Source organism: Streptomyces sp. NPDC005004 (assembly GCF_053600675.1).
In genome coordinates, this window is the sequence record NZ_JBSGAH010000029.1 from 1 (window position 1) to 57,089 (window position 57,089).

Annotated in this window: 46 protein-coding genes; 16 read left to right on the plus strand and 30 right to left on the minus strand. The window is 71.6% G+C overall.

Translation table 11 applies throughout. The features are described 5' to 3' along the window. Positions 1–311: 311 nt before the first annotated feature. From ACWEEU_RS28405 to thyX, 3 genes are all read right to left on the minus strand, one after another. Positions 312–1,997 carry a ribonuclease J gene (locus tag ACWEEU_RS28405; RefSeq protein ID WP_385751288.1) on the minus strand — a complete coding sequence of 562 codons (1,686 nt, stop codon included), beginning with the start codon at positions 1,995–1,997 and terminating at the stop codon, positions 312–314. Between the two features lie 111 nt (positions 1,998–2,108). Then, positions 2,109–3,008, minus strand: coding sequence for a 4-hydroxy-tetrahydrodipicolinate synthase (gene dapA / locus ACWEEU_RS28410; protein ID WP_451736092.1), 900 nt, complete (start codon positions 3,006–3,008; stop codon positions 2,109–2,111). 214 nt (positions 3,009–3,222) lie between these two features. Further along, complete coding sequence (thyX, locus tag ACWEEU_RS28415) at positions 3,223–3,951, minus strand: FAD-dependent thymidylate synthase (RefSeq protein ID WP_385751293.1); 729 nt, start codon at positions 3,949–3,951, stop codon at positions 3,223–3,225. 196 nt (positions 3,952–4,147) lie between these two features. On the opposite strand from thyX, the gene ACWEEU_RS28420 reads away from it, so the two are divergent. Together ACWEEU_RS28420 and ACWEEU_RS28425 are read left to right on the plus strand one after the other, a co-directional pair. After that, complete coding sequence (locus tag ACWEEU_RS28420; RefSeq protein WP_385751296.1) at positions 4,148–4,384, plus strand: hypothetical protein; 237 nt, start codon at positions 4,148–4,150, stop codon at positions 4,382–4,384. Between the two features lie 87 nt (positions 4,385–4,471). Further along, positions 4,472–5,026, plus strand: a complete 555-nt coding sequence (locus tag ACWEEU_RS28425; RefSeq protein ID WP_385751299.1) for a hypothetical protein — start codon at positions 4,472–4,474, stop codon at positions 5,024–5,026. Between the two features lie 69 nt (positions 5,027–5,095). Here ACWEEU_RS28425 and ACWEEU_RS28430 read toward each other — a convergent pair whose 3' ends face one another. The 6 genes from ACWEEU_RS28430 to ACWEEU_RS28455 all read right to left on the minus strand — a co-directional run bounded on the left by ACWEEU_RS28430 (position 5,096) and on the right by ACWEEU_RS28455 (position 12,182). After that, positions 5,096–5,548 (minus strand): tetratricopeptide repeat protein, encoded by a 453-nt coding sequence (locus ACWEEU_RS28430; protein ID WP_385751499.1) that lies wholly within the window; start codon positions 5,546–5,548, stop codon positions 5,096–5,098. Between the two features lie 10 nt (positions 5,549–5,558). Then, the gene (gene dapB / locus ACWEEU_RS28435) at positions 5,559–6,311 is read right to left on the minus strand and encodes a 4-hydroxy-tetrahydrodipicolinate reductase (RefSeq protein ID WP_385751502.1); all 753 of its coding nucleotides are present in this window, start codon (positions 6,309–6,311) and stop codon (positions 5,559–5,561) included. A 36-nt stretch (positions 6,312–6,347) separates the two neighbouring features. Further along, entirely contained in the window at positions 6,348–7,727 is a 1,380-nt protein-coding gene (locus ACWEEU_RS28440; RefSeq protein ID WP_451736098.1) for a M16 family metallopeptidase, read from the minus strand. Beyond that, positions 7,724–9,943 carry a polyribonucleotide nucleotidyltransferase gene (locus ACWEEU_RS28445; RefSeq protein WP_385745101.1) on the minus strand — a complete coding sequence of 740 codons (2,220 nt, stop codon included), beginning with the start codon at positions 9,941–9,943 and terminating at the stop codon, positions 7,724–7,726. The genes ACWEEU_RS28440 and ACWEEU_RS28445 overlap by 4 nt, the downstream gene beginning before the upstream one ends. 296 nt (positions 9,944–10,239) lie before the next feature. Next, positions 10,240–10,530, minus strand: a complete 291-nt coding sequence (gene rpsO / locus ACWEEU_RS28450) for a 30S ribosomal protein S15 (protein WP_199588317.1) — start codon at positions 10,528–10,530, stop codon at positions 10,240–10,242. 194 nt (positions 10,531–10,724) lie between these two features. Then, on the minus strand, positions 10,725–12,182 hold the full coding sequence (locus tag ACWEEU_RS28455) for an outer membrane protein assembly factor BamB family protein (RefSeq protein WP_451736102.1): 1,458 nt from the start codon (positions 12,180–12,182) through the stop codon (positions 10,725–10,727). A gap of 565 nt (positions 12,183–12,747) precedes the next feature. Here ACWEEU_RS28455 and ACWEEU_RS28460 point away from each other — a divergent pair. After that, positions 12,748–13,083 carry a DUF397 domain-containing protein gene (locus tag ACWEEU_RS28460; RefSeq protein WP_385745097.1) on the plus strand — a complete coding sequence of 112 codons (336 nt, stop codon included), beginning with the start codon at positions 12,748–12,750 and terminating at the stop codon, positions 13,081–13,083. Between the two features lie 57 nt (positions 13,084–13,140). Here ACWEEU_RS28460 and eccD read toward each other — a convergent pair whose 3' ends face one another. Beyond that, complete coding sequence (gene eccD, locus ACWEEU_RS28465) at positions 13,141–14,643, minus strand: type VII secretion integral membrane protein EccD (RefSeq protein WP_451736159.1); 1,503 nt, start codon at positions 14,641–14,643, stop codon at positions 13,141–13,143. A 338-nt stretch (positions 14,644–14,981) separates the two neighbouring features. Between eccD and eccCa the strand changes: the two genes are divergently transcribed. The 4 genes from eccCa (at position 14,982) to ACWEEU_RS28485 (ending at position 22,415) form a co-directional block, all read left to right on the plus strand. Next, positions 14,982–18,950 carry a type VII secretion protein EccCa gene (gene eccCa, locus ACWEEU_RS28470; RefSeq protein WP_451736105.1) on the plus strand — a complete coding sequence of 1,323 codons (3,969 nt, stop codon included), beginning with the start codon at positions 14,982–14,984 and terminating at the stop codon, positions 18,948–18,950. Positions 18,951–19,023: 73 nt separating this feature from the next. Further along, the gene (locus tag ACWEEU_RS28475) at positions 19,024–19,470 is read left to right on the plus strand and encodes a hypothetical protein (RefSeq protein ID WP_385745093.1); all 447 of its coding nucleotides are present in this window, start codon (positions 19,024–19,026) and stop codon (positions 19,468–19,470) included. Positions 19,471–19,475: 5 nt separating this feature from the next. Next, complete coding sequence (locus tag ACWEEU_RS28480) at positions 19,476–21,758, plus strand: hypothetical protein (RefSeq protein ID WP_451736109.1); 2,283 nt, start codon at positions 19,476–19,478, stop codon at positions 21,756–21,758. Positions 21,759–21,770: 12 nt separating this feature from the next. Beyond that, positions 21,771–22,415 (plus strand): hypothetical protein, encoded by a 645-nt coding sequence (locus tag ACWEEU_RS28485; protein WP_451736112.1) that lies wholly within the window; start codon positions 21,771–21,773, stop codon positions 22,413–22,415. A 64-nt stretch (positions 22,416–22,479) separates the two neighbouring features. Here the strand turns inward: ACWEEU_RS28485 and ACWEEU_RS28490 are convergent, their stop codons facing one another. The 5 genes from ACWEEU_RS28490 to ACWEEU_RS28510 all read right to left on the minus strand — a co-directional run bounded on the left by ACWEEU_RS28490 (position 22,480) and on the right by ACWEEU_RS28510 (position 26,738). Further along, positions 22,480–22,782 carry a WXG100 family type VII secretion target gene (locus tag ACWEEU_RS28490; protein WP_385745086.1) on the minus strand — a complete coding sequence of 101 codons (303 nt, stop codon included), beginning with the start codon at positions 22,780–22,782 and terminating at the stop codon, positions 22,480–22,482. A 40-nt stretch (positions 22,783–22,822) separates the two neighbouring features. After that, positions 22,823–23,161 (minus strand): WXG100 family type VII secretion target, encoded by a 339-nt coding sequence (locus ACWEEU_RS28495; protein WP_018544870.1) that lies wholly within the window; start codon positions 23,159–23,161, stop codon positions 22,823–22,825. Positions 23,162–23,261: 100 nt separating this feature from the next. Beyond that, the gene (locus ACWEEU_RS28500; protein WP_451736162.1) at positions 23,262–24,425 is read right to left on the minus strand and encodes a S8 family serine peptidase; all 1,164 of its coding nucleotides are present in this window, start codon (positions 24,423–24,425) and stop codon (positions 23,262–23,264) included. 130 nt (positions 24,426–24,555) lie between these two features. Next, positions 24,556–26,277 carry a hypothetical protein gene (locus ACWEEU_RS28505; protein ID WP_451736117.1) on the minus strand — a complete coding sequence of 574 codons (1,722 nt, stop codon included), beginning with the start codon at positions 26,275–26,277 and terminating at the stop codon, positions 24,556–24,558. After that, the gene (locus ACWEEU_RS28510) at positions 26,274–26,738 is read right to left on the minus strand and encodes a hypothetical protein (RefSeq protein ID WP_385745080.1); all 465 of its coding nucleotides are present in this window, start codon (positions 26,736–26,738) and stop codon (positions 26,274–26,276) included. The genes ACWEEU_RS28505 and ACWEEU_RS28510 overlap by 4 nt, the downstream gene beginning before the upstream one ends. A 437-nt stretch (positions 26,739–27,175) precedes the next feature. Between ACWEEU_RS28510 and ACWEEU_RS28515 the strand changes: the two genes are divergently transcribed. The 3 genes from ACWEEU_RS28515 (at position 27,176) to ACWEEU_RS28525 (ending at position 30,573) form a co-directional block, all read left to right on the plus strand. Further along, entirely contained in the window at positions 27,176–27,646 is a 471-nt protein-coding gene (locus ACWEEU_RS28515; protein ID WP_451736120.1) for a hypothetical protein, read from the plus strand. Between the two features lie 3 nt (positions 27,647–27,649). Next, positions 27,650–29,965 (plus strand): hypothetical protein, encoded by a 2,316-nt coding sequence (locus ACWEEU_RS28520; protein ID WP_451736123.1) that lies wholly within the window; start codon positions 27,650–27,652, stop codon positions 29,963–29,965. A gap of 290 nt (positions 29,966–30,255) precedes the next feature. Next, positions 30,256–30,573, plus strand: coding sequence for a hypothetical protein (locus ACWEEU_RS28525; RefSeq protein ID WP_451736125.1), 318 nt, complete (start codon positions 30,256–30,258; stop codon positions 30,571–30,573). 15 nt (positions 30,574–30,588) lie between these two features. Here ACWEEU_RS28525 and mycP read toward each other — a convergent pair whose 3' ends face one another. After that, positions 30,589–31,824 carry a type VII secretion-associated serine protease mycosin gene (gene mycP / locus ACWEEU_RS28530; protein WP_385745072.1) on the minus strand — a complete coding sequence of 412 codons (1,236 nt, stop codon included), beginning with the start codon at positions 31,822–31,824 and terminating at the stop codon, positions 30,589–30,591. A gap of 14 nt (positions 31,825–31,838) precedes the next feature. Next, a complete protein-coding gene (gene eccB, locus ACWEEU_RS28535; RefSeq protein WP_451736128.1) occupies positions 31,839–33,362 on the minus strand; it encodes a type VII secretion protein EccB in 1,524 nt (507 codons plus the stop codon). A gap of 197 nt (positions 33,363–33,559) precedes the next feature. Here eccB and eccE point away from each other — a divergent pair, with 197 nt between their 5' ends. The 3 genes from eccE to ACWEEU_RS28550 all read left to right on the plus strand — a co-directional run bounded on the left by eccE (position 33,560) and on the right by ACWEEU_RS28550 (position 38,952). Then, entirely contained in the window at positions 33,560–34,897 is a 1,338-nt protein-coding gene (eccE, locus tag ACWEEU_RS28540; RefSeq protein ID WP_451736131.1) for a type VII secretion protein EccE, read from the plus strand. Next, positions 34,894–35,673: a hypothetical protein gene (locus ACWEEU_RS28545; RefSeq protein ID WP_451736134.1), complete on the plus strand. Its 780-nt coding sequence runs from the start codon at positions 34,894–34,896 to the stop codon at positions 35,671–35,673. The genes eccE and ACWEEU_RS28545 overlap by 4 nt, the downstream gene beginning before the upstream one ends. 354 nt (positions 35,674–36,027) lie before the next feature. Then, complete coding sequence (locus ACWEEU_RS28550; RefSeq protein ID WP_451736137.1) at positions 36,028–38,952, plus strand: SCO5717 family growth-regulating ATPase; 2,925 nt, start codon at positions 36,028–36,030, stop codon at positions 38,950–38,952. 74 nt (positions 38,953–39,026) lie between these two features. On the opposite strand, the gene ACWEEU_RS28555 is transcribed toward ACWEEU_RS28550, so the two are convergent. The 9 genes from ACWEEU_RS28555 to rimP form a co-directional block, all read right to left on the minus strand. Then, on the minus strand, positions 39,027–39,974 hold the full coding sequence (locus ACWEEU_RS28555) for a bifunctional riboflavin kinase/FAD synthetase (RefSeq protein WP_385745062.1): 948 nt from the start codon (positions 39,972–39,974) through the stop codon (positions 39,027–39,029). A gap of 212 nt (positions 39,975–40,186) precedes the next feature. After that, positions 40,187–43,540 (minus strand): trypsin-like peptidase domain-containing protein, encoded by a 3,354-nt coding sequence (locus ACWEEU_RS28560; RefSeq protein ID WP_451736140.1) that lies wholly within the window; start codon positions 43,538–43,540, stop codon positions 40,187–40,189. 268 nt (positions 43,541–43,808) lie between these two features. After that, entirely contained in the window at positions 43,809–44,714 is a 906-nt protein-coding gene (truB, locus tag ACWEEU_RS28565; protein WP_451736143.1) for a tRNA pseudouridine(55) synthase TruB, read from the minus strand. Beyond that, positions 44,711–45,163 (minus strand): 30S ribosome-binding factor RbfA, encoded by a 453-nt coding sequence (gene rbfA / locus ACWEEU_RS28570; protein ID WP_385745057.1) that lies wholly within the window; start codon positions 45,161–45,163, stop codon positions 44,711–44,713. The genes truB and rbfA overlap by 4 nt, the downstream gene beginning before the upstream one ends. Before the next feature lie 40 nt (positions 45,164–45,203). Then, positions 45,204–45,497, minus strand: coding sequence for a DUF503 domain-containing protein (locus ACWEEU_RS28575; RefSeq protein ID WP_026248395.1), 294 nt, complete (start codon positions 45,495–45,497; stop codon positions 45,204–45,206). Between the two features lie 324 nt (positions 45,498–45,821). After that, the gene (infB, locus tag ACWEEU_RS28580; RefSeq protein ID WP_451736145.1) at positions 45,822–48,881 is read right to left on the minus strand and encodes a translation initiation factor IF-2; all 3,060 of its coding nucleotides are present in this window, start codon (positions 48,879–48,881) and stop codon (positions 45,822–45,824) included. A gap of 143 nt (positions 48,882–49,024) precedes the next feature. Next, complete coding sequence (locus tag ACWEEU_RS28585; protein WP_385745053.1) at positions 49,025–49,321, minus strand: YlxR family protein; 297 nt, start codon at positions 49,319–49,321, stop codon at positions 49,025–49,027. 113 nt (positions 49,322–49,434) lie between these two features. Then, positions 49,435–50,421, minus strand: coding sequence for a transcription termination factor NusA (gene nusA, locus ACWEEU_RS28590; protein ID WP_018544850.1), 987 nt, complete (start codon positions 50,419–50,421; stop codon positions 49,435–49,437). Positions 50,422–50,423: 2 nt separating this feature from the next. Continuing rightward, the gene (rimP, locus tag ACWEEU_RS28595; protein ID WP_385745051.1) at positions 50,424–50,933 is read right to left on the minus strand and encodes a ribosome maturation factor RimP; all 510 of its coding nucleotides are present in this window, start codon (positions 50,931–50,933) and stop codon (positions 50,424–50,426) included. A gap of 251 nt (positions 50,934–51,184) precedes the next feature. Here rimP and ACWEEU_RS28600 point away from each other — a divergent pair, with 251 nt between their 5' ends. The 3 genes from ACWEEU_RS28600 (at position 51,185) to ACWEEU_RS28610 (ending at position 53,247) form a co-directional block, all read left to right on the plus strand. Beyond that, a complete protein-coding gene (locus ACWEEU_RS28600) occupies positions 51,185–51,760 on the plus strand; it encodes a hypothetical protein (protein WP_451736149.1) in 576 nt (191 codons plus the stop codon). After that, positions 51,757–52,263 carry a DUF4439 domain-containing protein gene (locus tag ACWEEU_RS28605; protein ID WP_451736152.1) on the plus strand — a complete coding sequence of 169 codons (507 nt, stop codon included), beginning with the start codon at positions 51,757–51,759 and terminating at the stop codon, positions 52,261–52,263. Before ACWEEU_RS28600 ends, ACWEEU_RS28605 begins: the two co-directional genes overlap by 4 nt. Positions 52,264–52,329: 66 nt before the next feature. Then, positions 52,330–53,247, plus strand: a complete 918-nt coding sequence (locus ACWEEU_RS28610) for an aminoglycoside phosphotransferase family protein (RefSeq protein WP_385745045.1) — start codon at positions 52,330–52,332, stop codon at positions 53,245–53,247. 72 nt (positions 53,248–53,319) lie between these two features. Here the strand turns inward: ACWEEU_RS28610 and ACWEEU_RS28615 are convergent, their stop codons facing one another. The 4 genes from ACWEEU_RS28615 to ACWEEU_RS28630 form a co-directional block, all read right to left on the minus strand. Next, a complete protein-coding gene (locus ACWEEU_RS28615; protein ID WP_385745043.1) occupies positions 53,320–55,023 on the minus strand; it encodes a proline--tRNA ligase in 1,704 nt (567 codons plus the stop codon). A 76-nt stretch (positions 55,024–55,099) separates the two neighbouring features. After that, the gene (locus ACWEEU_RS28620) at positions 55,100–55,630 is read right to left on the minus strand and encodes a GNAT family N-acetyltransferase (protein ID WP_385745041.1); all 531 of its coding nucleotides are present in this window, start codon (positions 55,628–55,630) and stop codon (positions 55,100–55,102) included. Positions 55,631–55,710: 80 nt separating this feature from the next. Then, complete coding sequence (locus tag ACWEEU_RS28625) at positions 55,711–56,559, minus strand: GNAT family N-acetyltransferase (protein ID WP_356095206.1); 849 nt, start codon at positions 56,557–56,559, stop codon at positions 55,711–55,713. Positions 56,560–56,807: 248 nt separating this feature from the next. Further along, a partial coding sequence (locus tag ACWEEU_RS28630) for a flavodoxin-dependent (E)-4-hydroxy-3-methylbut-2-enyl-diphosphate synthase (protein WP_451736157.1) occupies positions 56,808–57,089 on the minus strand: 282 nt, incomplete at its 5' end.

Consider the following 57,089-nt stretch of genomic DNA (forward strand, 5'->3'; position numbering starts at 1 on the left):
GGCCGTTCCGACGTCTCAAACCTTAGCGGATCAACCCCGGCAGTTCCTAATCGGGCTGCCGAGCCCCATTCGAATTGAATTCGGACACGCCGAAAACAATCCCGAACGGGAGATCGTGCTGGTGGTTGGAGTGCCGCTTGCGCGGCGGAGGTGCCACCACAGAACCGTTACGGCTCCGGGGCAGACCAAGAACTCTACGGATGCGACCGGGCAGTGTCAACCCAGGCTGTCAAGATTTTTTCCAGCGGGGGTACGGCAGAGGCCCCCGGACCGGAGTTCGGGGGCCTCTGTGCAGGTCAGAGCGTCGGAGGTCAGACCTCGACGACGACCGGCAGGATCATCGGGCGTCGGCGGTAGGTGTCCGACACCCACTTGCCGAGCACGCGACGGATGAGCTGCTGGAGCTGGTGGGGCTCCACGACGCCGTCCTGGGCGGACCGCTCCAGCGTCTCGGTGATCTTCGGGAGGATCTCGGAGAAGGCCGAGTCGTCGATGCCGGAGCCGCGGGCCTGGATGTGCGGGCCACCGGTGATCTTTCCGGTGGTCGAGTCCATGACCACGTAGACCGAGATGATGCCCTCGTCGCCGAGGATCTTGCGGTCCTTCAGCGCGGGCTCGCCGACCTCGCCGACGGAGAGGCCGTCGACGTAGACGTAACCGGCCTGCACCTTGCCCGCGATCTTGGCCTTGCCGCCGACCAGGTCGACCGCGACGCCGTCCTCGGCGATCACGATGCGGTCGTGCGGGACGCCCGTCGCGGCACCCAGCTCGGCGTTGGCACGCAGGTGGCGCCATTCGCCGTGCACCGGCATGAGGTTCTTCGGCTTGCAGATGTTGTAGAAGTACAGCAGCTCGCCGGCCGAGGCGTGTCCGGAGACGTGCACCTTGGCGTTGCCCTTGTGGACGACGTTGGCGCCCCAGCGGGTCAGGCCGTTGATCACGCGGTAGACCGCGTTCTCGTTGCCCGGGATGAGGGACGAGGCCAGGATGACCGTGTCGCCCTCGACGATCCGGATCTGGTGGTCGCGGTTGGCCATGCGGGACAGGGCCGCCATGGGCTCGCCCTGGGAGCCCGTGCAGACCAGGACGACCTTGTCGTCGGGGAGGTCGTCGAGCTGCTTGACGTCGACCACCAGGCCCGGCGGGACCTTCAGATAGCCGAGGTCGCGGGCGATGCCCATGTTGCGGACCATGGAGCGGCCGACGAAGGCGACCTTGCGGCCGTACTTCTGGGCCGTGTCCAGGATCTGCTGGATGCGGTGCACGTGGCTGGCGAAGCTCGCGACGATGATGCGCTTGCTGGCGCCGGCGAAGACCTGGTCCAGGACCCCGGAGATGTCGCGCTCGTGCGGGGTGAAGCCCGGCACCTCGGCGTTGGTCGAGTCGCTGAGGAGGAGGTCGATGCCCTCCTCCGACAGCCGCGCGAAGGCGTGCAGGTCGGTGAGACGGTTGTCCAGCGGGAGCTGGTCCATCTTGAAGTCACCGGTGTGCACGACCATGCCGGCCGGGGTGCGGATGGCGACCGCGAGGGCGTCCGGGATGGAGTGGTTCACCGCGACGAACTCGAGGTTGAACGGACCGACCTGCTCGCGGTCGCCCGCCTCCACCTCAAGGGTGTACGGGCGGATGCGGTGCTCCTGGAGCTTGGCCTCGATCAGCGCGAGGGTGAGCTTGGAGCCGATCAGCGGGATGTCCGGCTTCTCGCGGAGCAGGTAGGGCACGGCACCGATGTGGTCCTCGTGGCCGTGCGTGAGGACGATGCCCTCGATGTCGTCGAGGCGGTCCCGGATGGACGAGAAGTCCGGCAGGATCAGGTCGACGCCGGGCTGCTCCTCCTCGGGGAAGAGGACGCCGCAGTCGACGATCAGCAGACGGCCGTCGTACTCGAAGACCGTCATGTTCCGGCCGATCTCACCGAGACCGCCGAGCGGAGTGACCCGCAGGCCGCCCTTGGCGAGCGGCGGCGGGGGGGCGAGTTCAGGGTGCGGATGACTCAAAAGACTCTCCTGACCACCCGCGCCACGTACCGGTGGCACGTGGCGCGGGTGACGTTCGTGCGTGCAGTTGTCGATTCAGTTGTGAAGCTCGGGTGGTGCGGAAGTCTGTTGTCAGAGCTGTACCCCGCCGGCGGCGAGATCGAGCTTGAGCTGGGCGGTCTCTTCCGCCGTGCACTCGATCATCGGCGCGCGCAGCGGGCCCGCGGGCAGGCCCTGGAGGGCGAGGGCGGCCTTGGTGGTCATGACGCCCTGGGTACGGAAGACGCCGGTGTAGACCGGGAGCAGCTTCTGGTGGATCTCGGTGGCCTTGACGACGTCGCCCGAGGTGTAGGCGTCGACGAGCGCGCGCAGGTCCGGGGCGACCAGGTGACCGACGACGGAGACGAAGCCGACGGCGCCGACGGACAGCAGGGGCAGGTTGAGCATGTCGTCGCCGGAGTACCAGGCGAGGCCCGTGCGGGCGATGGCCCAGCTCGCGCGGCCGAGGTCGCCCTTGGCGTCCTTGTTGGCCACGATCCGGGGGTGCTCGGCGAGGCGGACCAGCGTCTCGGTGCTGATCGGGACGCCGGAGCGGCCGGGGATGTCGTAGAGCATGACCGGCAGGCCGGTGGCGTCCGCGACGGTGGTGAAGTGCCGGTAGAGGCCCTCCTGCGGGGGCTTGTTGTAGTACGGCGTGACGACCAGGAGGCCATGGGCGCCGGCGGCCTCGGCCTGGCGGGCCAGCTCGGTGCTGTGGTGGGTGTCGTTGGTGCCGACTCCGGCCACGACGTGGGCGCGGTCGCCGACCGCCTCGGTGACGGCCCGGACGAGGTCCGCTTTCTCCGCGTCGCTGGTGGTGGGGGACTCGCCGGTGGTGCCGTTGACGATCAGGCCGTCGTTGCCTGCGTCCACCAGGTGGGCGGCGAGCCGCTGCGCGCCGTCGAGGTCGAGTGCGCCGTCCGCCGTGAAGGGCGTGACCATGGCGGTGAGGACCCGCCCGAAGGGGGTCTGCGGAGTCGAGGTCGGAGCCATGGGTGACACGCTACTCGGTACTCGATCCATGGTCGCCCCGTGGGGTGCCGGGTAAGTCAGGACAAAAATGGAGCCCGGCACTGCCTGCTCGGGGGTTCAAGCAGTGCCGGGTCCGTTTGATCAGGCTAGATGAACTTCGCTAAATGCCGCAATACGGACACTTCGCAAGGTTGCTCCGTACATCCGTTCCGTCGAGGGGAACGGGGCTTCGTTTTTACGGGGCGACCCGGCCGTTGGCGTTGAAGGCGGCGTGCGTGAGCGGCATGAGTTCCGCCCACTTGGCCTCCATCAGTTCGCCGACCATCTCGATCTCGCGCTGCGGGAAGGACGGCACCTTGGCCAGCTCGTGCTGGGTGCGCAGACCGAGGAAGTGCATGAGGGAGCGCGCGTTGCAGGTGGCGTACATCGAGGAGTAGAGGCCGACCGGGAGGGCCGCGCGGGCGACCTCGCGGGCGACGCCCTCGGCGAGCAGCTTCTGGTAGGCCGCGTACGCCTGCTCGTAGGACTCCGTCAGGGTGTCGCGCACCGTCTCGTGCTGGGCGGGGCTGCCCTCGACGAAGACGTACTTGCCCGGACGGCCCTCCTGGACCAGCTTGCGGGAGGTGTCGGGGACGTAGAAGACCGGCTCCAGCTCCCGGTAGCGGCCCGACTCCTCGTTGTAGGACCAGCCGACGCGGTGCCGCATGAACTCGCGGAAGACGAAGATCGGGGCGCTGATGAAGAAGGTCAGCGAGTTGTGCTCGAACGGGCTGCCGTGCCGGTCGCGCATCAGGTAGTTGATCAGCCCCTTGGAACGCTCCGGGTCCTTCCCCAGCTCGTCCAGGGACTGCTCGCCGAGCGTGGAGACGCGGGCGGCGAAGAGGACGTCGGCGTCCGACGCGCTGGATTTCACCAGTTCGACGGTGACGTCGCTGCGGAGGGTGAGCGGCTGGGGGGTGGTCACGCGGGTCCTTCCATCACTTCCGGGTTTGCGCCCACCATACGGGGCACGCGCATCTCTCAGGACAACCACCACCTCACCTCAAAGATCGCATCCAGCGGGTTTTCCTGACATGGGCACCTTTTGGGACAATCGCTCGTCTGTATGAACGAGTCGCATCCCCCTGCGCCCCGAAAGCCCCGAGAGGAGACACGCCCCCGTGTTCCGACGCCGTGAGCCCGTGCCCTTCGCCTTCCTCGCCGAAGCCGACAGGTTCCGCGGCAATGTCGCTCCCCCGCCCCGTGAGCGGGCGTCCACCGGCGAGATAGCCGGGCGCTGGCTGCTGGGGCTCACGCTCGTCGCGGGTCTGGTCGGCGCGCTGATGCTCGGGGTGCCGGCGCTCTCCACGCCCGCCGCTCCCCAGGGTCCGCAGTCCCAGGCGGCGCAGGGGCATTGACCCTTACGGCGGTCCATGGCTGGTGAGCGCGATCACCGGCGGATAGCCTCACCGGTCACAGCCCACGCGACCCAATGAGGAACAGCCGTGCCCCTCCCCTTCCTGACGGCCGACCGCACCACCGAGGCGGCGCCCGCGAGCTCGCTGCCTTACGACGACCGGGACCGCTGGCGGCGGCCGTACCGCCCCGGGCCCTGGCGGGTGGGCGGGGTGGCCGTGGGGCTGCTGCTGTCGTCCTTCGTGCTGTTCGCCGCGGTGCTCATCGCGCTGACCGGCTCGGCGGCCTCCGCCGGGGCGATCTTCGGCCTGGCCTTCGCGATCATCCTCGCCGCGCTGCGGGTGTTGCGCGTGGGTGTGTGGGTGAGCGAGCACGGGCTGCGCCGGGTGACCTTCCTGATGACGCGCACGGTGCCGTGGCAGCGGGTGGTCTCGGTGCGGACCGCGCAGCAGCCGGTGCGCTGGCTGGGGCTGCCGCGCACGGTGCAGGGGCAGGCGCTGACGCTGGTGCGCGCCGACCGGGCGCCGGACGAGACCGCTCCGCTGCTCACCACGCACGATCTGGACTTCCTGAACCGCCCGGCAGGGTTCGACCGGGCGGCGGACGCGGTGGAGGCGTGGGCGGCGGAGTACCGACCGCACTGACCGCGCGGAGCAACGGAAAAAGGGGCCGTCCCGCGTCGTCGCGGGACGGCCCCTTCCGCTGTCGGCGGGTCAGGCCGGGACGGGCCTGCCGTCGTGCAGGGCGATGGCGCGCTGCATCGCCTTGCGGGCGCGCGGGGTGTCGCGGGCGTCGTGGTAGGCAACGGCGAGCCGGAACCAGCTCCGCCAGTCGTCCGGAGCGGCCTCGGTCTCGGCCCTGCGGCGGGCGAAGACCTCGTCGGCCGAGTCGCGGTCGATCCGGCCGCCCGGGGTGCGCTTGAGCTCGTCGACGGGCAGGCCGCCCTCGGCTTCCAGCTCGGCGGCGAGGGCGTTGGCACGTCGGACGAACTGGGTGTTCTTCCACAGGAACCACACGCCGATGACCGGCAGGATCAGCACCGCCACGCCGAAGGTGACGGTCAGGAGCGTGCCGGACTCGATGAGCATGACGCCCCGGCTGCCGACCAGGACGAAGTAGAAGACCAGGACGGCGGCCGTGACGAGGTAGGTGATCTTCGCGCGCATGACGGGGCTCTCAGCCGAGGTCGAGGAAGTTCTCCAGGCCGAAGGTCAGGCCCGGGGTGGACACCACGCGGCGCACGCCGAGCAGGATGCCCGGCATGAAGCTGCTGTGGTGCAGGGAGTCGTGGCGGATGGTGAGGGTCTCGCCCTCGGCGCCGAGCAGCACCTCCTGGTGCGCGAGGAGGCCGCGCAGCCGGACCGCGTGCACGGGAACGCCGTCCACGTCGGCGCCGCGGGCACCGTCCAGGGCGGTGACCGTGGCGTCGGGCGCCGGGGCCGTGCCCGCCGCGCGGCGGGCCTCGGCGATGAGCTGGGCGGTGCGCGTGGCGGTGCCGGACGGGGCGTCCACCTTGTTCGGGTGGTGCAGTTCGACGACCTCGACGGACTCGAAGTACGGCGCGGCGATCTGCGCGAACTTCATGGTGAGGACGGCGCCGATGGAGAAGTTCGGCGCGATGAGCACACCGGTCTCCGGGGACAGTTCCAGCCAGCCCTTCAGCTGGGCGAGGCGGTCCTCGGTCCAGCCGGTGGTGCCGACGACCGCGTCGATGCCGTGGCGCACGCAGAAGTCGAGGTTGCCCATGACCGAGGCCGGGGTGGTCAGCTCGACGACGACCTGGGCGCCGGTGTCGACCAGGGTCTCCAGCTTGTCGCCCCGGCCGAGGGCGGCGACCAGCTCCATGTCCTCGGCTGCCTCGACGGCTCGTACCGCCTCGGACCCGATGCGGCCGCCTCCGCCGAGGACCGCCACGCGCAGCTTGCTCATCTTCCGTTTCCTTACAGCCAGTTGGGGACCGAGGGATCAGGCGACCGCGTCGTGCAGCAGCGCGGCCTGCTTGTCCTTGAGCGGACCGATGACCGACAGCGACGGGCGCTGTCCCAGGATCTCGCGGGCAACCGACCGGACCTCGTCCGGGGTCACCATGGCTATCCGGGTCAGCATCTCGTCGACCGACATCTGTTCGCCCCAGCACAGCTCGCTCTTGCCGATGCGGTTCATCAGCGCGCCGGTGTCCTCCAGGCCGAGGACGGTGGAGCCCTTGAGCTGGCCGATGGCGCGGGCGATCTCGTCGTCGGTGAGACCGTGCTCGGCCACGTGGTCCAGTTCGTCGCGGCAGATCCTGAGCACGTCGGACACCTGGCTGGGCCTGCAGCCCGCGTAGACGCCGAAGAGGCCGCAGTCGGCGAAGCCGGAGGTGTACGAGTAGACGCTGTAGCACAGGCCGCGCTTCTCGCGGACCTCCTGGAACAGCCGGGAGGACATGCCGCCGCCGAGTGCGGTGTTCAGTACGCCCATGGCCCAGCGGCGGTCGTCGGTGCGGGCGAGTCCCGGCATACCGAGGACGACGTGCGCCTGCTCGGTCTTGCGGCCGAGCAGTTCGACGCGTCCGGCGGCGCGGATCGCGCGGCGCCCCGCACGCGGTGCGGCGGGCTGGGCGTCCGTCCTGGTCAGGGCGCCGGCCCGCTCGAAGGCGGTGCGGACCTGGCGGACGACCTTGGCGTGGTCGATGTTGCCGGCGGCGGCGACCACGAGGTGGGTCGGGTCGTAGTGCTTCTTGTAGAAGCGGCGGATGCGGTCGGCCGTGAGGGCGTTGACCGTGTCCACGGTGCCGAGGACGGGGCGGCCGAGCGCGTTGTCGCCGAACATGGTGTGCGCGAACAGGTCGTGCACGCAGTCGCCCGGGTCGTCCTCGGTCATCGCGATCTCTTCGAGGATGGCGCCGCGTTCGACGTCGACGTCCTCCTCGCGGATCAGCGAGCCGGTCAGCATGTCGCACACCACGTCGATGGCGAGCGGCAGGTCGGTGTCGAGCACGCGCGCGTAGTAGCACGTGTACTCCTTGGCGGTGAACGCGTTCATCTCGCCGCCGACCGCGTCGAGCGCGGAGGAGATGTCGAGCGCGGACCTGCGGTCGGTGCCCTTGAAGAGCAGGTGTTCCAGGTAGTGCGTCGCGCCGTTCAGCGCGGGGGTCTCGTCGCGGGAGCCGACGTTCGCCCAGATGCCGAAGGTGGCCGAGCGCACGGAGGGCAGTGTCTCGGTGACGATGCGCAGGCCGCCCGGGAGGGTGGTCCTGCGGACGGTGCCGATGCCGTCTCTGCCCTTGATGAGGGTTTGGGTACGGGCGACGGCCCGCGCCTCCGAGGAGGTGCGGGCCGTCGCCTTGAAGCTACGGGACGTCACTGGTCGGCGTCGTCCTTCTTGTCGTCCGAGCCGTCCTCGCCCTCGATCACGGGGACGAGGGAGAGCTTGCCGCGCGAGTCGATCTCGGCGATCTCGACCTGGACCTTCTGGCCCACACCGAGGACGTCCTCGACGTTCTCCACGCGCTTGCCGCCGGCGAGCTTGCGGATCTGCGAGATGTGCAGCAGACCATCCTTGCCCGGCATCAGGGAGACGAAGGCGCCGAAGGTGGTGGTCTTCACGACCGTACCCAGGTAGCGCTCGCCGACCTCCGGCATCGTCGGGTTGGCGATGCTGTTGATCGTGGCGCGGGCGGCCTCGGCGGCCGGGCCGTCGGCGGCACCGATGTAGATGGTGCCGTCGTCCTCGATCGTGATCTCGGCGCCGGTGTCCTCCTGGATCTGGTTGATCATCTTGCCCTTGGGGCCGATGACCTCACCGATCTTGTCGACCGGGATCTTGACGGTGATGATCCGCGGCGCGTTCGGGGACATGGCGTCCGGCCGGTCGATGGCCTCGGTCATCACATCGAGGATGTGCAGACGGGCGTCGCGGGCCTGCTTGAGGGCCGCGGCCAGGACGGAGGCCGGGATGCCGTCCAGCTTGGTGTCGAGCTGGAGGGCGGTCACGAAGTCCTTCGTGCCGGCGACCTTGAAGTCCATGTCGCCGAAGGCGTCCTCCGCACCGAGGATGTCGGTGAGGGTGACGTAGTGCGTCTCGCCGTCGGCCTGCTCGGAGATCAGGCCCATGGCGATACCGGCGACGGGGGCCTTGAGCGGCACACCGGCGTTCAGCATCGACATGGTGGAGGCGCAGACCGAGCCCATGGACGTCGAACCGTTGGAGCCGAGGGCCTCGGACACCTGGCGGATCGCGTAGGGGAACTCCTCGCGCGTCGGCAGCACCGGCACGAGGGCGCGCTCGGCGAGGGCGCCGTGGCCGATCTCGCGGCGCTTCGGGGAGCCGACGCGGCCGGTCTCGCCGACGGAGTACGGCGGGAAGTTGTAGTTGTGCATGTAGCGCTTGCGCGTCACCGGGGAGAGGGTGTCGAGCTGCTGCTCCATGCGGAGCATGTTCAGGGTGGTGATGCCCAGGATCTGGGTCTCGCCACGCTCGAACAGCGCCGAGCCGTGCACGCGCGGGATGGCCTCGACCTCGGCGGCGAGCGTACGGATGTCCGTGACGCCGCGGCCGTCGATGCGCTTCTTCTCCTTGATCACGCGCTCGCGGACCAGCTGCTTGGTCAGCGCGCGGTAAGCGGCGGAGATCTCCTTCTCGCGGCCCTCGAACTCCGGCAGGAGCTTCTCGGCGGCCAGACCCTTGACGCGGTCCAGCTCGGCCTCGCGCTCCTGCTTGCCCGCGATGGTGAGGGCCTGGGCCAGCTCCGGCTGGACGGCCTTCTTGAGCGCCTCGTAGACGTCGTCCTGGTAGTCCAGGAAGACCGGGAACTCGCCCTCGGGCTTGGCGGCCTTGGAGGCGAGGTCGGACTGGGCGCGGCACAGGACCTTGATGAAGGGCTTGGCGGCCTCGAGACCGGCGGCCACGACCTCCTCGGTCGGCGCCTCGGCGCCGCCCTCGACCAGCTTGATCGTCTGGTCGGTGGCCTCGGCCTCGACCATCATGATCGCGACGTCGCCGTCCTCCAGGACGCGGCCGGCGACCACCATGTCGAAGACGGCGTCCTCGAGCTCGGTGTGCGTCGGGAACGCGACCCACTGGCCGCGGATCAGCGCGACGCGGACGCCGCCGATCGGGCCGGAGAAGGGCAGGCCGGCCAGCTGCGTCGACGCGGACGCGGCGTTGATCGCCACGACGTCGTACAGGTGGTCGGGGTTGAGCGCCATGATCGTGGCGACGATCTGGATCTCGTTGCGCAGGCCCTTCTTGAAGGAGGGGCGCAGCGGGCGGTCGATCAGGCGGCAGGTGAGGATCGCGTCCTCGGAGGGGCGGCCCTCACGGCGGAAGAAGCTGCCGGGGATCTTGCCGGCGGCGTACATCCGCTCCTCGACGTCCACCGTGAGGGGGAAGAAGTCGAGCTGGTCCTTGGGGGTCTTGGAGGCGCTGGTCGCCGACAGCACCATGGTGTCGTCGTCCAGGTACGCCACGGCGGAACCGGCGGCCTGCTTGGCCAGGCGGCCCGTCTCGAAGCGGATGGTGCGGGTGCCGAACGAGCCGTTGTCGATGACGGCCTCGGCGTAGTGGGTCTCGTTCTCCACTAGCGTTTTCTCCTCGTCTTCGTCCCGCTCGCCCGTGTGGCGGGGGACGGTGGTGGGAGAAGCGCTCCTTCTGGTGCGGGCCGGTCTTCGATCGAAGCACCCGGGGCGTCTTCCCCCCGGGGGCCACTACCGAGGACCGGCGGCGGCGAGGTGCGCGTCTCCCTCGTTCTGTGTCGTACGTGATGCGTTGTGTGCCAACACCCTACAAAGGGTCGGTGACACTCCGCACGTTTCCGCACGTACAGCAAAGGGAGCGGCTCCCGATCCTTACCGGGAACCGCTCCCTTCGTGGCGTCTTACTTGGCGCCGCCGGCCGCACCGCGGCGGATGCCGAGGCGGTCGACCAGGGCACGGAAGCGCTGGATGTCCTTCTTGGCCAGGTACTGCAGCAGGCGGCGACGCTGGCCGACCAGGATCAGCAGACCACGGCGGGAGTGGTGGTCGTGCTTGTGGGCCTTGAGGTGCTCGGTCAGGTCGGAGATCCGACGGGACAGCAGCGCGACCTGGACCTCGGGGGAGCCGGTGTCGCCCTCCTTCTGGCCGAACTCGGCGATGATCTGCTTCTTCGTGGTGGCGTCGAGCGACACGCGTACTCCTCAGGTATTCGGTGTGCCTTCGAGTGCCCCCGGTCTGCATCTCGGGGGTGCTTCCGTGACTCGGAAGGCGGTGGTCCGTCCGGCGCGGTCTCCGGAGCGGGTGCTGTGAGGCATCTGCTGCGGGGGCGCTGACACGAACGGCCGTCACTCAGGGTACCAGGGGGCCGCGGCGGCTCCGGCCGGGGTCAGCGGGCGACGCTCTCGACGCCGACCGCCACGTTGGACAGCTCGCCCCGGTGGCCCTTGTCGGTGGGGCCGTAGACGCTGGTCGCCCCGAAGAAGAGGCGGCCGTGCTCGTAGAGGACGTCGTCCCGCGTGGGGTCGTCCGTCCCGGCGAGGTCGTCGGGGTTCGCGCCGAAGAGCAGCAGCGGGCGTTCCCTGCCGGTGGCGGGGTCGAGGGAGACCACGGCGGAGGGGGTGAAGCCGCTGCCCTCACGGTAGGCGATCAGGCGGCCCGCGCTCGTCTTCAGCGGGGTCATGGCGCCGGTGGACGAGGCGAAGCGACGGCCGCTCTCGCCGGTGGCCAGGGCGAAGGCGACGATGTCGTCGTCCACGGGGACGTAGAGCTCGCGGGCGCCGACGACGACCGAGCGGCAGCTCTCGACCACGGCGCTGAAGGGGCGGTCGCAGCCGGTGGGCGTGTGGGTGTCGGCCAGCCGGATCGTGCCGCGCGCCCGGCCGTGCTCGTCGAGCGGGATCAGATGGCTGACCTCGGCGTCCCCGGCGGCGACGGCGATCACGGCGGGGTCGGCGGAGGCGAGGTAGACGCTCTCGATGCCTTCGCCGACGCGGTACGTCCACGAGGTGCGGCCGGTGCGGGCGTCGACGCGTTCGACGTGGAAGCGGGGGGCCGCGGAGTCGCCGCAGCGGGCGAGTGCGAGCAGTGCGGAGCCGCCCGCGAAGCCGGTGTCCGTGCAGGTGCCACGGTCGGAGCGGGTCCACAGCCGCCTGCCGTGCGTGGTGTCGTACGCGGCGGAGCCCTGGTCGCCCGCGACGACCACCGCGCCATCGGTCATCGTCACGTTGACGTTGCCGGCCGGGGCGTCGGCGGTGCCGAGCCGGGTCTCCCAGCGCTTCCTGCCGGTGTCGAGGTCGACGACGGCGAGCCGGTCGCAGGGGGCGCCGAGGCTCTGGTCCGGGTCGACGTGCTCGCCCGCGTAGGCGACGGCCGTCCAGCCCGCCGCGCTGACGTGCCGGGTGGTGGCGCACAGCGGTCCGGGGAACCTCAGGGTCCAGGCGGGGCGGTCGCCCTTCGCGTCGGTCGCGTTCTCCTTGGTGAGGGTGAAGCCCTTGATGGTGTTGACGAAGCCCTTGGCGAAGGTCTTGTCCGTCGCCCAGGCGCCGGGGGCGTCGGCGGTGGCGCCGACCTGGCGGATCTCCTCGCGGTACCGCACCACCGCCCTGCCCTCGACCGACCGGGGCGGCGTCTCGACCGTACGGCTCACCGCGTCGGGCGCCTGCGGGGCGGCGGCCGGGGGCCGGTCGTCGTGCGCGCCTCCCGTCCCGGACCAGGCCCAGAGAGCCAGGCACCCGACCACGACCGCGGCCACCCCGCCGAGCAGCAGCCGGGTACGACGGCGACGGCGCTGCTGGTCGACCGCGAGGGTGGAGGCGGTGTAGGCGGAGGGCGGGGGCGAGGTCATCGGGGGCCTTTCGGGGTGGTGGGCGGTGGTGTCCGTGGATTCGGGTGGCGGCTCTGCCGGTGGGCTCGGGGGCGGGGTGACCCGGGCTTGGTGGTTGCGGGGAGGCTGGTGCGTCCTTGGTGGTCACGGGAGCGGGGTGGGGGTCCTTGGCGCGCCCTGGGGCGAGGTGGTGCCACCGCTCGGCGGGGACGCCGGACCGGCAACGGGGCATCCGGGGCGGGTACCCCAGCCACCGCGAGCGGCTGTCCGTGAGCACCCTGGCGCGCTGCCCGTTCCGGTCGCGGGCGGCGGAGCCGACGGCCGGGGTGGCGGAACCCTCGAAGGGCGGGCGGACACGGGCGGCCGGGGCGCGTGGCGGCGCGGCCCGTGACCGCCGGCGCGGAAGCCGTGCACCACCGGGGCCGGCGCCCGCCGTCGTCCACCGCGTTCCGCCCCCTGACGCGGAGGCGGACCCGCTGCCCGACCCCCCGCGTGTGGTCCCCCCGTGAATCCATGACCCCCCAGAACCCCGGCCAGTAGGGTGAGTTCACAGCTCGACGGTACGGATGGAAGGACGACGGCCGCGATGACCGACGCCGAGGACCTGGAACTCAAAGCGCGCAAGGAACGGGAGCGGGACGAGCTGTACGCGGTCGACATCTCGGGGCTCGAGTGGCACTGCGCGCCGGGTACCGAGGAGCACGAGGAGCGGGTGGAGATCGCGTACATGCCCGAGGGTGCGGTGGCGATGCGTTCCTCCCTGGACCCGGACACCGTGTTGCGGTACACCGAGGCCGAGTGGCGGGCCTTCGTCCTGGGCGCGCGGGACGGGGAGTTCGACCTGCGCCCGATGGAGCACAACGGCGGCCTGGAGGCGGGGGAGCGGTTCCGGGCCGAGGAGGCTCAGACCCGGGAGGGCTGAGCGCGCCCCGTACGACCCGACGGGGGACCGGAGTCGACGCTCCGGTCCCCCGTCGGCTCATTTGCTGGTCATCGCCCGCACGGTCGCGTACACGTCGAACACGGCGAGGGTGAGCGGGATCAGCGTCAGCAGGACGAACCCCTCGCAGATCTCCAGGAACCGGCCCCAGAACGGGGTCAGGGCACCCCGCGAGAGGACCAGGCCGAGGCCGGTGAAGAGCGCGGCGGCCAGGCCGATGACCACGATCAGCCAGACGGTGCGGATCTCGAGGTCGGTACGGTCGCCCGCGAGGGCCGCGCGCATCACCGACTCCGGCGGGTTGAGAGCGAGACCGAGGCCGAGCAGGACCAGGGTGCCCAGGCCCGCCGCGAGGACGGAGGCGACCTGCGCGGTGTAGCGGAAGAGCTGGGCGCGCATCAGCAGGGCGACACCGGCGGCGAGGGCGAGCAGTTGGGCCCACACGTCGTCGGAGAAGCCGAGGACCGCTCCGGCGCCGACGGCGAGGACGGCGCAGCCGCCGACCAGTCCGACGAGGATCTCGTGGCCGCGCCGGGCCTGCGCCTCGACACGCTCGGTGTCGACGGGCTCGGGGGCGGCGGTCTCGGCGCCGTAAGCGGTGGGGCGGGGCGCGGAGTTGGGCGCCTCGAAGCCGATGGGGAGCCGGGCGATGCGCATGGAAAGGCCGGGCAGGAAGGCCAGTGCGCCGACGGCGACGGTGGCGCACAGGGCCGCCGTCTCGGTGGGCGCCCAGTCGGCCAGGGTGGCGACGAAGACGGCCACGAGGGCCACGCCCGAGGCGAACACGAAGGCGACGAACGGGCCGTCCCGGTGCGGGGAGACGAGCGCGAGGACGAGCGAGGCGACGAGTACGGCGGCGCACGCCAGCAGGAACTGGAGCCTGCCGATGCCCTCGCCGCCGCTGAGCGGCAGTAGTCCGCTGCCCGCGACGCCGATGCCGGGCAGCGCGCCGAGACCAAGGGCGACGGAGGAGGCGCGGTCGTCGTAGACGCGAGCGCGGACGGCGGACAGGACGACGAGCAGGACGCCGGCGACGGCGGCGAGGATGCCGGCCAGGCCGTTCATGTCGTGGCGCGGGTCGGCGGTCCAGGCCACGAAGGCGAGGAGGGCCGGCAGGACGCCGCCGCCGATCAGGCCCGCGATACGGGTGAGGTCGCCGCTCCAGAGCCGGTGCTGCTTGGTGACGGCGGCGGCGACGGCCTCGGCGACGTCGTCGAAGACGGCCGGGGGCAGGGACTCCGCGAAGGGGCGCAGGGTGAGGAGTTCGCCGTCGAGTATGCGCTGGGCGGCGAAGGAGCGGGAGCTGTCCAGCACGGTGCCGTCGGTGCGGACGAGGTGGTAGCCGACCGGCGCTCCGGTCTCGGGGCTCTGCCGGGCGAGCCGGAGGATCTCCGGGCAGAGGTCGGCGACGGGCACGTCGTCGGGGAGTGCCACGTCGATGCGGCTGTCCGGGGCGACGATGGTGACCCGGCAGAAGCCGAGTCCCGTACCGGCCCCGGCCGGTGTTCCGGTACCGGGTCCGCCGGTGGCGGCGGCCGTCATGCTCACCTGTCTGCTCCCCCTCGGTGATGGTGGCGACGCGTTCCGCTCCGTGACGGTGGCGCGTCCGTGTGGTGAAGGTCCTGTGCCGTTCGCTCCCGCGTTCGCCGCGAGTGCGGCGACCGACCCGCCGTGCGGTCGGATTCCGGGCCCCTCCCGCGCGGGGATGAGGCGAGTTGCCCCGGTTTCTCCGGTCGCGTCGGCGTGTGCTCACGCGAACATCCGGCACCCTACCGCTCACCCGCGCGCCGTGAACTCAGTAGGATCGCGCGGCGGCCCGCGTCCGCCGGATACGGGGCGGCGGACGGAAAGCCGGGGTCGGGCAAGGGAATTGGTGAGCAGTGAGCCAGATCGTCGTCAAACGCCCGCCTCGGGCGCTTCCGTCCGAGGTGCCGGCGGAGGAGATCGCTGTCCAGCCGCCGCCGGAACTGCCGCGCGGGCATCAGGAGAGCGTCCTGATGCAGTTGCTGCCCACGCTCGGCATGGGCGGCTCCGTGGTCTTCTTCTTCACGAACGGCCAGCCGTTCATGAAGATCATGGGAATGATCATGATCGCCTCGACGATCGCCATGTCGGTCGCGATGGTGGTCCGCTTCCGGCGCGGCTCCCAGGGCCAGTTGGCCGACATGCGCCGTGACTACCTCAGCTACCTCTCGCAGACCCGCAAGGACGCCGTGCGCACCGCGAAGGCGCAGCGGGACGCGCAGTACTACCTGCACCCCTCCCCCGAGCAGCTCTGGGCGCTGGTCGCCGAGGGCAGCCGGGTGTGGGAACGCCGGGCGGGCGACGAGGACTTCGCGCACGTGCGCATCGGGCTCGGCCCGCAGCCGCTGGCCACCCCGCTGATCGCCCCCGAGACCGGCCCCGTCGAGCAACTGGAGCCGTTGACCGCCGGCGCCATGCAGCGCTTCGTCGCGGCGCACGGCACGCTCGGCGATCTGCCGATGGCCGTCTCGCTGCGCGCCTTCTCGCACGTCGTGCTCAGCGGCGAGACGGAGTCCGTACGGTCCTGTGCCCGCGCGCTGGTGGGCTCGCTGGCCTCGCTGCACTCCCCCGAGGACCTCGTCGTCGCGGTGGCCGCCGGGCGCGAGGCGCTGCCGCACTGGGACTGGGCGAAGTGGCTGCCGCACGCGCAGGCGACCGGCGCGGTGGACGGCGCGGGCAGCCGACGCCTGATCGGGTCGGACGTCCGTGAGCTGGAGGACCTGCTGGCGACCCGGCTCACCGGCCGCCCCCGCTTCCACCCGGACGCCGCGCCGGTCCTGGACGAGCCGCACATCGTGATCGTCCTGGACGACCTCTCCCTGCTGCCCGACTCCGTGCTCGCCGCGGCCGAGGGACTCCAGGGCGTCACGCTGGTCGAGGTGGCGCCGGGCGAGCCGGCCGGTCCGGCGGGCGATCTGTCGGTCGTCGTCCGGCCCGGCTCGCTGCGTCTGGAGTCCGGCCACGGCATCGTCTACGAGGGCACTCCGGACGCCCTCTCCCCCCAGTCCGCCGAGGCGCTGGCCCGCCAGCTCGCGCCGCTGCGGATGGCCTCGGGCGGCGACGACGACGAACCGCTGCTCGCCAACCTGGAGTTCACCGACCTGCTCGGGCTCGGCGACGCCGCCTCCGTGGACACCAAGCGGACCTGGCGGCCGCGCGCGCTGGCCGAGCGGCTGCGGGTGCCGATCGGACTCGGCGAGGACGGCCGCCCGGTCATGCTGGACCTCAAGGAGGCCGCGCAGGAGGGCATGGGCCCGCACGGCCTGTGCGTCGGCGCGACCGGTTCCGGCAAGTCGGAGCTGCTGCGCACGCTGGTGCTCGGCCTCGCCGTCACCCACTCCTCGGAGACCCTGAACTTCGTCCTGGCCGACTTCAAGGGCGGCGCGACCTTCGCTGGCATGTCGCAGATGCCGCACGTCGCCGCCGTCATCACCAACCTGGCCGACGACCTCACCCTGGTCGACCGCATGGGCGACTCCATCCGCGGCGAGCTGAACCGCCGCCAGGAGATGCTGCGCGACGCGGGCAACTACGCCAACATCCACGACTACGAGAAGGCGCGCGCCGCCGGTGCGCCCCTGCAGCCGATCCCCTCGCTGGTCCTGGTGATCGACGAGTTCAGCGAACTCCTCACCGCCAAGCCCGACTTCATCGAGATGTTCGTCCAGATCGGCCGCATCGGCCGCTCGCTCGGCGTCCATCTGCTGCTGGCCTCGCAGCGTCTGGAGGAGGGGCGGCTGCGCGGTCTGGAGACGTATCTGTCCTACCGGATCGGTCTGCGGACCTTCTCCGCCGCCGAGTCCCGCGCGGCCCTCGGTGTCCCGGACGCCTACGAGCTGCCGAACGTGCCCGGCTCCGGCTTCCTGAAGTACGGCACGGACGAGATGGTGCGCTTCAAGGCGGCGTACGTCTCCGGGGTGTACCGCTCCGGACCGCAGGGCGTGGCCGCGCTGGCCGGCGGTCCGCTGCCGGTGGACCGGCGCCCGGTGCTGTTCACGGCGGCCGAGGTGCCCGTGCACTACGTCGCCGTGCCCGAGCAGCGCACCGAGTCCGTCAAGGACGTGGACGACGCGCTCGCCGACACCGTGCTCGACGTCGTCGTGCGCCGGCTGGAGGCGCAGGGACCGGCCGCGCACCAGGTGTGGCTGCCGCCGCTGGAGAGCCCGCCCGCGCTCGACGCGCTGCTGCCGGGTCTCGCCCCGGTGCCGGGACGCGGTCTCACCCAGCCCGACTACGAGGGCGCGGGCCGTCTGGTCGTCCCGGCGGGTCTGGTCGACAAGCCGTACGAGCAGCGGCGCGACCGGCTCCTGCTGGACTTCTCCGGCGCGGCCGGCCACATGCAGATCCTCGGTGGCCCGCAGTCCGGCAAGTCCACCATGCTGCGCAGCCTCATCTGCTCCTTCGCGCTCACCCACACCCCGCAGGAAGTGCAGTTCTACGGTCTCGACTTCGGTGGCGGCGGTCTCGCGGCCGTGGCCGGGCTGCCGCACGTCGGCGGGATCGCCTCGCGTCTGGACCCGGAACGGGTGCGGCGCACGGTCTCCGAGGTGTACGGCGTCCTCACCCGCCGCGAGGAGTACTTCCGCTCGGCGGGCATCCCCTCGATCGCGGAGTTCCGCGCCCGCCGGGCACGCGGCGACATCTCGGTCACCGACCAGCCCTGGGGCGACGTCTTCCTCGTCATCGACGGCTGGGGCAACTTCCGTACCGACTACGAGGGTCTGGAGCCGGCCGTCCTGGACATCGCCGCGCGCGGTCTGGGCTACGGCATCCACGTCGTCATCACCGCGTCGCGCTCCATGGAGGTCCGGGCGAACCTCAAGGACCACCTGATGAACCGGCTCGAACTGCGGCTCGGTGACGTCATGGACTCCGAGATCGACCGCAAGGTCGCGGCGAACGTACCCGCCGGGGTGCCGGGGCGGGGTCTGTCCCCGCAGAAGCTGCACTTCATGGCGGCCGTGCCGCGCATAGACGGCCTGACCTCCGACACCGACCTGGCGGACGCCACGGCCGCGCTGACCACCGAGGTCTCGCGCCACTGGCAGGGCCCTGGTGCGCCCGAGGTACGCCTGCTGCCCCGCCGGCTGGAATCCTCGGAGCTGCCCTCGGGCGACCGCTTCCCGAAGCAGGGGATCGCCTTCGCGCTCGACGAGGACAACCTGGAGCCGGTCTTCCTCGACTTCGAACAGGACCCGTTCTTCCTGATCTTCGGCGAGAGCGAGTCCGGCAAGTCCAACCTGCTCCGCCTGCTGATCAAGCAGCTCACCCTGCGGTACGGCGGTGACGAGGCGAAGTTCTTCGTGGTGGACAACCGGCGCTCGCTGCTGGACGTCACCCCGGCGACCCACCTGGCCGAGTACATCCCCATGTCCAGCCAGATGGACCACCACATGACGGCCCTCGCCGACCTCATGCAGCGCCGCACCCCGACCGCCGACGTCACCGCGCAGCAGCTCCGTGAGCGGAGCTGGTGGCGGGGCCCGCAGGTCTTCGTCGTCATCGACGACTACGACCTCGTCTCCACCTCCAGCGGCAACCCGCTGGCGGGCCTGACCGAGATGCTCCCCTTCGCCCGCGACGTCGGCGTCCGCTTCGTCATCGCCCGCTCCTCCGCGGGCGCCAGCCGCGCCTCCTACGAGCCCTTCCTCCAGCGCATGAAGGAACTCGGCGCCCAGGGCCTCATCCTCGCGGGCGACCCCGGCGAGGGAGACGTCCTCGGCGGCGTGCGCCCGCGGCCGATGCCCGCGGGGCGTGGCGTCTTCGTGTCGCGCAAGCGGGGGAAGCCGTTGGTGCAGACGGGGATGGTGGAGGTGGAGTACTAGAGGGATGCCGATTCGCGGGGTGACGGGGCCGCGTCCGGACGACGCGGCGCGACAGAACGGGGAGTGACGACAGATGCCGTGGGACGAGTGGGAGCAACTGAAGGCGGACGCCGCGAAGAGCCGGCCGGCGCACACGCGGATCGACCATGTGCCCCCCGACGGGGGCGGTCCGGTCCCGCGTGGTGATCTCACCGTGCACGACACGGACCTGTCCGCCATCGGCAAGGCGGCTCACGATCTGTTCGAGGACTTCGGGCACTACAGCGACCACGCGCGTATGTCCTCGCTGAAAGCGGCCGGAGGGCTCACGGACGAGGGCTTCGCCATCGGCTCCGCCCTCGACCATGTCGCCCAGCACTGGGTCGACCAGGTGCAGACGCTCCTCGATGCGTGCGCCCACATCTCCAATCATCTGCGCTATACCAAGAGCCAGCACGCGGCCGACGAGTCCTACATCGCCGGTACCCTCAGCAGCATCTCCGAGCTGGACCACGGCTTCGACGAGCGGACGGGCGGCTGACCGGGATGGACCTCAACGCGCTGCGTGACGGCAACTTCTCCCAGCTCGGTGAAGCCATCACCGACTGGGAGGAGATGACCAAGAAGCTCGACACCCTGCGGGAGGACGCCCGCGCCAACCTCAAGGCCAAGGCCGACAAGGCGAACTGGGCGGGCGTGAACGCCCAGGTGAGCCGTGAGTTCATCGACAAGACGGCGAAGGAGTTCGCCGACGCCCATACACAGGCGAACACCGTGGCGAAGATCCTCAAGGACACCCGCGGCGAACTGATCGATTACCGCACCCAGTTGAACGAGGCCATCGCGCGGGGAGCGGCGAAGCACCTGACCGTCGTCGACACCGGTCACGGCACGTTCACCGTCAGCGGCAACACGCGACCCGACTGGGCCGCCGACCCCAGCGGCGACACGAGCGCCGTCGACCAGAAGGACGTCGACGGCCTCCGTGACGAGATCCAGCGCATCCTGAGCAAGGCCACCGAGAGCGACAGCACCGCGGCGAAGGCCCTCACGCTGATCGTGAATCAGGCGAAGTACGGCTTCTCCAGCGCCTCTTACGGTGACCGGGACGCGGCGGCCAAGGCTGTCGCGGACGCCGACCGTCTGGCCAGGATCCTCGAGAAGAACCCGCACGACGTCACCAACACCGAACTCGCCACGCTCAACTCTGCTCTGGCCAAGTACAAGAACGATCCCCTGTTCGCGGAGGAGTTCGCCACCCAGGTGGGCCCCAAGAAGGTACTGACGTTCTGGGCGGGAATCGCCGATCCGTACCAGGGCACGTACGACCCGGAACGTGCCGAACAGGCGAAGCAGCTCCAGAAGAACCTCGGAACCGTCATCGGCCGGGCCACTCTCTCCGACAGCGACAAGATGCAGGGCTGGGAGAAGCAGATGATCGGGCTGGGCCCCCACGAGCTCGGCACCGACGACGCGAACAATCCGCTCGGCTACGCCGTCATGAGCAACCTGATGCGTTTCGGCGACTACGACGACCAGTTCCTCAACGACTACGGCGACAAGCTCCTCGCATACGACAAGCAGGTCAACGGGCAGCCCATGAGCCCCTGGATCAACAACCTGAACCAGGGCGACCTGAACTACTGGGGCTACAAGAACGATCGCGGCCGCGACCCCATGACCGGCTTCCTGGAGGCCCTGGGCCACAACCCGGATGCGTCGACGCAGTTCTTCGCCCAGCCCGACGGAACCGGGGACAGCGTCACCAAGGACTCCGAGGTCAACAGTCATCTGAAGTACCTGACGAAGGAACGGGTCTGGCTGTCCGACTCGACGCTCGAAGGCAACCACGACCACGTCGCGGGCCGTAACTCGCTGGGACGGGCGCTGGAAGCGGCCACCACCGGATACTCCGCCGACGCCACCGCGAAGGACGTCACGGCGGGTGACGGACGCACCGCGGCCACGGCCGGCGTCATGGAGCAGGTCGCCTACCTCTACGGAGGCAAGGACGGTCCGAAGATGCTGCACGACCAGCCCGAACTCGCGGACAGCCTGGGCAAGATGGCAGGCGCGTACATCGACGACCTCGACTACGAGCTGTCCGGCATCGGCGATCACGCCAAGGACGCCGGTGACTTCCCCGCGCGGTACGCCGGGCGGGCGCAGTTCGGCAACCAGGGAGCCATCGATTTTCTGAGCGTGCTCGGACAGGACGAGCACTCCCACAAGGCGGTGACGGTGGCCCAGCACCTCTACACCCTGAGCATGCTGGACGACAACCCGCCGACCACCGAAGCCCATATGAATCGCGCCCGGGACATCATGTCGGTGGGAGCCGAGGCGCGCGGCATTCTGGACCACTCCCGTGCACAGCAGGTGGCGACCACGTACGGCGAGAACTCCGAGGAAGCCAACAAGGCGCTGGGCCGGTCCGCCGACTGGAAGAAACTGGCGGTGGGAGCGGTCGTCGCCGGCGGTGTCGCCGCCGTCCCGCTCCCCGGATCGACGGCTGCCGCTCTCGTCATCGCCCCGCTGGCCGCCGACACGGTCACCGACGCGGCCAACACCCTGCTGGGGCAAGAGATCGACAAGTCCACGGACGACGCGGAGGACGATCCGCTGGTGCCGTCGCAGATGGCCAGTCAGAAGTTCTACATGCGGGGAGCCAACGACCTCGGAGACATCTACCACTCATACTTCGCGCACTATCCGAAGGCCATGGACACTGCCGACAATGAGCAGTGGACCGAGGAAATCAAGAACAGCTACACGGGAATCGGCTCGGAGGAAAACGACTACCGGGGCCTCCCCCCGTACAAGGACTGATCGGGGACGTAAGTGCAGCAAATTTCATTGTCGAGCACGTACAGGCCGATCATCACTGTTGCCGTCACGGCGTTGCTCATTGGCGGGTGCAGCAAGGACCCACAGAATGCCGGCGCCAAAGACGCGCACGTGACCGCCGCCAAGGTCTGTGACGCGACACTCGACCCGAGGGCACAGGCCGCACTGCGCCGCCTGTCCGGCGTGTCGCAGTTCGACGACGCCACAGGGACGAACAGGGCCGGCGAACCGGACAAGTTCTCGGTGCGATACGCGGTCAGTCACCTGCACGACACGTACTCTCGGCAAGGCGCGTGCTGGGTGTACAAGTCTGAGAACACCAGCGGGTATCCGCTGCTGGAGATTCGGTTCTCGGCGGCTGACCATTATCCCGAAGGCACCGGGAAGAACCGCTACGGCCTGGGTGTCTACGCGAAAGCCGGCCCTTACGGAGCCCTCTTGTTCTTCCGGTGTGGCACCAAGGCCGAGTCCGGGAAATCGGAAGCCGGGGACGCGAAATACGTGAGGGCGGAAATGTACTCCTCGGCCAACCAGATGCGAGGTGAGCACCGCGACGACGACCGTATGGCGATCCTCGGCTCCATGTCGCGCGCGGTAGCGCATGAGGCGGACTGCGCCTCGGAAGCACAACTGGGCTGAGCTCAGCGCCACGGCAAAGGGTGGGCACCTCCCGTGCGTGCCCACCCTTTGTCCGTGCCGGGGATTACATGTAGTAGCTGGCGGCCTTCTTGTCGCCGCCGAGGTAGTCGCCGCCGGCCGAGTGGACGACGCGGCTGATGGCCATCAGGGCCTCGTGGATGCCCTTGGCCTGCTTGTCCCAGTCGGCCTGACGCTCGGCGTAGACGGTGTGGGCCTCGCCCTCCCACATGCTGGCGACGCCGGCCACCTTCTGCTTGATGGCCTCCAGGCTCTCCTCAAGCCGCTTGGCGTGGTTCGCGAGCTGCGTGGCGGTCTCGTCGAGGCTCGAGTAAGTGACTTCCAGCTCGCCGCTGTTGTTGACGCTCATGATTGCTCCGTTTTCGCGAGAAGGGGTGGGCGGGCGGGGATCAGTAGTTCGACAGCGCGGAGTGCGAGCCGCCGAGGTCCACGTCGATGCCCTGCACCTGGGCGCGGACCTCGTCCTCGGTGCCGTCCTTGATGCGACGGGTCTGGCTCATCGCCTCGATGAACTTCGCGAGGATGCCGCCGATGTGCACCATGCGCTCGTTGATCTCGGTCTGCTTCTTGTTGAAGGCACCGGCGCCGATGCCCTTCCAGTTGCCCTCCAGGCTGTCGATCAGGGCCTGGAGTTCCTTGAGCTGGCCCTTGACGCTCTCGAAACGGTGCAGAAGCTCCTTTTCGAGGACGATGAGGTCCTTGTCACTTACCTTCTGGCGCTGCGCCATTTCATGCCCTTCTGTGTGAACTGGCCTTGCGTGGGGCGTCTGCCCCTGGCAGGCGGACTGCCGACCGCTGGTGAGCGGCCGCGCGTACGCGGGGTCCGGTCTAGGCGTTACGGCGTGCGCGCAGCACGGCGAAACCGGCTCCTGCGATGAGTAGTACGGCTGCTGCGGCGCCGATGGTCACCCAGGTGCGGGTGCCGTCGCCGGAGTCCTGGGTCTTGGCGGCGGAGGTCTGCCCCCCGGCCTTCTCTCCTGCGGAGGGCTTCGCCGACCGGCTGGGGGCGGAGGACGCCTTGGCGTCCTCACCGTCGCCGTCCGCCGTTCCGTTCTCCTTCGCGAGAGGGTCTACGTTCGCCGGGCCCGGGTCGATGTTCTTGTTGATCAGGACGCGGCGGGGGCGGACGACTCCGTAGCCGAGGTATGTGCCGGGCTTGTCCTTGGGCCACGAGCGGCCGGCCGTGTCGATGAGCGCGCGGAGGACTTGGTTGGCGGTCCAGTCGGGGTGGGCGGACCAGACGAGGGCGGCGGAGGCGGATGCGATGGCGGTGGCAGCGCTGGTGCCGTCCTTGACGCAGTAATTGGTGAAGGTGGTGTCACACCAAGCGGGGATGGCGACTCCCGGAGCGGCGAGATCCACGTAGTTGCCATGAGTGGAGAACTTGGCGACTGTGCCGGACTTGTCGATGGCGGAAACACCGATCGCGTGATCGTCTTGGGCGGGATACTGTCCCTTGTTCCCCTCGCCCCCGCTGTTACCGATGCCTGCGAACAGCAACTTGCCCTTGGAAGCCGCATACTTGACGGCTTCTTCCTCATCCACGCTGTAGTAGGGACTCGCGAACGACATATTGATGATCTTGGCATCGCTGTCGGCGGCTGCTCTGATCGCAGCCGTCGAGTCAGGAGTCCGCTCCTTCTCCTTCGGATCCTTCAGCGACGACTCGTAGATACGGTAGGGAATGATCTTGGCGTCGGGCGCCAGCCCCTTCACACCCCCGCCTGCCCCGGTACCGGCGATCAGCTCGGCCATATCGGTGCCATGGCCGTTGTAGTCCTGTGTGACGTGGTACGCCACTGATTTAGGGACCTCGTCGACCAGCACCTGGCCTTTGAGTGAAGGCGTGTTCGGGTTGACGCCGCTGTCGATGACAGCGACCTTCACCCCCTTACCGGTGCTGTATTTCCATATCTCGTCCGCGCCCATCGCGTCCAAGTACCACTGCTTCGAACGCACGTCCGACGCGGCGGCTTCGGGACCAAGTGCCACCGACCCGATGACAACCGCACCCAACGCTGCGCACACGGCAGAGAGACGCCTCGCATTGAGTCTCGTCAGGTAGGCCCGGGATGCGACCTGGCTGAACTCTGGCTTCATGCCTGTGTACGTCCTCGCTTGTTCAGTCGCTCTGCTTCGGCGCGTCACGCCGCTTCTTCTTCCGCGACGAGCCGTGCTTCTCTTCGTGAGCCTCGGCTCCCACCGCACCGCGGCCGAGTCCCTTGCCGGAGTCCTTGAGCGTGTCAGCCTTGGGCCGAGGGGCACCGACCACGCTGTTGGAGTTCCTTGCGGAGCGCAGGGCGGCCTCACCTGCAGCAGGGTCGGCCTTCGCCGGAGGCGACCCGATGACGCCGCGGCCACCGAGCTGCCCCTTGGGCTGCGCAGAGGAAACCGACTCTGCGGCCCCGACGACCGTGCCGCGCGGCACACGAGGACCGGCTGTCGAACCCGGTGTACGGCCGACGACTGGCTTGCCGCCGACCACGCCGTTGCGCACGGGACCGGCCGGGTTGGTGGCGCCGGAACGTCCTGTCGGCGTGCTGGCACGTGGCGTTCCGCCGGTGACCCCGCGTCCGATCGGTGACTGCCCCGACTGGGTCGCACCTCGCAACGGCGACTGGCTTGTGACCGAACGCCCTGTCGCACGAGCAGCCTGACCCAGCGGTCCCTGCGGCGTACGCCCGCCGACCGGTGTCCGCCCCGACTGACCCGCAGTGCCCTGCGGCAGGCGCCCCGGCGCACCACCAGACGGTCCGGAACGCCCCTGCCCGGACAGGGGCAGCCTATTGACCGGTCCATAACCCGTGGCCCGACCGGAGGCAGACGTGATCGGGGGCGCTACCGGACCCGGGAACAGCGGGGCAGTCTGCCCCCCACCGGTGCCGGCAGCGGGCAACGTGGGAGTCGCAGGTCCTGCCGGTGTGGTGGTGGTCGGCGGCGGCAGCGTGCCTACCGTGTTGATCTCCGTGCCGACATCGTGGACAGCAGGTGCGTCGGGGACGTGGGGTGTCTCCCTCAGGTGAACCGCACCTCCCCCTGTCTCGGCATGAGAAGGGCCTGTCGTGACTGCGTGGCCTTCCGCACCCACTCTCCGCACCGCTGTGTCTGACGACGTTGCGCCGGAGCCGACCGGTCCCTTACCGATGTAGACGGAGTCAGGAGGCCGCGGCACCCCCACATCCGGCATCCCCCGAAGCGGCGCCGGCTCCGGCGCGGCCTTCAGCGTCGTGGCCGACACCGAGTAGAAGGACGCCAACCGGTTCATCTGGTTGATCGCCTCCTGCCGGTTCTTCTCGACCTTGAGGGCGGCCGTGTAGTCCGGGTTGGTGTCGACCTGCTTGGCCTTGGGGAGGTCGTGGGGGCGCTTCTGGTCGGCGGAGGGGCGGGTGTCGCGCGGGGGCATGGACTTGCGGACCGAGGCCAGGCCGGTGGCCGCCGCGTCGATCTGGGTCGCGGCGACGTCGGCGTAGGTCGCGAGGTCCTTGGTCCAGTTGATGAGGTCCTTGGTCCACTTGTGGAAGGCGTCCGCGCCCTCGCCCTCCCAGTCGACCTGCCCGAGGTTGGACTGGAGGTCGGTGGCGGCGTCGTGGATGGCCGTGCGGGCGTCCCACAGGGTCTTGCTCGCCTGCTCCAAGTGCTCCGGCTTGGCGTGCTCGACCAGGTCGATCATGTCGTTGAGGTCGTGGTTCTCGAAGTCGGTGCGACCGATGGAGAGTGGCGACCCCATCGGCGTGCCCTTGAAGATGTTGTCGACGGCGTGCAGCACCTCGACCACGCCGACCTGGACGTCCGCCTGCTCGACGTCGGCCTTGTATTGCGGCTGCTGCCGCCAGTTGTCGCTCACTGGTAGTCCTTCACGGCCGTCTTGCTGGTCTCACGCAGCGGCTCCGGCTTCTTGTCGTGCGACTCCTGCTTCTTGTGCTGCGACTCCGTCGCCTTCTGGTGCTCCTGGTCGAGGTGCGACTTGATCTCCCAGAACCGTCGCTCCACCTCGGCCTCGGCCCCGTCGTACGCCCCGTCGGAGGCACGGGTCGCGAGGGTGAGGGCCTCGATCTGGAGTCCCAGGGACTTCGACAGATAGGTGAGCCGCTCGTGGACGCGCTCGTACTGGCCGTGCAGGTCGGTCGCCTCGTGGAACGGGGCGTTCGCGCCGCCGAACGAGCTTCTGTCGAGCCTGTGCTCCGCGACCTTGGACGGCCCGCCCGGGGCGTCCTCGAAGGTGCGCAGCGCGTCGTCGACCTTCGTCTTGAATTTCGACAACGCGTCGATGCCGCGCCTGACATGCGAGCCGCTACCGCCAGCCACCGGACGACCCCTTCCCCGTTCCCCGTTTGTACAACTTTTGACGATGGGGTCGTACGCTGTCGTACCCCCGTACCGTCACAGACCACTGTAGTCACTGTGTAAATCGCGGCCAACTGAACTCTGCGACGGTTCAGTTGCAACCATGTCCCGGGCCGGTGGGTCCCGCGGGTCCCGCAGAACCGGCAACTCGGGCCGAACGGGCGGAACTTGCGCGCCGGGGGCACAGAACATTCACGTACGGAACGGACCGTCCGGCCGCCCGGGTCCGGGTCGGCGGGAACTTTGCATCCACAAAACATCACCCCGGTGAAAGGGCTGTCCGCTTGCCGAACTGTTCGGGCCGGAGATTTCACCAGGGCCTGGTTGCTAGGTTGACGGGAGACCGACACGGGGGCGCCGGACGCCGGCGCGGCCACAGGGGAATGGAGGTCCACTCCATGGCGTGGGACGAGTGGGAACAGCTCAAGGCGCAGGCGGCGAAGGGGACTTCGTCACACACGCGGCTGAACCAGGTCGCGCCGGACGGCGGCGGTGGCGGAGGGGACCTGGTGGTCCACCAGGACGACCTCGGCGCCGTCGGGCATGACGCCCACCTTCTCTACGACGAGGTCAAGGGCTGCGCGGACATCGCGGGCGCCGGGGCGGACAAGAGCGGGAACGGCTCCACCGCGCAGGCGGCGGCCTCGCTGAAGTCGCACGGCTTCCAGCTCGGCGGCGCCCTCGACACCACGGTGGACGTGTGGAGTTCGCAGGTGAAGTCGGTGCTCCAGGCGTGTGCGCACATCTCGGACCACCTGGACTTCACGAAGAAGCTGCACGCGGAGGACGACGCCAAAATCGGGACGGTGCTGCGCGGCAGTGACGGGGGCGCCGTGCCGGTGTCCCAGCTCGACGAGTACTTCAAGTAGGGGATGTCCGTGGCTCTCACCTTCACCGATCTCGCCGAGGTGGACCTCGGCAGGCTCGCCTCCGCCGTGGCGGACTGGAAGTCGACCGCGGACGGTCTGAAGAAGGCCGCCGACAGCGCGCGGACCGGGATGCGGGCGAAGTCCGAGTCCGCCCGGTGGGCGGGCGTGAACGCCACCGTGACAAGGGAGTTCGTCGGCAAGACGGCCAAGGAGGTCGCGGACCTCCACGTCGAGGCGCACAGCGTGCACCAGGTGCTGGACGACGGGCACCGGGTGCTGGCGGCGCTGCAGAAGCAGCTCCTGACGGCCGTCGACGTCGAGGCCGCGCATCTCGGGGTGCGGGTCGAGGACATCGGGGGCGGGAAGGTCCGTTGCTTCTTCCCGCACATCCGCGGGGACAGCGACGAGCGGACGCAGGAGCAGCTCGACTCCCGGCAGGCGCTGGAAGCCAAGATCAACCGGATCGTCGCCCACGCGGAGGAGATCGACGCCTCGGTCGCCCGCGCGCTGGGCAAGATCCACGGCAACGACCGGCACGACGCGGGCCACACCGACTACGAGTCCCTGAACGACGCCGAGGCCGAGCGCGCCGTCGAACTCGCCCGCAAGGGCGACAAGATGTCCGACGCGGAGCTGCGTGAGCTGAACGAGCTGCTGCGGTTCAACGCCGGTGAGAAGGACGGGGAGTTCTCGACGGAGTTCTACAAGGGGCTCGGTGGGCCTGAGAAGGCGCTGCAGTTCTACGCCTCGATGTCCATCGACGGCACCGGCGCGGACGCGTCCAAGACGCGGCTGGACGAAGTACGCGATCTGCAGCGGGTGATGGGCTACAACCTCGCCAACGCGACCGACCACGACCACCGGTATCACCTGCCGGACACGTGGGGCCAGGAGTTCCGGCGTCTCGGCACGCAGCAGATCGGCTGGGAGCGCGGGCAGTGGAACAAGCCGTACGGCTACCAGGTCCTCGGCGGGCTGCTCCGCTACGGCGACTACGACGCGCGGTTCCTCAACCCCATCGCGGAGCACATCACCCAACTGCACAAGAAGGACCCGTACTTCTTCCTCTCCGACAAGCCGGCCGGGAACCCCGACAGCTACGGCTTCAATCCCTCCGACAAGCTCGGCAGCGGCAACGATCCGCTGAACAGCGTCCTGGAGGCACTCGGGCACAGTCCCGAAGCCTCCGAGAAGTTCTTCACCTCGGCCCCGACCGCCTACAACGAGGACGGCACCGTGAAGCCGGGTGGCAACCCCGGCTTCTCCTCCTACCTCGACCTGTTCACCGACAAGGACTTCGAGTGGACGGTCGACACCAACGCGACCAACGTCCTCGCGGACGAGGACAAGTCCAAGGCCGCCCTCGGCTTCGGCCCCACCGCCCTCGGCCACGCCCTCGAATCCGCCACCACGGGCCGCCCCTACGACGGCGACCCCACCGGCGACGCCATCCGCCACACCGAGGCCCGAGCGCACCTGGTGAGCGAGATCGTCGACAAGTTCGGCGAACACCCGGAACTGATCCGGCACAACGAGAACGGGGATCTGGAGGACGCGGAGTCGGGTCCGTTGTACGCGATGCGGGGGAGTCTGGGGGATATCACTGCGGAGTACATGGGGGATTTCCAGCAGGCCATGTACCGGGAGGAGCCGAACAGCAGCCTGTTCCCGACGTTCGGAGCGGCCGCCGGCCTCAATCCGGATCACGCTGCCCGGTTCCTCGGCGAGGTGGGCCAGGACCCCGGTGCCTATGCTTCCATCACCAGCGCGCAGCAGGCCTACACCAGCAATGTCGTCGATCACGTCATCAATGACCCCACACATTCGACTGCGTCATTGGACGGTCGGGTGGGGGACGCGGTGGCCCCGGGGTCGGCGATCGCAGGTGTCATGAGCGATGCGCGCGCCCACGCGGTCTACGAGTATCACACTGCCTCGGACAAGGAGTTCAACGAGGCAGCCGCCGACAAACAGAAGTGGGTGAACCGCATTCTCGGCATGGGTATCGAGAAGGTCGGTGAACGCGTTCCCATCGCGGGTGCGCCTCTCGAATGGGCTTCGGAGGACATCCAGGAGTCCATCATGAAGAGCATCGAACAGGACACCTCGAACGAGGCCGAGGCCCAGGCAGGCGTGAAGTACGGGGAAGGTAGGACCGCTGCCCTGGACTCGGCGGAGGCCGCCGTCAATCACGCCTTGGCGAACAATCACACCATCGACCCGGACACTGCCGGAGATCTACGCAGAGCCGCACGCACACGCGCCGGTCTCAGCCATTCGGACGGCGCGCAGTGGAAGTCGGAAAGTAGTGCGCACTGACATCGCGCGGTCCAAAACGTGAATCGGCCAGGACAGGCCCTTGCGGGCGCTGGAGAGGGGCAAACGTGAAGTCGTCGTCATACGCGTGGGGCGTTGGCGCGCTCTTGTTGGCAATGGTGGGGGCGGCGGGGTGTTCCTCGGAGGGCGCGAAGCGGGAGTTCACCGTCCCCAGGGCCCTGTGTGGCGTGTCCGTGCCGTCGCAGGCACTCTCCCGGCTTCTTCCCTCGGGCGGTGCCCGGATCTCCTTTCGGAAGGACGGGGGTTCGGAGGAAGGGTGGACGCTCTGTCAGGTGAGGGTCGATGAGAAGACCGTGATGGAGATCAGTCAGGAATGGATCGTCGCGGGTGACACGGCTCGGAACATCCTGGGGCACCGGCTGACCATTTGGCGGCAGAAGTCGGCGGACGGGGGCTCTGTCGTCTACGCCGCTCAGGGGGGCGCGTCCTTGGTCGTGTGCCGAGGGGAGGACGTACAGAAAGAGGACGTCAGCACGCTGATCGATGTGCTGAAGCCGGGGCGCCCGGACGAAGCGGCCATGGGGCGACTCGTCCGGGGATACACCAAGTCCATGAAGGCCCAGAACCCCTGCCACCCGCGGAACGAGTGAGCCGTCGCCCGCCCGCTACCCCCGCCCCCGCCGTCGCCGGGCGTCCCGTACCGCCACTCCCGTGCCTGTCAGGCCCGCGACCAGCACACCCGCGCCGATCGCCACGTACGTGGCCAGGCGGGCGTTTCGTTCCTGGGGGGTTTCGCCGAGGGTGAGTCTCGCGGGGGTGGGGGGCTCGGCGTGGGTGAGGACGGGGTCGGGGCGGGGGGTCTCGATGGGGTGGTCGTCGTCGGTGACCGCGCGGACGGGGTCGACCACGCCCCAGCCGACGAGGCGGTCGTGGCCGGGGATGGAGCGTTCGGCGGTCTGCTCGATCTGGGCGATGACCTCGCGGGAGGTCCAGTCGGGGTGGCGGGACTTGATCAGGGCGGCGACGCCGGCGACGTACGGCGCCGAGAAGCTCGTGCCGTTGTCGGAGCAGTGGCCGCCCTTGGGGACGGTGGAGATCATGTCGACGCCGGGGGCGGCGACGCCGACGAAGTCGCCGGACTGGGAGAAGGCGGCGCGTTCGTTGTTGCGGTCGGAGGCGGCGACGGCGAGGACGCCGGAGAAGGAGGCGGGGTAGGTCTTCTTGACGTTGCCGCCGAGGCCGTCGTTGCCCGCCGAGGCGACGACGACGATCTTGTGGGCGATGGCGTCGTTGACGGCCGCGAGCAGGTCGGCGTCCTGGGGCACCGGTTTCACGGTGTCCTGGGAGATGTTGATGACCTGGGCCTTGACGGCCGTCGCGTGCCGGATCGCCTCGGCGAGCGTCGCCGCCGTGCCGTTGCCCTCCGCGTCGTTCTGCTTGATCGGGACGATCGTGGCCTCGGGGGCCAGGCCCACGAAGCCCGTGCCCTTCATCGGCCGGGCGGCGATGATCCCGGCGACGCGGGTGCCGTGCCCGACGGTGTCGGTGGTGCCGTCCTTCCTGCCCCGCTCGATGCGCTGGCCCTTGTCGTCCTTGGCGGGCAGGTAGTTGGCGCCGAGGGAGGCGTCCACCGCGTGCGTGAGCTGCGGGTTCTCCGTGTCCACACCGGTGTCGATGACGGCCACGCGCACGCCCCGGCCCTTGGAACGGCTCCACACGTCGTCCAGGATGACCCGCTGGAGAGCCCAGGGGGTGCCGGAGTAGACGTGGTTGGTCTTGCTGAACGTGCACTGGTCGGTGCCGGAGTCGGCGGCCGCGGCGGGCGCCGTCAGCAGGCCGCCGCCCGCGGCGAGAGCGGCGGCAAGGCCGGTACGGCCCAGCGGCAGGAGTCCTCTGCGCATCGTCTGCCGCCCCCTCACGAGCCCTGCGGCTGCCGCGCGCCGGCCGTCGAGAGGCGGGGCCCCGTCGGCAGGAACTCGGACCAGGCGGCAGGCACGGGCGCGGGCTTCACGTCGGCGTACCCGAGGTGGGTCTGCGCCAGCTTGGCCTCCTGCTGGAGCTGCTTGCGCTGCCCGGCCGAGACGCCGATCCCGGCGTCGTCGCCCGCGCTGTCGTCGTTGGACTGGAGTGCGTAGCGCAGGCCGGTGTCGGTGACCAGGAAGACCGGTCCGACGGAGGTCTCCCGGCCCTGGTACTGGCGGTAGAGCTGGCCGGAGCCCGCGGTGACGTAGGCGCTGGAGGAGCCGGTGGCGAGGACGGCGGGGAAGTCGCTGCCAGCCCAGGTGCTCAGCGTGGTCCCGCCGCCGCCGGAGACGTGCCGCAGCACGTTGCAGACGGTGTTGCGGCTGCCGGAGGCGGTGGACGCCTCGTTGACCGCCTTGGGTTCGTGGACGGGCCACTTGTACTCGGTGGCGAAGGGGCTGCCCTCCTCCACCGCGCCGGGGCTGACCTCCTGCGGGTGACCCACCTGACCGAGCTTGACGAGGTCCTCGCTGCCGAGCAGGAGGGAGGCGACGAAGTCGGAGACGGGGGCGACGCGGCCGGGCAGCACCACGTAGTACCGCTCCTCGCCGTTGACGGGAGCCCTGAGCACCATGCCGACGCGGTCGGCGTGGGTGTCGAGCTGGCCGCCCGCGTGGGCCGGTGCCGCGGGGATGCCCTCGATCTTGGGGAAGCGGATCGGGGAGCCCTGATGCAGGGTCTCGATCCACTCCTTGGTGACGCGCTCGGGTACGCGGTCCGGGCCGACCAGAGTGCGCAGCAGCAGGGCGTCGGAGGCGTCCACGCGGTACGCCCAGCCGTGCGCGTCGACCACGTAGCGGGTCCTGTCGGGGGTGACGACGTAGAGGAGCTGGCCGCCGGTCAGTTGCTCGGAGCCCTCGGTGCGGTGCTGGTCGCGCGGGGCGAGGACGAAGGCGGCCTTCTGGATGGAGTCGCCGCTGCCGCTGGGGCGTTCGCACACCACCCAGCGTTTGGCGCCGCCCGCTTCCTTGCCGGAGGGCAGCCGGTCGGGGGCGTAGGGGATGCCGATGGTGACGCCGTGCGGGATCTTGCCGTTGTCGAGGATCGACTCGTCCACGGTGACCACGTCGACGTCGCTCTGGGTGTTGAGCACGAGCTTGGCGGAGGCCATGTTGAGCACCGGGTGGAGCTGGGTCTTGCCCTTGGTCTTCAGCACCACGTACCGGGTGGTGGACTTGCTGGCGATGATCACCTTCTGGCCGGGGGCGTCCCACCCCTGCGGTGCGGTCGGCTTGAACATGCCCCAGGCGCCGAAGGCCGCGACCACGACCGCCGCGGCGATCGCGCCGGGCAGCACCGCGCGCAGCGGGCTCGGCGCCCCCTCGTCGGAGGCGTCCGGCGACGACCGGACGAAGGACGCGAGCATACGGCGCTTCGCGAAGGTGTAGGCGTTGAGTTGGTCCCGCCGAGATGCCATCTGTGCCCGTTTCTCCCCGTGTCTCACGCGGAGCGCGCCCGGGGACCGCTCTCCCCCGCCCTCCGTTGTCGGACCCGGCCCCTACTATGCCTGGTACGGGTCGGGTCCTGCGGAGCGGGTAGGGTACCTGGGCCCTCAAGGGCCTTGTGCGGGCGCCTGATTCCAGCGAGTTGTGAGCAAAGCGGGGGGATGGAGTGATGGCTTCGGGAACGCGGACACGGCCGCGCGGCCGGTCGGCGGCGCGGTCCGGCGGGTCCGGGTCCGTTCCGGCGCCCGGGTCGGCGTCCGGCCGGTCCGGCGCGTCGTCGCAGGCCGTCACGCTCGGGCTGGGGCACCGGCCGGGCCGCGCGGGGTCGTTTCGTTTGCAACGACTTGTGCTGGTGGAGATCGCGGCGGCGGTCCTGCTGGTCGGCTGGGTGATCGCCCCGCTGGCCATGGCGCCCGCGGGGGTGGTCGCGCTGGTGCTGGTCGCCCTGGCGTTCGTCCGGAGGCGCGGCCGTTCGCTGCCCGAATGGCTCTCCACTGCGCGGGAGTTGAAGGCACGCAGACGGCACGCCGCGAACACGCCGATCCCGCCCGGCACGGAACCCGCGCTGGTGCCCGCGCTCGAGTGCGAGCCCGCGCTGCGGACCTACTCGTACGGGGGACGGGACCGCCGCCCGGTCGGCATGGCCGGGGACGGCACGTTCCTGACCGCCGTGCTCCAGGTGGAGGCCGACGCGACGGCGCTGCGGGCCGAGCGGAACCGGCAGCCTCTGCCGCTCTCCCTGGTGCGCGACGCCCTGGAGGTGGACGACATCCGTCTGGAGTCCGCCCAGGTGGTGCTGCACACCCAGCCCGCGCCCGCGCTGCATCTGCCCCAGCAGTCGGTCGCCGTCGCCAACTACCTTCCGCTTCAGGAGCAGACGGGCGCCCCGGCGGTGCGCATCACGTGGGTCGCGCTGAAGCTCGATCCCGAGCTGTGCGCGGAGGCTGTGGCGGCGCGCGGGGGCGGTCTGACCGGGGCGCAGAAGTGCGTGGCGCGGGTGGCCGACCATCTGGCGAGCAGGCTGGCGGGCGCCGGGCTGCGGGCCACGATCCTCGACGAGGAGGAGCTGATCACCGCGTTGGCCACCTCGGCCTGTGCCAACCCGCTGGTCACGGCGGAGGCGGGGCGCGGCGAACGGCGCGAGCGGCGCACGGAGGAGTCGGGGCGGAGCTGGCGCTGCGACAACCGGCGGCACACCACGTACTGGATCAGGCGCTGGCCCCAACTGGGCGGCGCGCGGGGGGATTCGCTGCCGCAGTTCATCGCCCTGGTGACGTCGACGCCGGCCCTGGCGACGACGTTCAGTCTCACGCTGGCGCGCGGTGAGCGGCAGGACGTGTCGCTGTCCGGGCATCTGCGGGTGACCGGTCGCAGCGACGACGAACTGGTGGCCGCGCGCCGCTCGTTGGAGGGCGCGGCCCGGCACGCCGGGGCCGGTCTGGCCCGCCTCGACCGCGAGCAACTGCCGGGAATGCTGGCCACTCTGCCCCTCGGAGGCGCTCGATGACGATCACGCGGACGACCGCTGCCGCGCCGGACGCCGACGAGAGCGGCGGCAGGGGTTTGCGCCGGTCCGGTGAGCGGCTGCTCCAGGGCCTCGGTCTGATCGGCCCTCGGCACGCCTGGCACACCCTGCCCGGCGACCAACTGGACGCGCTGGCACTGCCCATCGGGGACGACGGCGTGGTGGCCGGCGTGGACGCCGAGGGCCGCCCCGCGGTGCTCGGCATCAACCGGCCCACGCCGTACGACGTGGTGCTGATCGGCGGTCTGTGGACGGCTCAGGTGCTGGCGCTGCGCACGGCGGCGACGGGTGCGCGGGTGGCGGTGGAGACCGGCCGGCCGCAGTCCTGGATGCAGATGGTGCACGCCATGGGCGGCGGGCAGAACGGCCTCGCAGTGTACGAGGTCGGCCGGGTGCCCCCGCAGGGCGCCTCGGCGGGTACGCCCGTCCTGGTGGTGCGGGACTGCGGGATGCGGCCGCCGCGCGGGCGCGTGGTGGCGGGGCCCTGGCAGTCGGTGGTGACGCTGCTGCCGTATCTGAGCCCGGTGGCGCCCCGGTTGCTGCGGCAGGCGCGGCTCACCGGCATCCAGCGGGTCTCGCCGGACGAGGCGGCGGAGCTGGGCCGCACGATGGGGCTGTCCCGCACCGAGGTGGAGTCACTGCCGGGACTGCCCGACGGTGTCACCCTCTGGTGTACCGATCGCGACCGGCAGTACGTGCTCACCCAGCCCACCGACGCCGAGATCGGATTGTTGGGCAACCCGCGTCGCATGGACTGAACGACCTTTCTTGTCGGCTTTGTTCGCCTTTCGTGCGACGAAGGACGACCGGAGTTTTGTCGTGTGCCCGGTTGTTTGCCCCTTTATTTCCCGGGTGGTTGGGCCCTGTCGTGTGGTGGTCGTGGCGGCCGCGCGGGACGGTGAGCGCGATTCGGAGGGTGGGCGGGCCTGCCTGCGCGGGGCCTGTGGTGATTAGGCTGGGAGCGGGCGCGACGCCGGACCCGCGGGCGGGGCGTCGTCCCGGGGGAGGACCGGTCGACGGGCCTGCCCGGCACGACTACGGACGACTTGAACGACACGACTTGGTCGGCCCCCGCGCGCGTTCGAGGGAGCCCGACCACTTCAGGAGGAACTGTGAGCAGCGATCGGGACGGTATGCGCGGGGGCTGGGCCACACCCGACGACGACCAGCCCGACGCGGAGTCGGCCGTCGAGAACACGGGCGAGTTCACCATCGACTACGCCCCGCCCGCCTGGTACACGCAGAACGCGTCCTCCGGCGGGTCCGGGGGTACGGGCGCCTCCTCCGGGGGGTCCGACGGCGCCGGTGTGCCGACGGGCCCTGGCCCGGTGCCGCCGCCGTTCGTCCCGGCCGCCCCGCCGGTGGCCGGTCCCACGCCGCCGGTGCCGCCCGCGCCTGGCACCCCGGGTGTGCCCTTCGCGCCGCCCGCCCCCGCCTCCGGGCCCGGCGCTCCGTACGCCCCGCCCGCTCCCCCGGCCGGAACTCCCGTGCCGGTGCCGGGACTTCCGGTCGGTTTCGAACCGCAGCAGGGGCAGCAGCGGCAGCAGGGGCTGCCCCAGCCGGAGCAGGTGCCTTCGGCCCCCGAGCCGGACAACGGCGACCTGGAGAGCGGGGCGACGATGCGGTTCTCGGCCGCCGCTCTGAAGCGGGAGATCGAGGAGCACACGGCGGCGGAGGAGCAGCCGGAGCAGGGCGCAAAGGCGTCCGCCGAGGAGGCCCCGGCTGCCGACGGTGCCGATGCCGCCGCCGAGGGCGCCGGCGACGCGGCCGGTGAAGCCGCGTCCGAGGAGACCCCGGCCGCGACGACGGACGCGGACTCCGGGACGGACACCGCCCCGGAGGGCCGGGACACCCCCGCCACGGACGGCACGGACGGCGACGGCGAGGACGGCGACGACGCCCCCGAGGCCACCGCCCCCGACACGGACGCCGGGGAAGCCGGGGACCCCGCAGCCGAACCTGCCGCCCAGACCGCCCCGGACGCCGAGCCGCAGCAGCCGGCCGCCGACTCCGCCCCCGTCCCCGACGAGCCCCGGCCCGCTCCGGCCGAGGGCACCGCTCCCCCGGCCTGGACCCCGCCCGCCCCGCAGCAGGGCGTGCCTCCGCTGCCGCCGTCGTACCAGCCCGCCGCGCCCGCCCCGGCGGCGCAGTGGCCCGCGCAGGGCACGCCGCCGCACGGCGTTCCGCCGCAGGGCATCCCGCAGCAGCCCGGCCCGATGCCGCCCGCGCCGCAGCAGCCCCCGGCCGCGCAGGACACCGGCGCGCCCGGTCAGCCGCCGTTCCAGCCTCAGGCGCCGCAGCCCGCGCCGGCGGGCTGGAACCAGCCCGGCGCCCCGCTGCCCCCGGCCACCCCGCCCCACCCGGGCGCCCCGGCCCCGACGGCCGAGCAGCAGCCCAACCCGCAGCAGCAGCAGACCGGTTACGCCTTCCCGCACCCGCCGGGCCCGGCAGCTGCCCCCAACTCCCCCGGCGGCTACGCGTTTCCTCCCGCGAGCCCGCTCAACCAGGCACCCCCGGCCTCCGGTTACGCCTTCCCGCCGCACCGCGGACCCCAGTCCGCGCCCCAGCAGCCCGGCCCCAACCCCCCTGCCCAGCCGTCGGGTTACGCCTTCCCGCCGACCGGGCAGCCCCAGCCGCAGGCACAGCCCCAGGACCCGCAGGCCCAGCCCCCGCAGGCCCCGCCGGTCGACCCGCGCACCGGCACCGCCTGGCCGCAGGCCGTCCAGCACGACCAGCGGCAGCCCACCAACCCCGGTGCCGCGCCGCTGGGTTACACGGCGGCCGTGGAGCTGTCCTCGGACCGGCTGCTCAACAACAAGCGGCAGAAGGCGCGCAGTGGACGCCCGGCCGCCGCCGCGTCCCGGTTCAAGCTGGGCGGCAAGAAGGAGGAGGCGGAGCGGCAGCGCAAGCTGGAGCTGATCCGCACCCCGGTGCTGTCCTGCTACCGGATCGCGGTGATCAGCCTCAAGGGCGGTGTCGGCAAGACGACGACCACCACCGCGCTCGGCTCCACGCTCGCCTCCGAGCGCCAGGACAAGATCCTCGCGATCGACGCCAACCCGGACGCGGGCACGCTCGGCCGCCGGGTGCGCCGCGAGACCGGGGCGACCATCCGCGACCTGGTGCAGGCGATTCCGCACCTCAACTCGTACATGGACATCCGGCGGTTCACCTCCCAGGCAGCCTCCGGTCTGGAGATCATCGCCAACGACGTGGACCCGGCCGTGTCGACCACGTTCAACGACGAGGACTACCGCCGCGCGATAGACGTGCTCGGCAAGCAGTACCCGGTCATCCTCACCGACTCGGGCACCGGGCTGCTCTACAGCGCGATGCGCGGGGTCCTCGACCTCGCCGACCAGCTCATCATCATCTCCACGCCGTCCGTGGACGGCGCGAGCAGCGCGAGCACCACGCTGGACTGGCTGTCCGCGCACGGGTACGCCGACCTGGTCGCCCGCTCGATCACGGTGATCTCCGGGGTCCGCGAGACCGGCAAGATGATCAAGGTCGACGACATCGTGTCCCACTTCGAGACGCGGTGCCGGGGCGTGGTCGTGGTGCCGTTCGACGAGCACCTGTCGGCCGGTGCCGAGGTGGACCTGGACATGATGCGGCCGAAGGTGCGGGAGGCGTACTTCAACCTCGCGGCGATGGTCGCCGAGGACTTCGTACGGCATCAGCAGGCGCACGGGCTGTGGACCAGGGACGGCAACCCGCCGCCGGTGGCCGCCCCGCCGCTGCCCGGCCAGTACCCGCACATCCCGGGCCAGCCGACCGGTCAGCCGTACCCGGGTCAGCCGTACCCGGGTCAGCCCTATCCGCCGCAGCAGGGGCAGCCGCCGTACCCGCAGCAGCCGGGTCAGCCCTATCCGCCGCAGCAGGGGCAGCCCCACCCCGGGCAGCCCTACATCCCGCCGCAGGGACAGCCGCCGTACCCGCCGCAGGCCGCGCCGGGCCAGCAGCCACCGCAGCAGCCGCAGCCCCCGCTGTACGGCTACCCGCAGCCGGGACAGCAGCAGCCCCCGCAGCAGTAGACGCGGAAACGGAGAAGGGCGGCCGGAGCACCGGCCGCCCTTTCGTGTTCCGAGTGTCCCGAGGGTCCCGGGGGTTACGCGTCCGCCGCGACGATCTCCCGGCACCGCTCCACGTCCCGCCCCATCTGCTCCAGCAGAGCCTCCAGGGAATCGAACTTGGCCTGGCCGCGCACGTACGCCAGGAAGTCGACGGCGACGTGCAGCCCGTACAGGTCGAGACCGACGCGGTCGATGGCGTACGCCTCCACCGTGCGCTCGGTGCCGTCGAACTGCGGGTTGGTGCCCACCGAGATCGCGGCCGGCATCGCCTCGCCCTGGCAGTGCAGATACCCGGCGTAGACACCGTCGGCCGGGATGGCGGTGTGCGGCAGGGTCTCGACGTTGGCGGTGGGGAAGCCAAGCTCACGGCCGCGCTGCGCGCCGCGCACGACCACGCCCTCCACCCGGTGCGGACGGCCCAGGATCTCCCGGGCCCCGGCCACGTCGCCCTCGGCGATCAGACGCCGGGTCAGCGTGGAGGAGAACGGCGCCCCGCCGCCCGCCTCGCCGGTGAGGTGCAGGTCGACGACCTCCACGTCGTAGTCGTAGACCTTGCCCTGCTCGGCGAGGAAGTCCACGGTGCCGGCCGCGCGGTGGCCGAAGCGGAAGTTCGGGCCCTCCACGACCGCCTTGGCGTGCAGCTTGTCCACCAGGACCTTGACCACGAAGTCGGCCGGGGAGAGCTGCGAGAACTCCGCGGTGAACGGCAGCACCAGGACCGCGTCCACGCCCAGCTCCGCCATCAGCTCGGCCCGGCGGTGGTGCGGGGCGAGCAGCGGCGGGTGGCTGCCCGGACGCACGACCTCGCTGGGGTGGGGGTCGAAGGTGACCACGACGGCCGGGACGCCCAGCTTCCGGGCCCGGTCCACGGCGTGTTCGATGATCAACTGGTGGCCGCGGTGGACACCGTCGTAGGACCCGATGGTGACGACGCTGCGCCCCCAGTCCTGGGGGATGTCCTCCAAGCCACGCCAGCGCTGCACTGTGACCGCTCCTCGAACCCGTGTCCGTGTCTACCGTGGACCTGTCGCGCAGGTCCCGGTCTCCATCATTGACCTCTTGTGCAGGTCTAAGGGTGCCATGCCGCCCGCCCTCGCCCCGCATCGGCCGGGGGCTGTGAGCGGACGCACGTACGAGACCGCGACGATCGGTGCCCGGGACGGGGTTCGGTGCGCGCACGCGACGCGGCGCCGGCTCACACCGGTACGCGCGTCCCCGCCACGCTCTCGATCGCGCGCCGCGCGCCGGGGCCCGGAATCCCGGCCCAGTCGCCCGGCGCCTCGGTGAGCCAGCGGGCCAGCCGTGCGGCGAGGCCGGGCACCTCTCCGGCGAGGTCCGTCAGGCAGTCGTCGAAGCGGGCGGCACCCTCGGGGGTGCGGCCGCACAGCAGCCCGGTGCGGTGCAGCAGCCCGCGCGCCTCGGCCTCGTCGTCGCCGCCGTCACCCGCATGCCGGACGGCCGCGCGGGCCGCCGCGAGCAGCACGGCCGGTTCCCGCTCCTGGGCGAGCAGCAGGTCGAGCAGTTCGCGGCGCAGCGGTCGGGCGGCCGTCCCGCCGGGCGTGGCGAGCACGGTGGCGAGGGCGGTGCGGACCGGCTCGGGGCCCGTGGCGAGCAGGCCGCTCACCAAGGGCAGCAGTTCGGAGCGGGCGGTCGGGCCCTGGCCGAGGCGGCGGGCGACGTACGCGGCCACGGAATCCGCGCTGTCGGCGCCGGGCGCGACGGTCTCCCGGACCAGGGCGGCGACCCGGTGGACCAGCGCGGGATCGGTGACGTCCGCGAGTGCGCGCAGCGTCCGCGCGGTGTCCGGGCCGCCGCCGCGCAGCCGGGCGCGGAAGGCGGCGAGCACCGCGTCGGGATGGGTGGCCAGGGCGGGCAGCAGCGCGCCGGCGGGGATGCCGAGACCGCCGTCGGCGAAGCGGCGCAGCGTCTCGGTGAGGTGCTCCTCGCGGGTGTGCGGATCGCGGACCAGGAGGGCGAGGGCGCCTCCGTGCAGATCGCGGTCGGCGGGGCGGGCGAGCAGCGCGCGGGCGGTACGGCGCAGCAGGGTGCGGTCGTCCGGGGTGCGTGCGTGCGGGGCGGCGCGCAGGGCGAGGGCGGTCGCGGCCGCGCGCCGGGCGGGGCTCTCGTCGGACGCCCAGCGGTCGGCGGCGCGGCAGGCGGCGGCGGGTTCGTCCTCGGCGAGGACGGCGAGGAGTTCGTCGGCCCGCCGGTGGCCGCTGTCGGCCAGCGCCTCGGTCAGCTCGTCCAGGGCACCGCGGCGGTGGGTGTGCAGCAGGGCCTGCGCGGCGGTGGCCACGGTGGCGTGCGGGGCGGCGGGCAGCGGGCGTTCGTCCTCGAACCACGCGGTGAGGTGGGGCTGTACGGCGACCGGCTCGGCGGCGAGCAGCCGGGCGACCGCGTCGAGATACCGCTCACGCTGCCCCTCCCCGTCCGTGTCCCCGTCCGCGAGGACCAGCTCCCGCAGCAGCGCGAACCGTTCGGCGGCGGGCAGCGGCAGCGCGGTCCAGAAGGCGGGTCCGAGGTCGGCGGGCACCGGGCGCCGCCCGTGCCGCCAGGCGACGAGCAGCCCGGCGAGATGCCGCAGCACCTCGCGGTACGGCGCCGCGTCGGGCACGTCGAGCAGGGTGCGGGAGAGCAGCCGGGCCGCCCACCAGGAGGTCGGGTCCGCGTCCAGGGCGTCGGCCAGCTCCCGCAGCCGGAAGGCGAGCAGCCGGGCCCCGCGCCTGCGGCCGAGCAGCAGCAGCGCCTGGACTACGGGTCCGGCGCGGTGGTGCGGTACGGCGACGGGGGCGGACTGGCGCGGGCGGTGCACCAGCACGTCGAGCGCCGCCTCCAGGTCGAGGTGGCCGCCCTGGAGCCAGTCGGACAGCTCGCCGTGTGCGAAGCGGTAGCCGGTGCCGGTGGGCACCAGGAGCCCTTCGACCAGGACGGCCGAGGCCCAACCGGAGCCGCCGCCGAGCCGGGCGGGCGCGGGCCCGGGCGGGAACAGCGCCTCGAACGTCCTGCGGTCCAGCGCGCCCGTCCCGCTCCCCAGGGCGCGCCGCGCGGCCTCGTGCACCTGCCCGGCCACCCGGGTCGCGAGCCGCCGTACGGCCGTGCCGCCGGGGCCGCTCCCGGCGGTGAGGCGGACGGCTACGCGCAGGCACATCAGGTCGAGGTGGGCGGCGAACACCTCGTGCCGGTCCACTGGTGCGTGGGCGGGGGCGTCGGGCAGCGCGGCCCGCACCTCGGCGAGCAGACGCAGGGCGAGCGGATGCCGGGCGTCGCCCCCGTCGAGGGCGCCCTCCGGGACACCGTGCCGGGCGCGCGCGAGACGGGCCTCCCCGGCGGTGAACCCGGCGAGCCGTACGCGCGGCGGCGCCGCGCTCTCCGTGGTTCCCCGCTCCCAGTGCTTCGCGTGCTCCTCCCAGAACTCCTCCCGGCAGCCGATCACCAGCCGCGCCCCGCTCTCGCGCAGCCGGTCCAGTGTGTTCCGGGTCCACTCGGGCAGCCGCCGGACCAGCGCGGCCGGCATCTCCTCGGGGTCGTCCAGCAGGAGCAGCAGGGGGCGCCCGGCCCCGGCGGCGATGCGGGCCACGCGGCCGGGGTCGAGGTCGCCGGGCTCGCCCGCGCAGACGGCCACGCCCGCGCGCCGGAGCGCCCGGTGGGCCGCGTCGGCGAGGGAGTCGTCACCGCCGCGCAGGTCGGCGCCGCGCAGCCAGAGCGCGGGCGCGGGGTCCTCGCCCCGGTGACGGCGTACGGCGAGGGCGGCGAGCTGGGTCGTACGGCCGCTGCCGGGGGCGCCGGTGAGCGCGAGCACCTGGTGGGGGCCTTCGGTGAAGTCCGCCAGCTCCCTTGCCACGGCGGCTCGTTCCACCGGTGCCACGTCCTCGGCGAGCGGCGGGCCGTCGACGGTCAGGACGGCGCCGGTGAGTTCGAGGACGGCGGCGGGGTTGAGGTCGGCGCCGTAGGCGGGGACGGTGGCCGCGTTGCGGGCGAGGAGGGCGGCGAGGGCGCGGTCGGCTTCGGCCGGGCGCACCGGCAGGGCGAAGCCACGGTCGGCGCGCTCGGAGCGCAGGGCGGTGCCGAGGACGCCGAGGACCGCGCCGGTGCGGGCGTCCAGGACGGGACCGCCGGTCGTGCCGCCGCCGGGGCGGAGGGCGTCGCGGCCCGCCGTGCCGATCGCCAGTTCCAGGGCGTCGGCGAGGCGGCGCCGGCCGTCGCGGGCGGCGTAGGTGACGGGGGTGGTGGTGAGCACCCGGGCCTCGCGCCAGCAGCCCGCGGCGATCCGGACGTAGGTGCCCGCGTCGGTCCGCTCCCGCGCGGTCAGCGGCAGCGGCCGTACGCCGTCCAGGCCCTCGGTGCGCACGAGCGCGAGCCCCAGCGCGGGCAGCGGGACGACGGCGTCGGCTCCGGCGGTGGTGGTGCGGCCGTCGGGGGCGCTCAGAACGAGCCCGGTGAGCCCGTCGACGGCCTCGTGACTGGTGAGGAGGGTGCCGTGGTGGTCGGCGAGGAATCCGACGCCACGGAGGCGTCCGTCGGGGTCGTCGATCCGGACGAGATGGTCCATCGCCCTGCCTCCCGCCCGTGTGCCCGCGCCCTTTCCCTCGACGGTAGGGGCGCGATGATCACCGGAGAAGGCCGCGGGACGAAAGCGCCCCCTTAAGCTCCCCCGATTCACTCCGAGCGCCTGCCCGGACGGGTGAATGAACGGGTCCGACTGGACAGACCCTAGGGGTGGGGGAACCCAGGGGGGACCGTGGAGCGGCGGGTGTGGCACGTACCCCGTGGCCGCCGCTCCACGGGCACACACCCGGGAGTTCTCCAGCGGTCTTCGGTCAGCCGAAGACGGCGAGGCTCTTCGCCTTGCCCTTGTGCGCCTCGACCAGGGCGAGGAAGGCGCCCGCGGGGTCGAACACGGCGACGGGACCGGCGCCCGCGTACTCGTCGGGCATCTCCAGACGCACGCCGTTGAGCAGGAGACGGGCGCGCTTGGCGTCCACCTTCCAGCTCGGGAAGGCGGCCGTGGCGGCCTCGGCGACCGGCATCACGGACAGCTCGGTCTGCAGCTGGTCGAGCGTCTTGGCGGAGTCGAGCTTGTACGGCCCGACGCGCGTACGGCGCAGCGCGGTGAGGTGGCCGCCGACGCCCAGGTCGGCGCCCAGGTCGCGGGCGAGGGCCCGGATGTAGGTGCCGGAGGAGCAGACCACGGAGACGACCAGGTCGAGCACCGGGGTGCCGTCCTCGGCGACCGCGTCGCGCACGTCGTGGACCGCGAAGGAGGAGACGGTCACCGGGCGGGCCGGGATCTCGAACTCCTCGCCCTCACGGGCCCGCTTGTAGGACCGTACGCCGTCGATCTTGATGGCGCTGACCTTGGAGGGCACCTGCATGATCTCGCCGGTCAGCTTGGCGATGCCCGCGTCGACGGCGTCCCGGGTCACCTTGGAGGCGTCGGTGGAAGAGGTGATCTCCCCCTCGGCGTCGTCGGTGACGGTGTTCTGGCCCAGGCGGATGGTGCCCAGGTACTCCTTCTCGGTGAGGGCGAGATGCCCGAGGAGCTTGGTCGCGCGCTCCACGCCGAGGACGAGGACTCCGGTGGCCATGGGGTCGAGCGTGCCGGCGTGGCCGACGCGGCGGGTCCGGGCGATCCCGCGCATCTTGGCTACCACGTCGTGCGAGGTGAAGCCCGACGGCTTGTCCACGATGACAAGGCCGTCGGGCGGGGTGGGCTTGCTGCTCATTCGGCGCTGTCGTCCGTCTCGTCGTCGGACTCCGGCTTGCGGTACGGGTCCGCGCCACCGGCGTACGCGGCGCCCGCGGACGCCTCGCGCACCGCGGCGTCGGACTGCCGGGCCCGGTCGAGGAGGTCCTCGATGTTGCGGGCCGTGTCCGGCAGGGCGTCCGCGACGAAGGTCAGGGTCGGCGTGAACTTGATGCCGGCCGCGCGGCCGACCTCGGAGCGCAGGATGCCCTTGGCGCTCTCCAGACCGGCGGCCGCGGCCGCCCGCTCCTCGTCGTCGCCGTAGACCGTGTAGAAGACGGTCGCCTCCCGCAGGTCACCCGTGACCCGGGTGTCCGTGATGGTGACGTGCGAGCCGAGGCGGGGGTCCTTGATCCCGCGCTGCAGCTTCTGCGCCACCACCTCCCGGATGAGGTCCGCCAGCCTTTTCGCCCGAGCGTTGTCGGCCACTGGTCCGTCTCCCGTTCTTTCTTCTTCTAACGTTCTGTGGTCAGTCGTCGTCGCCGTGGAACTTGCGTCGCACGGACAGCAGCTCCACTTCGGGGCGGGCGGCGACCAGGCGCTCGCACCGGTCCAGTACGTCGGTGAGGTGCGCCGCGTCCCCGGACACCGCCGCGAGGCCGATGAGGGCCCGGCGGTGGAGATCCGTGTGGTCCACCTCGGCCGCGCTCACGGCGTATTTCCGCTGGAGTTCGGCGACGATCGGGCGGACGACGGAGCGCTTCTCCTTCAGCGAGTGGACGTCGCCGAGGAGCAGGTCGAAGGACAGAGTCCCCACGTACATGTGCAGCCGGTTCACCCGCCGGTACGGGATCGGTGGCCCGGGTCCGTGTGGACGGGGGCTCCAAGAACCGTACCGCGTACGTGCCGGTCGCTCGACAGGGTTTACGGCCCTGTGGGCTGCGGCCCTGTCCCCGGGGGGTTTCGCCCCCGGACCCCGTTCGCCCACCCGAACCCGCGCGTCTCGGGAGGTTGAAGAGTCGGACTCTCAACCAACCGGATCCGGCGGGTGGGTGGGCAGAGGGAGGGCTGGGGGCGGAGCCCCCGGTAACGGCGCGCTGGCCGACGGAACCCGTGAGTCCCGTCGGCCAGCGGCACCTAACCGCGATTACACCCGCGGCTTCTCGCGCATCTCGTACGTCGCGATGACGTCGTCGACCTTGATGTCGTTGAAGTTGCCGAGGTTGATACCACCCTCGTAACCCTCGCGGATCTCGGTGACGTCGTCCTTGAAGCGACGCAGGCCCTCGATGTTGAGGTTCTCCGCGATGACCTTGCCGTCGCGGATGAGGCGGGCCTTGGTGTTGCGCCTGACCTCGCCCGAGCGGATGAGGACACCGGCGATGTTGCCCAGCTTGGACGAGCGGAAGACCTCGCGGATCTCCGCCGTACCCAGCTCGACCTCTTCGTACTCCGGCTTGAGCATGCCCTTGAGGGCCGCCTCGATCTCCTCGATCGCCTGGTAGATGACCGAGTAGTACCGGACGTCCACACCCTCGCGCTCGGCCATCTGCGCCGCGCGGCCGGCCGCACGGACGTTGAAGCCGATGACGATGGCGTCGGAGCCCATGGCCAGGTCGATGTCCGACTCCGTGACCGCACCGACACCGCGGTGCAGGACGCGGATGTCGACCTCTTCGCCGACGTCGAGCTGGAGCAGGGAGGACTCGAGAGCCTCGACGGAACCAGAAGCGTCACCCTTGATGATCAGGTTGAGCTGCTGGACCTCGCCGGCCTTGAGCACCTTGTCCAGGTCCTCGAGCGAGACACGGCGCGTGCGCTTGGCGAAGGCCGCGTTGCGCTCGCGGGCGGCGCGCTTCTCCGCGATCTGACGGGCCGTACGGTCCTCGTCCACCACGATGAAGTTGTCACCGGCACCCGGGACGTTGGTCAGGCCCAGGACCTGGACCGGCGTCGACGGGCCGGCCTCGGCCACGTTGTTGCCGTTGTCGTCGAGCATGGCGCGCACACGACCGTAGGCGTCGCCCACGACCATCGTGTCGCCGACCCGCAGCGTGCCTCGCTGGACGAGGACCGTCGCCACGGCACCGCGGCCGCGGTCGAGGCGGGACTCGATCGAGATGCCCTGCGCGTCCTGGTGCGGGTTGGCACGCAGGTCGAGCGAGGCGTCCGCGGTCAGGATGACCGCTTCCAGCAGGCTGTCGATGTGCAGGCCCTGCTTGGCGGAGATGTCGACGAACATGGTGTCGCCGCCGTACTCCTCGGCCACCAGACCGTACTCGGTGAGCTGACCGCGCACCTTGGTCGGGTCGGCACCCTCGACGTCGATCTTGTTGACCGCGACCACGATCGGCACACCGGCCGCCTTGGCGTGGTTCAGCGCCTCGACCGTCTGCGGCATGACACCGTCGTTGGCCGCCACCACGAGGATCGCGATGTCGGTCGACTTCGCACCACGGGCACGCATGGCGGTGAACGCCTCGTGACCCGGGGTGTCGATGAAGGTGATCTTGCGCTCTTCGTCGTTGACCTCGGTCGCGACCTGGTAGGCACCGATGTGCTGGGTGATGCCACCGGCCTCGCCCGCGATGACGTTCGTCTTGCGGATGGCGTCGAGCAGGCGGGTCTTACCGTGGTCGACGTGACCCATGACGGTCACGACCGGCGGACGGACGACCAGGTCTTCCTCGGTGCCCTCGTCCTCGCCGAACTCCAGGTCGAAGGACTCGAGCAGCTCGCGGTCCTCCTCCTCGGGGCTGACGATCTGAATCGTGTAGTTCATCTCGTCGGCGAGGAGCTGCAGCGTCTCGTCGGAGACGGACTGCGTGGCCGTGACCATCTCGCCGAGGTTCATCATGACCGCGACGAGCGACGCCGGGTTGGCGTTGATCTTCTCGGCGAAGTCGGTGAGCGACGCGCCGCGGGACAGGCGGATGGCCTGGCCGTTGCCGCGCGGCAGCATCACGCCGCCGACGCTCGGGGCCTGCATGGCCTCGTACTCCTGGCGCCTCTGCCGCTTCGACTTGCGACCGCGACGCGCGGGACCACCGGGACGGCCGAAGGCGCCCTGCGTGCCACCACGGCCACCGGGACCGCCGGGACGGCCACCGAAGCCGGGACGGCCACCGCCGCCGCCGAAGCCGCCGCCACCACCGGGACGACCGGCGAAGCCGCCGCCGCCACCGCCGGGACGACCGGCACCGCCGCCACCGCCCGGACCGCCGGGACGACCGGCGAAGCCGCCGCCGCCCGGACGACCGCCGCCGCCGGGACGACCGGCACCGGCCGGACCACGGCCGCCGGGGCCGGGACGCGGGCCGGCAGCGGGACGCTGCGGCATCATGCCGGGGTTCGGACGCGGGCCGGCGCCGGGAGCGCCGCCGGGACGCGGACCGCCCTGCGGACGGGGCATACCGGCGGGCGACGGACGGGAACCGCCCGGAGCCTGCGGACGCGGACCGCCGCCCTGGGCACCGGGGCCCTGCGGACGGGGACCGGCGCCGGGAGCGCCGCCGGGACGCGGACCGCCCTGCGGGCGCGGAGCCTGCGGACGGGCCATGCCGGTGGAGCCACCGGAGGTGAAGGGGTTGTTGCCCGGACGGGGACCGGCCGGACGGGCGCCGGGACGCGGGGCCTGGCCACCGGGGCGCGGGGCGCCCTGACCGGGACGGGACGCCTGGCCCTGACCCTGGCCGGGGGCCGGACGGCCACCGGGCTTGGGCGCGCCGGGACGGGCACCACCGGGACGCGGACCGCGCTCGGCCGGAGCCTGCGGGGTCTGCGCGGCCTGGGCGGCCGGAGCGGTGAACTCCGGGGCGGCCGGGGCCGGACGCGGCGCGGGCTTGGGGCCCGGAACCGGACGCGGGCCCGGAGCGGGCGCGGACGCCGCCGGGGCCGAGGGGGTCGCCGGGGCGGCGGGCTGGGCCGCGGCCGGCTTGGGGGCGCCCGGCTTCGGGGCAGCCGGACGTGCCGCCTGCGCCGGAGAGGGCGCGGCGGGCTTGGGGGATGCCTTGCGCGGGGCGGGCTTGCCGGCGGACTTGCCGTTGCCACCGCCCTGGAAGGCGTCGGTCAGCTTACGTACCACGGGCGCTTCGATGGTCGAAGACGCCGAACGGACGAATTCACCGAGTTCTTGGAGCTTGGCCATGACGACCTTGCTCTCTACACCGAACTCCTTGGCGAGTTCGTATACCCGGACCTTAGCCACTTCGCTCCTTTGAGGTCCGGGTGAAGCCGGACCGTCGCTAGTTCATGGGCGTACTCATCGCGTACTCATCGAGTGCTCATCGCAATCTCGACCTGCTTTCGACTCGCGAGGTACCAGTCCGCGCGGGGTTCCACGCGGCGCACTTACGGTGTTGCCTGCTCGGCAACTGTCGTCTGCTCGACGTATCGGCGCAACGCGTTTGTGTCGAGCGGTCCCGGGGCGCGCAGTGCCCGCGTGAACGCCCGGCGGCGTACCGCCTGGTCGAGACAGACCAGGGCCGGGTGTACATATGCACCCCGGCCGGGCAGCGTACCGCGAGGATCGGGGACGCACGCGTCCTCGATCATCACGATCCGCAGTAGATCGTTCTTGGCCGCCCGCTCCCGGCACCCCACACAGGTGCGTTCAGGGCATAGTCGGGCTTGCGTCCGGCCAGACACGATTAAGTCTACCTCCCCGTACCGACCTCACCCCTTTGGGGCAAGGATCGAACAGTTTCCGCGCACGAAAATGAGCGATCCGGGCGAATCTCCGCCCGGATCTGCTGTCGGTCCTACTCGGCAGGCTGCTCGGTGTCGGGTCGGATGTCGATCCGCCAGCCGGTGAGACGGGCCGCGAGCCGGGCGTTCTGCCCTTCCTTGCCGATCGCCAGCGAGAGCTGGTAGTCCGGCACGGTCACCCGGGCGGAGCGGGAGGCGAGGTCGACGACCTCGACCTTGCTCACCCGGGCGGGTGACAGGGCGTTCGCCACCATCTCGGCCGGGTCGTCCGACCAGTCGACGATGTCGATCTTCTCGCCGTTCAGCTCGCCCATCACGTTGCGCACCCGGCCGCCCATCGGGCCGATGCAGGCGCCCTTGGCGTTCAGGCCCGAACGGGTGGACCGGACCGCGATCTTGGTGCGGTGGCCGGCCTCGCGGGCGATGGCGGCGATCTCCACCGAGCCGTCCGCGATCTCCGGCACCTCCAGGGCGAAGAGCTTCTTCACCAGGTTGGGGTGCGTGCGCGAGAGCGTCACGGAGGGACCGCGCACGCCCTTGGCGACCCGGACGACGTACGACCGCAGGCGCATACCGTGGTTGTAGGTCTCGCCGGGGACCTGCTCCTGCACCGGCAGGATGGCCTCCAGCTTGCCGATGTCCACGAGCACGTTCTTCGGGTCGCGGCCCTGCTGGACCACGCCGGTGACGATGTCGCCCTCACGCCCGGCGTACTCGCCGAGCGTGGCGTCGTCCTCGGCGTCGCGCAGCCGCTGGAGGATGACCTGCTTGGCGGTGGTGGCGGCGATCCGGCCGAACCCCGAGGGGGTGTCGTCGAACTCGCGGCGCTCCTGACCCTCCTCCAGGTCCTCCGGGTCCTCCTTCGCCCACACGGTCACGTGACCGGTCTGCCGGTTCAGCTCCACGCGGGCGTGGCGGCGGCTTCCCTCGGTGCGGTGGTACGCGATGAGGAGGGCCGACTCGATCGCCTCGACCAGCAGGTCGAAGGAGATCTCCTTCTCCCTGACCAAGCCCCGCAGGGCGCTCATGTCGATGTCCACGGCTACGCCTCCTCCTCTTCCTTCATGTCCTTCTTGTCCTTGCGGTTGAACTCGACCTGGACGCGCGCCTTGTCGATCTCCGGGAAACCGAGCCGGCGGCTGGTGGCCTTGCGGCCCTTCACACCGGGGACCTCCAGGTCCAGACCCTCGTCGTCCACGCCCAGGATGCGCGCGACCAGCTCGCCGCCCTCGGTGAGCTGGAACTTCACCAGGCGGTCCACGGCACGCGCGTAGTGGCGCCGTTCGGTGAGGAGGCGCTCGGCGCCGGGGGTTCCGACCTCCAGGTCGTAGGCCGCGTCACCCATCGCGTCGCTCTCGTCGAGCTTCGCCGAGAGCGCACGGCTCACATCGGCGATCTGGTCCAGGTCGGCCCCGGTGTCCGAGTCGACGACCACGCGCAGCACCCGCTTGCGTCCGACGGAGTCCACAGCGATCTCTTCGAGATCCAGCCCCTGTGAGGTGACGAGCGGTTCGAGCAGCTCTCGCAGCCTCTCGCTCTGGGTCGTGCTCATCCGGGTGACTCCTCGGCCGCGTGTGCTGTTGTGGGATGGGTCGCGTGTCTGGTCAAAGGGTATCCGGTCGCGACGGGTGTTGCCGTCCACCCTCGCCCCTCCCGGCCGTCCGGGGGCCCGCCCCTGGGCCGTACGGAGCCCGAGCGCGGTGCCGGTGAGGGGGGCGCGCGGGGTGCGCGGGTACGGTGATCACGGGCGTCGCGCCCGCCTGTGGTCTTCCCCCCGTACCAGCTCCCCCGAGGACGTCCGCCATGTCCTACCCTCCACCGTCGCGCGCCCGTTCGGGGCCGCGCAGGAGAACCCTGCTCGCCTCCGCCGCCGGGGCCGCCGTCCTGATCGCGGGCTGCACCTCCGGCACCGGCCCGGACGGCGACACCTCGTCGCCGTCCGCGCGGGCGCGGAAGCGGGCCGCCGCCGACAGCACGGCCCTGCTGGCCCGCTACGACGCCGTACTGGCCGCGCACCCGGGCCTGGACCAGCGGATCGCCCCGCTGCGTGCGGCGGTGGCCGCACACGCGGCGGCCTTCGACGGCAAGGCCGCGCCCAGCGCGTCCGCGTCGCCGTCCGCCGGCGCTTCCGCCGCGGCCGGCGGGGACGACGCCAAGCACGGCGGGAAGGCGGCCTCCGCCGATCCCGGCACGAGCCCCGACCCGGTGCCCGCCACCGAGAAGGACGCGCGCGCGTGGCTCGCCGCCGCCGAGCGCACGCTCGCCGACCGGCGGGCCAGGGCGCTCCTGGACGTGCCCGGCGAGCTGGCCCGGCTGATGGCGTCGGTGGCGGCCGCCGGTGCGGCCCACGCGTTCGTGCTGACCGAGGGGGACAAGTGAGCGACAGCACCACCAGGAAGGCCGAACTGACCGCGCTCCAGGCAGCGTTGGCGGCCGAGCACGCGGCGGTGTACGGCTACGGCGTCGTCGGCGGCCGGGTCGGCGCGGGCCGCCGCGCCGAGGCGAAGGCGGCCTGGGACGCCCACCGGGCCCGCCGGGACGCGCTCGCGCGCTCGGTGCGGGACCTGGGCGGCGAGCCGGTGGCCGCGAGCGCCGCGTACGCGCTGCCGTTCACGGTCGCGGACTCCGCCTCGGCGGTGAAGCTGGCCGCCGATCTGGAGCAGCGGGTCGCCGGGGTCTACTCGGACCTGGTGCGCTCGGCGACGGGCGAACGGCGCGCCTCGGCGGCCGGTGCGCTGCGCGAGGCGGCGGTCCGCGCGGTGCGCTGGAGCGGGGAGAGCGTAGCCTTCCCTGGGCTCGCGGAGCGGGCCGGTGACGCGGCCGGACGGGCCGGTACGGCCGGCCGCACGGCTGCGACGGGCTCGGCGTCCCCGTCGGCGTGACCCGCCGCGCGGGCCCGTAGGGCGGCGCCGGCGGAGCAGACCCAGGAGGAAGGAAACCACTCGCGCATGGCTTTCGAACCGCCGCAGCGCCTGGTGCGGGCGACCGGGGAGACGGCGCCGCCCGGCGACGACTGGCTCGCGGAGCTGCCCCGGGCCGCCGAACGGGCCGTGGCCCGGCGGGGGCTCACCGTGGAGCGGGTCCAGGTGCCCGGCGGCCGCAGCAGCCTGGTGCTGCTGGTCCGGCGCGCCGACGGCACCCCGGCGGTGCTGAAGCTGGCACCGGGCCGGGCCCGCCCGGAGAGCGAGCGGGCCGCGCTTGCGCACTGGGGCGGTCTGGGCGCGGTACAGCTCCTGGAGAGCACCGCCGAGGACACCGCCGAGGGCGCACTGCTCCTGGAGCGGCTGCACCCGGAGATGTCGGTGCGGTCGCTGCCGGAGGCCAAGGCGCTCCTGGAGGCGGCGGGCACGCTGCGACGGCTGTGGGTGCCGCCGCCGACGGGCGAGGGGGCGCACCGCTTCGAGACGGTGGCCGAGCGCACCGGGCGGCAGGCCGAGGCGATGGCCGCGAGCGCTGTGACGGACACGGCGGCCGCGCCGCTGGTGGACGCGGCGCTCGCGGTACGGGACGAGCTGCTGGCCGGGCCGACCGAGGACCGGCTGCTGCACGGCACGTTCCGGCAGAGCAAGGTGCTCGGCGCGGACCGGCTGCCGTGGCTCGCGGTGGGCCCGGACCCGGTGGTAGGCGACTGTGCATTCGACCTCGCGCGGCTGGTCCGCGACCGGGTGGAGGACCTGATCGCCATGCCGTCGGGCGCGTCCGTCACCCGCCGCCGGATCAAGAAGCTCGCGGAGTCGCTGGAGGTGGACCAGGAGCGGCTGCGCGGCTGGACGCTCTTCCGCGCGGTGGAGTCGGGGGTACGGGCGCGCCGGGTGGGCCGGGAGCAGGACGCGGAGCTGCTGCTGGAGTTCGCGACCTGGCTGTAGAGCCGTGGGCACTGTCACAAACGCCGGACCCGGCCGCCCCCCGAGGGCGACCGGGTCCGGGTGTACGGGGGCTCAGGCGGTGAGGCGGGCGACGGCCTCCTCGACCGTGAGCTCCTCGCGCTCGCCGGTCTTGCGGTCCTTCAGCTCCAGGACGCCCTCACCGGCGCGGCGGCCGGCCACCAGGATCTGGGGCACGCCGATCAGCTCGGCGTCGGTGAACTTCACGCCCGGGGAGACCCCGGCGCGGTCGTCCACCAGGACCCGCACGCCCGCGGCGCTCAGCTTCGCGGCGACGTCGAGGGCGACCTCGGTCTGGAGGGCCTTGCCCGCGGCGACGACGTGCACGTCGGCCGGGGCGACCTCCTTGGGCCAGCACAGGCCCTGCTCGTCGGCGGTCTGCTCGGCGAGGGCGGCGACGGCGCGGGAGACGCCGATGCCGTAGGAGCCCATGGTGACGCGGACGGGCTTGCCGTTCTGGCCGAGCACGTCGAGCTTGAGGGCGTCGGCGTACTTGCGGCCGAGCTGGAAGATGTGGCCGATCTCGATGGCGCGGTCCAGCTTCAGGCCGGTGCCGCAGTTGGGGCAGGGGTCGCCCTCCTGCACCACGACCACGTCCACGTAGGCGTCGACCTCGAAGTCACGGCCCGCGACGACGTTCTTGGCGTGCGTGTGCTCCTTGTTGGCACCGGTGATCCAGGAGGTGCCGGGGGCCACGCGCGGGTCGGCGATGTAGGTGACCTTCTCGCCCAGGCCCTGCGGGCCGACGTAGCCGCGCACCAGGTCGGGGCGGGTGGCGAAGTCGGCCTCGGTGACCAGCTCGACGGCGGCCGGGGCGAAGTGCGCCTCGACCTTGTCCATGTCGACCTCGCGGTCGCCGGGGACGCCGACGGCGACGATCTCGCCGTCCACCTTGACCAGCAGGTTCTTCAGGGTGGCGGAGGCGGGCACGCCGAGGGAGGCGGCAAGCGTCTCGATGGTCGGGGTGTCCGGGGTGGGGATCTCCTCCAGCGCGGGCACGTCGCCGGCGTCGACCTCGACCAGGCCGTAGTGGACGGCCTCGGTGTTGGCGGCGAAGTCGCAGTTGGGGCAGTCGGCGAAGGTGTCCTCGCCCGCCTCGGCCGGGGCCAGGAACTCCTCGGACTTGGAGCCGCCCATGGCGCCCGCGGTGGCGGCGCAGATGCGGTAGTCGAGGCCGAGGCGCTCGAAGATCCGGCGGTAGGCGTCGCGGTGCAGCGCGTAGGACTGGGCGAGACCCTCGTCCTCGGTGTCGAAGGAGTACGAGTCCTTCATGAGGAACTCGCGGCCGCGCAGGATGCCGGCCCGCGGACGGGCCTCGTCGCGGTACTTGTTCTGGATCTGGTACAGGATGACCGGCAGGTCCTTGTAGGAGGACGCCTGGTCCTTCACCAGCAGGGTGAAGATCTCCTCGTGGGTGGGGCCGAGGAGGTAGTCGCCGCCCTTGCGGTCCTGGAGGCGGAACAGTTCGGCACCGTACTCGTCCCAGCGGCCGGTGGCCTCGTAGGGCTCACGGGGCAGCAGGGCCGGGAGCAGGACCTCCTGGGCGCCGATGGCGTCCATCTCCTCGCGGACGATGCGCTCGACGTTGGAGAGCACCTTCTTGCCGAGGGGCAGCCAGGACCAGATGCCCGCGGCGGTACGGCGGACGTATCCCGCGCGGACGAGGAGCTTGTGGCTGAGCACCTCGGCGTCGGCCGGGTCGTCGCGCAGCGTCTTCGCCAACAACTGGGACATGCGCTGGACCGGTGCGTTCGCCATGGTTCTCGTACTCCTGCCGGAAAAATGAGGTGATGGCACAGGAGGTTAGCCGGGTCGCCGGTGCCGGTGGAAATCGTTATGGGCGCAGCAGCGGCAGCGGGGCGCCCATCACGGCGTAGGGGCGGGGCGCGCTCGGGAAGTGGACGCGGCGGGCGAGGTCGGTGTAGCCGAGGGAGCGGTACAGCCCGCGGGCCGGGCTGTCGGTGTCGATCGCGGAGAGGATCGAGCGGGGCTCGGCGGCGCCGTCGGTGATGGCGGTGATCAGCCGGCGGCCGATGCCCCGGTTCTGGTGCTCGGGGTGGACGTGCAGCTCGGTGATGACGAAGGCGTCGTCCAGCCAGAAGTCGGTGCCCTGTGCGCGCAGATACGGCTCGACGACCGTGGACCACCAGTGCGTACGGGAGTTGGGCATCCCGTACACGAACCCGACCAGCCGCCCGCCCGCGAGCGCGCCCAGGGCACGGGCGCCGGGGAACTGCATGTGGCGCTGGACGATCTGGCGGCGGACGGCCACCTCGTCGGGGCCGAGCCCGAAGGCGACGGCTTGGACGGCCAGCGCCTCGTCGACACGGGCGCCGAGGTCCAGGGGGCCGATCACGAGGTCCATGCGGGGAGCGTACAGGGGCGTGTACGGGGGGTGCGGCGAGCGGGGGCGGCGCCGGAAGCCGCCCGCCCGGGTCCGTCGGTTCAGAACAGCACGCTCATGAAGGCGCCGACCTCCTGGAAGCCGACGCGGCGGTACGTGCGGCGGGCGGCGGTGTTGAAGTCGTTGACGTACAGGCTGGCCACGGGGGCGACGTCGGCGAGCGCGTACCGCAGGACGGCGGCCATGCCGGGGGCGGCGAGGCCCTGGCCGCGGTACTCGGGGGCGACCCAGACGCCCTGGATCTGGCAGGCGCGGGGGGTGGCGGCGCCGATCTCCGCCTTGAAGACGACGTTGCCGCGCTCGTCGAGGCGGGCGAAGGAGCGGCCGGAGCCGACCAGTTCGGCGACCCGGGCCTGGTAGAGCAGTCCGCCGTCGCCCGCCATCGGGGAGACGCCGACCTCCTCGGTGAACATGGCCACGCACGCGGGCATGATCGTGTCGACCTCGTCCTTGCGGATGCGGCGGACGTACGGGTCGGGCGCGATGTCGTCGGGCATGTGGTCGGTGACCATGAGCGGCTGGTGGGCGCGGATCTCGCGGGCGGGGCCCCAGTGGGGCTCCAGCAGGCGCCACAGCTCGGCGGTGGCTCCGGCGGGGCCGACGATGGAGGAGCAGCGGCGGCCGGCCCGGCGCGCGCGGTCCGCGAAGGCGCGGACGGCTCGGGGGGTGGCGCAGATCGGCACGAGGTTCGCGCCCGCGTAGCACAGCGAGGTCAGGATGCCGTCCTCGTACCAGCCCCACATCTCGCCGCCCAGCCGCCAGGGGTCGAGACCGGCGATCTGGACGCGGGCGGTCACGAAGGCGTTCGCGACCGGCTCGCGGTCGAGAACGGCGAGCGCGGCGTCGAGGTCGCTCGGGTCGAGGACCCGGGAGGTGGTCTGGGTCAGCACGGGTCTCATCCTGAGGGTTTGGCTGTGCGCCGTCCAGTTCGTGGGGTGGGGGTCCCTGGCGGGTGCGGGTTTCCCGCGGGGCGGGGCGGCGGTGGGTGCGGGTCGGTGGTGGCTGGTCGTGCCAGCCCGCCTGGCGGCGAAGGTCTCGCGCGAGTGCGGGCCGTCCGTGGCTGGTCGCGCAGTTCCCCGTGCCCCTTGTCGGCTCCGCCGCCCTGTGCGGGGCGGCGGAGCCGACGGCGGGGGAATGCTCAGCCCGCTACCGCCACCGACGGCTCGCCGGAGGCCACGCCGTCCGCTTCCATCTGCTCGGCCAGCTTCATGGCCTCCTCGATGAGGGTTTCGACGATCTTGGACTCCGGGACGGTCTTGATGACCTCGCCCTTGACGAAGATCTGGCCCTTGCCGTTGCCGGAGGCGACACCGAGGTCGGCCTCGCGCGCCTCGCCGGGACCGTTCACCACACAGCCCATGACCGCGACCCGGAGCGGAACCTCCATACCCGTCAGCCCCGCGGTGACCTCCTCCGCCAG

What these genes read in the sequence shown, in the direction of transcription:
- dapA (WP_451736092.1), bottom strand. Translation starts at nt 3,008, where the DNA reads ATGGCTCCGACCTCGACTCCGCAGACCCCCTTCGGGCGGGTCCTCACC.
- ACWEEU_RS28430 (WP_385751499.1), bottom strand. Translation starts at nt 5,548, where the DNA reads ATGCGCGCGAAGATCACCTACCTCGTCACGGCCGCCGTCCTGGTCTTC.
- dapB (WP_385751502.1), bottom strand. Translation starts at nt 6,311, where the DNA reads ATGAGCAAGCTGCGCGTGGCGGTCCTCGGCGGAGGCGGCCGCATCGGG.
- ACWEEU_RS28455 (WP_451736102.1), bottom strand. Translation starts at nt 12,182, where the DNA reads ATGACCTCGCCCCCGCCCTCCGCCTACACCGCCTCCACCCTCGCGGTC.
- ACWEEU_RS28460 (WP_385745097.1), top strand. Translation starts at nt 12,748, where the DNA reads ATGACCGACGCCGAGGACCTGGAACTCAAAGCGCGCAAGGAACGGGAG.
- eccD (WP_451736159.1), bottom strand. Translation starts at nt 14,643, where the DNA reads ATGACGGCCGCCGCCACCGGCGGACCCGGTACCGGAACACCGGCCGGG.
- ACWEEU_RS28475 (WP_385745093.1), top strand. Translation starts at nt 19,024, where the DNA reads ATGCCGTGGGACGAGTGGGAGCAACTGAAGGCGGACGCCGCGAAGAGC.
- ACWEEU_RS28480 (WP_451736109.1), top strand. Translation starts at nt 19,476, where the DNA reads ATGGACCTCAACGCGCTGCGTGACGGCAACTTCTCCCAGCTCGGTGAA.
- ACWEEU_RS28490 (WP_385745086.1), bottom strand. Translation starts at nt 22,782, where the DNA reads ATGAGCGTCAACAACAGCGGCGAGCTGGAAGTCACTTACTCGAGCCTC.
- ACWEEU_RS28495 (WP_018544870.1), bottom strand. Translation starts at nt 23,161, where the DNA reads ATGGCGCAGCGCCAGAAGGTAAGTGACAAGGACCTCATCGTCCTCGAA.
- ACWEEU_RS28515 (WP_451736120.1), top strand. Translation starts at nt 27,176, where the DNA reads ATGGCGTGGGACGAGTGGGAACAGCTCAAGGCGCAGGCGGCGAAGGGG.
- ACWEEU_RS28520 (WP_451736123.1), top strand. Translation starts at nt 27,650, where the DNA reads ATGTCCGTGGCTCTCACCTTCACCGATCTCGCCGAGGTGGACCTCGGC.
- mycP (WP_385745072.1), bottom strand. Translation starts at nt 31,824, where the DNA reads ATGCGCAGAGGACTCCTGCCGCTGGGCCGTACCGGCCTTGCCGCCGCT.
- eccB (WP_451736128.1), bottom strand. Translation starts at nt 33,362, where the DNA reads ATGGCATCTCGGCGGGACCAACTCAACGCCTACACCTTCGCGAAGCGC.
- eccE (WP_451736131.1), top strand. Translation starts at nt 33,560, where the DNA reads ATGGCTTCGGGAACGCGGACACGGCCGCGCGGCCGGTCGGCGGCGCGG.
- ACWEEU_RS28545 (WP_451736134.1), top strand. Translation starts at nt 34,894, where the DNA reads ATGACGATCACGCGGACGACCGCTGCCGCGCCGGACGCCGACGAGAGC.
- ACWEEU_RS28560 (WP_451736140.1), bottom strand. Translation starts at nt 43,540, where the DNA reads ATGGACCATCTCGTCCGGATCGACGACCCCGACGGACGCCTCCGTGGC.
- truB (WP_451736143.1), bottom strand. Translation starts at nt 44,714, where the DNA reads ATGAGCAGCAAGCCCACCCCGCCCGACGGCCTTGTCATCGTGGACAAG.
- ACWEEU_RS28575 (WP_026248395.1), bottom strand. Translation starts at nt 45,497, where the DNA reads ATGTACGTGGGGACTCTGTCCTTCGACCTGCTCCTCGGCGACGTCCAC.
- rimP (WP_385745051.1), bottom strand. Translation starts at nt 50,933, where the DNA reads ATGAGCACGACCCAGAGCGAGAGGCTGCGAGAGCTGCTCGAACCGCTC.
- ACWEEU_RS28600 (WP_451736149.1), top strand. Translation starts at nt 51,185, where the DNA reads ATGTCCTACCCTCCACCGTCGCGCGCCCGTTCGGGGCCGCGCAGGAGA.
- ACWEEU_RS28610 (WP_385745045.1), top strand. Translation starts at nt 52,330, where the DNA reads ATGGCTTTCGAACCGCCGCAGCGCCTGGTGCGGGCGACCGGGGAGACG.
- ACWEEU_RS28615 (WP_385745043.1), bottom strand. Translation starts at nt 55,023, where the DNA reads ATGGCGAACGCACCGGTCCAGCGCATGTCCCAGTTGTTGGCGAAGACG.
- ACWEEU_RS28620 (WP_385745041.1), bottom strand. Translation starts at nt 55,630, where the DNA reads ATGGACCTCGTGATCGGCCCCCTGGACCTCGGCGCCCGTGTCGACGAG.